Origin of the sequence: Aeromonas sp. 604282, assembly GCF_049170575.1 — a bacterium.
Classification (GTDB): domain Bacteria; phylum Pseudomonadota; class Gammaproteobacteria; order Enterobacterales; family Aeromonadaceae; genus Aeromonas; species Aeromonas veronii_A.
Genome location: NZ_JAAKMV010000016.1, coordinates 1 through 57,671, shown reverse-complemented (window position 1 = coordinate 57,671; position 57,671 = coordinate 1). Strand labels below are relative to the sequence as shown.

The 57,671-nt window shown below is 59.5% G+C and carries 47 protein-coding genes and 1 pseudogene (1 of these 48 running past the window's edge); 32 read left to right on the top strand and 16 right to left on the bottom strand.

What is annotated here, in order from left to right:
* From torA to G5367_RS17170, 13 genes are all read left to right on the top strand, one after another.
* Positions 1-701, top strand: partial view of a trimethylamine-N-oxide reductase TorA gene (gene torA, locus G5367_RS17230; protein WP_421244664.1) — the end only. Its footprint begins 1,792 nt before the window's first position; only the last 701 of its 2,493 coding nucleotides appear in the window; its start codon lies beyond the left edge, outside the window; it ends in the stop codon at positions 699-701.
* 99 nt (positions 702-800) lie between these two features.
* On the top strand, positions 801-1,469 hold the full coding sequence (torD, locus tag G5367_RS17225; RefSeq protein ID WP_337073545.1) for a molecular chaperone TorD: 669 nt from the start codon (positions 801-803) through the stop codon (positions 1,467-1,469).
* 7 nt (positions 1,470-1,476) lie between these two features.
* A complete protein-coding gene (locus G5367_RS17220) occupies positions 1,477-1,845 on the top strand; it encodes a hypothetical protein (protein WP_421244665.1) in 369 nt (122 codons plus the stop codon).
* A 170-nt stretch (positions 1,846-2,015) separates the two neighbouring features.
* Positions 2,016-3,155 carry a hypothetical protein gene (locus G5367_RS17215; RefSeq protein WP_421244666.1) on the top strand — a complete coding sequence of 380 codons (1,140 nt, stop codon included), beginning with the start codon at positions 2,016-2,018 and terminating at the stop codon, positions 3,153-3,155.
* Positions 3,145-3,768, top strand: a complete 624-nt coding sequence (locus G5367_RS17210) for a hypothetical protein (protein ID WP_421244667.1) — start codon at positions 3,145-3,147, stop codon at positions 3,766-3,768. The genes G5367_RS17215 and G5367_RS17210 overlap by 11 nt, the downstream gene beginning before the upstream one ends.
* A gap of 192 nt (positions 3,769-3,960) precedes the next feature.
* Positions 3,961-6,399 (top strand): EAL domain-containing protein, encoded by a 2,439-nt coding sequence (locus G5367_RS17205; RefSeq protein WP_421244690.1) that lies wholly within the window; start codon positions 3,961-3,963, stop codon positions 6,397-6,399.
* Between the two features lie 488 nt (positions 6,400-6,887).
* On the top strand, positions 6,888-8,834 hold the full coding sequence (gene acs, locus G5367_RS17200; protein ID WP_421244668.1) for an acetate--CoA ligase: 1,947 nt from the start codon (positions 6,888-6,890) through the stop codon (positions 8,832-8,834).
* 288 nt (positions 8,835-9,122) lie between these two features.
* Complete coding sequence (gene aroQ, locus G5367_RS17195) at positions 9,123-9,572, top strand: type II 3-dehydroquinate dehydratase (protein WP_139743401.1); 450 nt, start codon at positions 9,123-9,125, stop codon at positions 9,570-9,572.
* A gap of 36 nt (positions 9,573-9,608) precedes the next feature.
* Positions 9,609-10,064, top strand: a complete 456-nt coding sequence (gene accB, locus G5367_RS17190) for an acetyl-CoA carboxylase biotin carboxyl carrier protein (protein ID WP_216979391.1) — start codon at positions 9,609-9,611, stop codon at positions 10,062-10,064.
* Between the two features lie 15 nt (positions 10,065-10,079).
* Positions 10,080-11,420, top strand: coding sequence for an acetyl-CoA carboxylase biotin carboxylase subunit (accC, locus tag G5367_RS17185; RefSeq protein WP_216951972.1), 1,341 nt, complete (start codon positions 10,080-10,082; stop codon positions 11,418-11,420).
* A gap of 206 nt (positions 11,421-11,626) precedes the next feature.
* A complete protein-coding gene (locus G5367_RS17180) occupies positions 11,627-11,890 on the top strand; it encodes a YhdT family protein (RefSeq protein ID WP_047438157.1) in 264 nt (87 codons plus the stop codon).
* A complete protein-coding gene (panF, locus tag G5367_RS17175; RefSeq protein WP_421244669.1) occupies positions 11,880-13,337 on the top strand; it encodes a sodium/pantothenate symporter in 1,458 nt (485 codons plus the stop codon). Before G5367_RS17180 ends, panF begins: the two co-directional genes overlap by 11 nt.
* A gap of 89 nt (positions 13,338-13,426) precedes the next feature.
* Positions 13,427-14,854, top strand: a complete 1,428-nt coding sequence (locus G5367_RS17170; RefSeq protein ID WP_042080616.1) for a PTS transporter subunit EIIC — start codon at positions 13,427-13,429, stop codon at positions 14,852-14,854.
* Between the two features lies 1 nt (position 14,855).
* Here G5367_RS17170 and G5367_RS17165 read toward each other — a convergent pair whose 3' ends face one another.
* Positions 14,856-15,728 (bottom strand): LysR family transcriptional regulator, encoded by an 873-nt coding sequence (locus tag G5367_RS17165; RefSeq protein ID WP_216951974.1) that lies wholly within the window; start codon positions 15,726-15,728, stop codon positions 14,856-14,858.
* 100 nt (positions 15,729-15,828) lie between these two features.
* On the opposite strand from G5367_RS17165, the gene G5367_RS17160 reads away from it, so the two are divergent.
* From G5367_RS17160 to G5367_RS17150, 3 genes are all read left to right on the top strand, one after another.
* Complete coding sequence (locus tag G5367_RS17160; protein ID WP_421244671.1) at positions 15,829-16,845, top strand: zinc-binding alcohol dehydrogenase family protein; 1,017 nt, start codon at positions 15,829-15,831, stop codon at positions 16,843-16,845.
* A gap of 537 nt (positions 16,846-17,382) precedes the next feature.
* Entirely contained in the window at positions 17,383-18,261 is an 879-nt protein-coding gene (gene prmA / locus G5367_RS17155; protein WP_005349476.1) for a 50S ribosomal protein L11 methyltransferase, read from the top strand.
* Between the two features lie 166 nt (positions 18,262-18,427).
* Positions 18,428-18,982 (top strand): sugar O-acetyltransferase, encoded by a 555-nt coding sequence (locus G5367_RS17150; protein WP_421244672.1) that lies wholly within the window; start codon positions 18,428-18,430, stop codon positions 18,980-18,982.
* 382 nt (positions 18,983-19,364) lie between these two features.
* Here the strand turns inward: G5367_RS17150 and G5367_RS17145 are convergent, their stop codons facing one another.
* Positions 19,365-19,913: an NAD(P)H nitroreductase gene (locus tag G5367_RS17145; RefSeq protein ID WP_042080611.1), complete on the bottom strand. Its 549-nt coding sequence runs from the start codon at positions 19,911-19,913 to the stop codon at positions 19,365-19,367.
* A 114-nt stretch (positions 19,914-20,027) separates the two neighbouring features.
* Positions 20,028-22,055: an FAD-dependent oxidoreductase gene (locus tag G5367_RS17140; RefSeq protein ID WP_421244673.1), complete on the bottom strand. Its 2,028-nt coding sequence runs from the start codon at positions 22,053-22,055 to the stop codon at positions 20,028-20,030.
* 208 nt (positions 22,056-22,263) lie between these two features.
* Here G5367_RS17140 and sppA point away from each other — a divergent pair, with 208 nt between their 5' ends.
* The gene (sppA, locus tag G5367_RS17135; protein ID WP_069526535.1) at positions 22,264-24,108 is read left to right on the top strand and encodes a signal peptide peptidase SppA; all 1,845 of its coding nucleotides are present in this window, start codon (positions 22,264-22,266) and stop codon (positions 24,106-24,108) included.
* Between the two features lie 472 nt (positions 24,109-24,580).
* Complete coding sequence (locus G5367_RS17130; RefSeq protein ID WP_421231782.1) at positions 24,581-24,886, top strand: type 1 fimbrial protein; 306 nt, start codon at positions 24,581-24,583, stop codon at positions 24,884-24,886.
* 78 nt (positions 24,887-24,964) lie between these two features.
* Here G5367_RS17130 and G5367_RS17125 read toward each other — a convergent pair whose 3' ends face one another.
* The 8 genes from G5367_RS17125 to G5367_RS17090 all read right to left on the bottom strand — a co-directional run bounded on the left by G5367_RS17125 (position 24,965) and on the right by G5367_RS17090 (position 34,118).
* Positions 24,965-25,891: a L,D-transpeptidase family protein gene (locus G5367_RS17125; protein ID WP_216951980.1), complete on the bottom strand. Its 927-nt coding sequence runs from the start codon at positions 25,889-25,891 to the stop codon at positions 24,965-24,967.
* Positions 25,892-26,401: 510 nt separating this feature from the next.
* Positions 26,402-27,643: a tetratricopeptide repeat protein gene (locus G5367_RS17120; protein WP_421244675.1), complete on the bottom strand. Its 1,242-nt coding sequence runs from the start codon at positions 27,641-27,643 to the stop codon at positions 26,402-26,404.
* A gap of 11 nt (positions 27,644-27,654) precedes the next feature.
* A complete protein-coding gene (locus G5367_RS17115) occupies positions 27,655-28,290 on the bottom strand; it encodes an energy transducer TonB (RefSeq protein ID WP_005343441.1) in 636 nt (211 codons plus the stop codon).
* Positions 28,291-28,306: 16 nt separating this feature from the next.
* Positions 28,307-28,714, bottom strand: coding sequence for an ExbD/TolR family protein (locus G5367_RS17110; protein ID WP_005338933.1), 408 nt, complete (start codon positions 28,712-28,714; stop codon positions 28,307-28,309).
* A gap of 67 nt (positions 28,715-28,781) precedes the next feature.
* Positions 28,782-29,309, bottom strand: coding sequence for a MotA/TolQ/ExbB proton channel family protein (locus G5367_RS17105; protein ID WP_005338936.1), 528 nt, complete (start codon positions 29,307-29,309; stop codon positions 28,782-28,784).
* A 10-nt stretch (positions 29,310-29,319) separates the two neighbouring features.
* Entirely contained in the window at positions 29,320-30,693 is a 1,374-nt protein-coding gene (locus G5367_RS17100) for a MotA/TolQ/ExbB proton channel family protein (protein WP_107682561.1), read from the bottom strand.
* Complete coding sequence (locus G5367_RS17095) at positions 30,690-31,454, bottom strand: DUF3450 domain-containing protein (protein WP_421244676.1); 765 nt, start codon at positions 31,452-31,454, stop codon at positions 30,690-30,692. The genes G5367_RS17100 and G5367_RS17095 overlap by 4 nt, the downstream gene beginning before the upstream one ends.
* Before the next feature lie 108 nt (positions 31,455-31,562).
* A complete protein-coding gene (locus G5367_RS17090) occupies positions 31,563-34,118 on the bottom strand; it encodes a TonB-dependent receptor (RefSeq protein ID WP_216951982.1) in 2,556 nt (851 codons plus the stop codon).
* A gap of 740 nt (positions 34,119-34,858) precedes the next feature.
* Here G5367_RS17090 and G5367_RS17085 point away from each other — a divergent pair.
* The 5 genes from G5367_RS17085 (at position 34,859) to G5367_RS17065 (ending at position 41,243) form a co-directional block, all read left to right on the top strand.
* Positions 34,859-35,884, top strand: coding sequence for an ABC transporter permease subunit (locus G5367_RS17085; protein WP_031227629.1), 1,026 nt, complete (start codon positions 34,859-34,861; stop codon positions 35,882-35,884).
* 213 nt (positions 35,885-36,097) lie between these two features.
* Positions 36,098-37,141 (top strand): ABC transporter permease, encoded by a 1,044-nt coding sequence (locus tag G5367_RS17080; RefSeq protein WP_013724081.1) that lies wholly within the window; start codon positions 36,098-36,100, stop codon positions 37,139-37,141.
* Between the two features lie 151 nt (positions 37,142-37,292).
* Entirely contained in the window at positions 37,293-39,110 is a 1,818-nt protein-coding gene (locus G5367_RS17075) for an extracellular solute-binding protein (protein WP_421244677.1), read from the top strand.
* A gap of 31 nt (positions 39,111-39,141) precedes the next feature.
* Positions 39,142-40,200, top strand: coding sequence for an ABC transporter ATP-binding protein (locus G5367_RS17070; RefSeq protein WP_421294745.1), 1,059 nt, complete (start codon positions 39,142-39,144; stop codon positions 40,198-40,200).
* Positions 40,197-41,243, top strand: a complete 1,047-nt coding sequence (locus G5367_RS17065; RefSeq protein ID WP_421244679.1) for an ABC transporter ATP-binding protein — start codon at positions 40,197-40,199, stop codon at positions 41,241-41,243. The genes G5367_RS17070 and G5367_RS17065 overlap by 4 nt, the downstream gene beginning before the upstream one ends.
* A 101-nt stretch (positions 41,244-41,344) precedes the next feature.
* Here the strand turns inward: G5367_RS17065 and G5367_RS17060 are convergent, their stop codons facing one another.
* On the bottom strand, positions 41,345-41,956 hold the full coding sequence (locus tag G5367_RS17060) for a YitT family protein (RefSeq protein ID WP_005349421.1): 612 nt from the start codon (positions 41,954-41,956) through the stop codon (positions 41,345-41,347).
* A 309-nt stretch (positions 41,957-42,265) separates the two neighbouring features.
* Between G5367_RS17060 and G5367_RS17055 the strand changes: the two genes are divergently transcribed.
* From G5367_RS17055 to mtnN, 5 genes are all read left to right on the top strand, one after another.
* Positions 42,266-43,279: an NAD-dependent epimerase gene (locus G5367_RS17055; protein ID WP_421251619.1), complete on the top strand. Its 1,014-nt coding sequence runs from the start codon at positions 42,266-42,268 to the stop codon at positions 43,277-43,279.
* A gap of 111 nt (positions 43,280-43,390) precedes the next feature.
* Complete coding sequence (locus G5367_RS17050) at positions 43,391-43,996, top strand: DUF2076 domain-containing protein (protein ID WP_421294742.1); 606 nt, start codon at positions 43,391-43,393, stop codon at positions 43,994-43,996.
* A gap of 201 nt (positions 43,997-44,197) precedes the next feature.
* Complete coding sequence (locus G5367_RS17045) at positions 44,198-44,386, top strand: hypothetical protein (protein ID WP_421251621.1); 189 nt, start codon at positions 44,198-44,200, stop codon at positions 44,384-44,386.
* 155 nt (positions 44,387-44,541) lie between these two features.
* The gene (locus G5367_RS17040; RefSeq protein WP_421294740.1) at positions 44,542-45,399 is read left to right on the top strand and encodes a lytic transglycosylase domain-containing protein; all 858 of its coding nucleotides are present in this window, start codon (positions 44,542-44,544) and stop codon (positions 45,397-45,399) included.
* Positions 45,400-45,507: 108 nt separating this feature from the next.
* Complete coding sequence (gene mtnN / locus G5367_RS17035) at positions 45,508-46,344, top strand: 5'-methylthioadenosine/S-adenosylhomocysteine nucleosidase (RefSeq protein ID WP_216979413.1); 837 nt, start codon at positions 45,508-45,510, stop codon at positions 46,342-46,344.
* A gap of 90 nt (positions 46,345-46,434) precedes the next feature.
* On the opposite strand, the gene G5367_RS17030 is transcribed toward mtnN, so the two are convergent.
* Together G5367_RS17030 and G5367_RS17025 are read right to left on the bottom strand one after the other, a co-directional pair.
* On the bottom strand, positions 46,435-46,944 hold the full coding sequence (locus tag G5367_RS17030) for a YgjV family protein (RefSeq protein WP_421213144.1): 510 nt from the start codon (positions 46,942-46,944) through the stop codon (positions 46,435-46,437).
* A gap of 57 nt (positions 46,945-47,001) precedes the next feature.
* Positions 47,002-47,568: pseudogene (locus tag G5367_RS17025) on the bottom strand (Crp/Fnr family transcriptional regulator).
* Between the two features lie 243 nt (positions 47,569-47,811).
* On the opposite strand from G5367_RS17025, the gene ettA reads away from it, so the two are divergent.
* The 4 genes from ettA to glnE all read left to right on the top strand — a co-directional run bounded on the left by ettA (position 47,812) and on the right by glnE (position 54,575).
* Positions 47,812-49,479, top strand: coding sequence for an energy-dependent translational throttle protein EttA (ettA, locus tag G5367_RS17020; RefSeq protein ID WP_216979416.1), 1,668 nt, complete (start codon positions 47,812-47,814; stop codon positions 49,477-49,479).
* A gap of 126 nt (positions 49,480-49,605) precedes the next feature.
* A complete protein-coding gene (locus G5367_RS17015; RefSeq protein WP_216979417.1) occupies positions 49,606-49,935 on the top strand; it encodes a hypothetical protein in 330 nt (109 codons plus the stop codon).
* A 264-nt stretch (positions 49,936-50,199) separates the two neighbouring features.
* Positions 50,200-51,543 (top strand): NCS2 family permease, encoded by a 1,344-nt coding sequence (locus G5367_RS17010; protein WP_421294736.1) that lies wholly within the window; start codon positions 50,200-50,202, stop codon positions 51,541-51,543.
* Between the two features lie 158 nt (positions 51,544-51,701).
* Positions 51,702-54,575 carry a bifunctional [glutamate--ammonia ligase]-adenylyl-L-tyrosine phosphorylase/[glutamate--ammonia-ligase] adenylyltransferase gene (gene glnE, locus G5367_RS17005; RefSeq protein ID WP_421294734.1) on the top strand — a complete coding sequence of 958 codons (2,874 nt, stop codon included), beginning with the start codon at positions 51,702-51,704 and terminating at the stop codon, positions 54,573-54,575.
* Positions 54,576-54,647: 72 nt separating this feature from the next.
* On the opposite strand, the gene G5367_RS17000 is transcribed toward glnE, so the two are convergent.
* Together G5367_RS17000 and G5367_RS16995 are read right to left on the bottom strand one after the other, a co-directional pair.
* Entirely contained in the window at positions 54,648-56,810 is a 2,163-nt protein-coding gene (locus tag G5367_RS17000) for an AsmA family protein (protein WP_421251625.1), read from the bottom strand.
* 131 nt (positions 56,811-56,941) lie between these two features.
* Positions 56,942-57,448, bottom strand: a complete 507-nt coding sequence (locus G5367_RS16995; protein WP_421251626.1) for an NUDIX domain-containing protein — start codon at positions 57,446-57,448, stop codon at positions 56,942-56,944.
* Between the last annotated feature and the right edge of the window lie 223 nt (positions 57,449-57,671).

Here is a 57,671-nt window from a genome sequence, read left to right as displayed (position 1 = left end):
GCCAGTTCTGGCACGGGGAAGGCTTCGTCACCTTCCCGGCAGGCCAGCCCTGGGTGCGTCACGAGTCGTTCCGTCAGGAGCCGGATCTGGAACCCCTCGGTACCCCGTCTGGCCTTATCGAGATCTACTCCAAGACCATTGCCGACTACGGCTATGGGGATTGCCCGGGCCATCCGGTCTGGATCGAGCCCTACGAGCGCTCACACGGCGGGCCGGGCAGCAAGCAGTACCCGCTGCACCTGCAATCCTGCCACCCGGACAAGCGGCTGCACAGCCAGCTCTGCTCCTCCGACAACTATCGCGCCACCTACACAGTGCAGGGTCGCGAGCCTGTCTACATGAATCCGCAGGATGCCAAATCCCGCGGCCTCAAGGACGGCGATCTGGTGCGGGTGTTCAACGGCCGCGGTCAGGTATTGGCTGGGCTGGTGGTGAGCGATGACTACGCCCCCGGCGTAGTCCGGATACAGGAAGGAGCCTGGTATGGCCCGCAAGAGGGCGGCAAGGTAGGGACTCTCTGTACCTACGGCGATCCCAACGTGCTGACCGCCGACATCGGCTCCTCCAGCCTGGCGCAGGCCACCACGGCCCACACCGCGCTGGTGGAGATCGAGAAGTTCCGCGGACAGGCGCCCGCCGTCACTGCCTTCGGCGCGCCGGAATCGGCCAAGGGCATCGACCCCATGTTCCCGGCACTCTGACCCCGGGGGGACGAAAGCGCCCCCTTGAGTTTCCTTTATTTTTAAAGTCGTTAGAATCGGGAGCCATCAAGGCTCCCGATTGCCATCCACGGAGGAAAAATGCAGGAATTTATGGCTACCAGCGAACGCCGGGCCGAACTCTACTGGTGGTTCTCCACCCTGTTCGCCGCCGAACTCAGTGATGAGCAGATCGCCGAATATGACACCTATGACGTGCGAAGCTTCCTGAAAAGCCTCTCCACCCTGGATCCGATGCGCGAAGCCGTGGCCGAGCTCAACGATGCCATCGCCCGCCTGCTGGTGCGCCCGGATCGCCAACTCGAACTCGCTGCCGACTTCGCCGGCCTGTTTCTGGTGGATCCCAAACAGGGCGCCCTGCCCTACGAATCGCTCTATCGTGGCGATGCCAAGCTGCTGATGCAGGCCCCGATGGCCGGGATGCAGGCCCGCCTCGATCGCCTTGGTATCAATGTCAGCGACAAATACAAGGAGCCTGCGGATCATCTGGCCATCGAGCTGGATCTGATGGGCAATCTCATCATCCGCGCGGCGGAAGCCAAGAGCGCAGCCGAGCGGGAACGCTGGCTCGACGAGCAGGAAGCACTGCTGCACGGTCATCTGCTGGGCTGGTTTGACAAGTTCGAAAGCGCCTGTCGCGCCGCCGACCGGTTTGGTTTCTACGGCGCCAGTGCCCGTCTGCTGGGGGTCTTCCTCAAGATGGATGCCAACTACCTTTCTCTGGTCAAACCGGCACCGTCCGCCGACTGAGGCCGCGATGAAGACAGCCCTGCTTCTGATTGCATGCTGGCTGCTGGCCCTGATCCCGCTGGAGCAGGGCATTACTCCCCTGATCGCGCTGCTGTTCAACCCGGATCGCGAGCTCTACGGCACCGCCCAGCTTACCGGCTTTGCCGGCATCCTGCTCACCCTCTACCTTGCCAATCTCGGCGTCGAGGTGGTGTTGCGCCGCCGCTTCCAGATTGCCGGCATGCTGGCGCTGCTGGCCGCCTGGATCGACTTCATCAACAGCAGCGGCAGCGAGTCGCACTTCCTGCTGCTCTACCTACTCGCCCTCCCGTTCCACCTGCTCGGCTGGCTGGTATTTGTGCGCGGTATTCAGGCATTTGGCCGAGAGAAAGGCTAAAAAACAGCCAATAATATTGCAAATCATGACAGCCAGGTCAGGCTCTTCCCAGTCATTACAAGCACATCGGTACAGCCCCCCGTAACATTCGCTTACATTCAGCTCCCGTTCAGTTTCACAAAAGCCGATATAGTGCCGCTCCTTTCGCCACACTACACAGGAGCAATAGTATGCCTCCACAGGATGCGCGCATCACAGGCCTCGATCTGTTGCGCGGGCTGGTCATCTTCATGGCAGTGTTTGAGCACTACACCGGTTATCTCAACTACTGGTACATCGATTTCTTCAATCGGGAGCATGCCTTGTGGGACAGCTTCTATGTGTCACACAAGGCAATGGCGGGACACCTGCTACCCATGGATCAGCTGACAGCACACGCATCAGCCTGGTTAATCCCCTGGGTAAGCCAGATCTACCTGGCCTTGGCCGCATTCAACCTGAGCCGCCGCGATCAGGCCAGCTTCAAGCCGCAGCTGGGCAGCAAGCTGGCCCTGTTTGCCAGCATCATACTGATGCTCTATGTCGAAGGGTTGGTCATCGCCCCCAATTTCGGCGAGGCCATCTCGTTCTACCCGGTCATGCTCTGGATGTGCCTGCTGGCGCTCTTCTCCATGGTGTATGCCTGGTTCGGCATCCGCGGCATGCTCCTGCTGACCCTTCTAAGCCTGCTGCTGGATCAACTCGGCGTACAGGAGTTGCTCGGCCATATCGACAGTTGGATGAAGCTGCACGTTCACCCCGACTATGAGCTGGATGTCCGTCTCGACCTCTTCATGGCCAGTGGCTGCTTCGGCTTTCTCTATGGCTGGTGCTGGCATCAGCGCCCACAATGGCGAGATCGCCTCAACCGTCTGGTGCTGACGCTGTCACTGGTGGCGCTGGCCATCTATCTCATGTTCGGCGAGACAAGCACGGTCGAGCTCAACGACATCTACGCCAATGAACACGAACTGGCGCTGGACATGATCGGCCGAGCCGGGATCTGGGGTATGGAGTTTCTGGTGATCGGTACCGTGCTCTGGCTACACCAACACAATATCCGTCTCTGCTGGCGACCACTCAACTGGATCGGTATGTACTCGCTGACCGTATTCATCTTCCACAAGAGCATCTTCGTCCATCTGTGGGGCCCCTTGCTACTGTGGTGGACTGCCCGTCAGGGCACCATACTGCCCAACAGTTTTGGCCTTATCATGTTGATCTGCACTGCCAGCGTACTGCTTATTTATGCTTTCCAGCGCTCCGGCATCATCTGTCATCTGATGGGAATGCATCAGGATCGGGACTGGCAGAGACTGTATGGCAAATAAGAGCGGGTTACTGCTGCTCATTCCCCTGATGCTGCCTTTCTCGGCCAGGGCGCTGGTTGTGGGTAGCCAATGGCAACTCGACAGCAGCAACGCGGGAGCGGGGGCCGACTCCACGGTACAGCTCTGGCTCGGCTATGAACGGGAAACACAGATGGGCCTTGTCTTTATTGATGGCCAAAGCGCAGGCGTTGCGTTACCCCTTTATAAACAGAGCTTTATCGCCTTAGGGATCAGTCCGATGGTGGTGGCGGATCACTCCCGCTTTGGTGCGTTATGGCGCACGGGCTGGCAACTGGATGACGAACACCAGCTCAGCATTGGCCAGCTTTATGATGTAACCGGTCGCTATGGCCAGCTGTGGTATATGGAACATTCGCTTCCGCTGCCTGCCAACGTATCCTTCAATCTATGGCTGACAAGAGGCGACCAGGCATACATGTCCGCATATGAGAGCGAAGAGGGATGGCGCGAATGGGGAATGACGCTGGAACGTAGCTGGACATGGAATCAGTGGAAGCTTGGCTTGGAAGCGGGCGCGAAACAGTGGCTGATGAAAGAGCGTGACTGGCAACCCACCATCAGCCTGACCCTGCGCTATCAATTAAGCCTTTAATACATCTTGAGCGGAAATCGCGCCGCTGTGATTGCCTTTCACACCTAACCGCCTCCAAATGGATTTCATCACCAAGACTTACCATATATAACAATGAGATAAGGTTATTCCTCCCCCCCAAAAAAAGGTTCGTGCCATACTTAAAACCGTTAAATGACAAATAAATCAATGCTGGGAGCCATCATGGATGGAATGCTTTTCAAGGCCGATACCGAAACAATTCTGCCCACGCTGTCAGATCAGAGCATACTCGAACAACTACTGAATACAGCCCCCTTGGGTATAGGTGTCTTTGACTGCCATTTCCGTTATTGCAAAGTCAATCAGGTACTGGCTGATATCAATGGCAAGACCATAGAGGAACACAAGGGCAAACATCTGAGAGAGATTGTGCCCAAGCTGGCTCCAGTACTGGAGCCCATGTTCCGGCAAATCCTGCGCCACGGTAGGCCCTACGTGAATATCGCCATCACGGGGCAAACAGCGGCACATGGCAGCAGCGCAAGACGGTGGCAGGCAACCTATAGTCCGATGTGGAACGACAGTGGCAAGCCGAGCGGTATCCTCGCCATAGTGCGCGATATTACCGAACAGTACGAAACAGAGCAGCGGCTGCAACTGGCTATGAGAGCGGCACAAATTGGCGTGTGGGAGTGGTATGTTGCAGAGGATAGATTGCTGTTTAATGGCGAAATTGAACCACTGCTTGGCATACCAGCTCACCAGTTCAAGGGAGGGCTGCAGGCTTTCATTGACTGCTTTGAACCTGAATCAGGCCAGCAGCTCAGGACAGTTCTGCAAGGGAAAGAGCCCATCCATCTCACCCTGAGCTTCATCACTCCCTTAAATGAACGTCACTGGGTTGATATTCATGCCGATCATGTTGCAGCCACGGAATCCATCGGCCACAGAGTGATGGGCGTGATCCACAACGCGACGGCCCGGCGGCGTCAGGAGGAGCGACTCCATCAGGCCAACGTGGTTTTCGATACTACGGCCGAGGGAATTATTATTCTGGACAACAATCACCGTATCATTTCGGTCAACCCGGCTTTCACCATGCTGACGCAATATGATGCCGAGGAGGTAATAGGCCAAGATCCTGGAATCGTTATACATCCGAGACGCTATACCGACCTCGACTCACCATGGCATCAACTGCATCCGGACAATAATGCCTGGCATGGCGAAATGGCCTGTTTACGCAAAGATGGCAGCTACTTCTCTTCATGGCAGCAGATTAGTGCCGTCTACGACAACTTCAACAACACCACTCACTATGTAATTGCCCTCTCCGACATCAGCGCCATTCGCAAGGTGGAAGCCGAGCTGAATCATCTCGCTTATCACGATCCCCTGACCGAACTCGGCAATCGCCATCTGCTGCAGGAGCGACTGACTCTTGAACTGAAAACCGCACAACTCAACAACAAGCGGTTGGGACTACTCTTTATCGATCTGGATGGTTTCAAACTGATCAACGACAGTCTGGGGCACGGGGTGGGCGATGAACTGCTCAAGCGACTGGCAGAACGGATCCGAAATTGCCTGCAACCGAATGAGCTGGCTACCCGCTTGGGTGGGGACGAATTTCTGGTGCTCATCCCCTATCTGGAAGCACCTGACGAGCTGATAACACTCGCCAATACCTTGCTGACTGCGCTGCGTGAACCGGTCGAACTGTCCCATGAGCAGGTTGCTATCTCGGCGAGCATCGGCATCGCTATCTATCCGGACCACGCAACCACCCCTGAGACACTGATCAGTGCCGCCGACAACGCCATGTATGAAGCGAAGAGCCAGGGTCGTAACGGCTTCCAGTTCTACACCCCATATATGGCGGAACAGGCTCGAGAACGAATGCAAATTGAACAGGGATTACTCAAAGCTCTCGAGCTTGAACAACTTTGTATTCTCTATCAGCCCATGACTCATCTTGCCGGCGGTCATCTGAGTGGGCTGGAGGCACTCTTGCGCTGGAAGCACCCCAATGAGGGACTGATCAATCCAGCCCGTTTTATTCCGGTTGCAGAAGAGTGCGGCCTCATCGAAAAAATTGGCGAATGGGTAATGCGCAATGCCTGTGCACAGGGAAGAAACTGGCTGGCCGCCGGCCTGCCGGTGCCCCGCTTGTCAGTTAATGTATCGGTGCGAGAGATGCGCTCACCCGGCTATGTGGAACAGGTCGCAACTATTCTGGCCGAAACAGGGTTTCCGCCTGAGCGACTGGAGATTGAAGTAACGGAAAGCATCATACAACGGGTTGATCAGAGCCTGGATCTCTTTACCCGGCTGAAAAATCTGGGGGTTCAAATTGCCATCGACGACTTTGGCACCGGATTTTCGTCGCTGAGCCTGCTCAAGACTCTGCCGATTGATCGCATCAAGATCGACCGGGCATTCGTGCAGGCTTTACCGGAGGACAAGAATAGCAGGGAGCTCTGCCGCACCATCATCAGTCTGGCAGACAGTCTGGAGATGGAGGTTACGGCAGAGGGTATTGAAACTCGAGCACAATATACCTTCTTGCAGTCACTTAACTGTGGTGAGGGGCAGGGCTACCTGTTCAGTAAACCGCTGCATGTAGAACAGATGCACGAACGCTTGCATTGCCAAAGCGTTCAGCTGTAGCGATATCAGGGAAACGAACGGCCAACGACTGGACAATCAAACTATTTTCCAAACGTCAGGGTAGGAACACCACCGTTATCCCGGTCATTGGCCATGCGAGTGAGCGGTGAGTCACCCGAGTAACGGGAGCCTGGCTCACTGAGGGAAAACCTGGCTCCCGGCTTTTTGTCCTGCCATGCATGACCAAGCTGCTCAGCAACCCGATCCCGTACAGTCTGTGACGGCTCCTGGTGTGTAATAGCAAACTCTTTGGGAGGCTTGTCTGCAAGAACAGGCGCATCAAACTGCCACAGGGATGCACAGAGCAACAGAGAGAACATAACAACCTCTATCAATCAAAGACACCTTTTTACCCACTCACCGCGTGAGTGTCACCCATTACCCTGTAACCAAATGTTGCTGTCTATCCAAAAGTCTAATTGCCCCCCTCGACCAAAGGTATAAGTTGTTACTTAATTATTAAAAGTATGTATTCAAAGGAGTGACAGATGAGCGAGAGCAAGGTCTACCCGGTCAAACCCCACATCAGCAGCAATGCACTGCTAGACAAGGGCGACTACGCCGCCATGTATCAGGCCTCCGTCGAGGATCCCGAGACCTTCTGGGGAGAGCAGGGAAAAATCCTCGACTGGATGAAACCCTATAGCAAGGTCAAAAACACCTCCTACGATCCGGGCCATGTCTCCATCAAATGGTTTGAAGATGGCCAGCTCAACGTCTCCGCCAACTGCCTCGATCGCCATCTCGCCGAACGGGGTGACAAGGTCGCCATCATCTGGGAAGGGGACAACCCTGCCGAAGATCGCAAACTCACCTACCGCGAACTGCACAGCGAAGTGTGCAAGTTTGCCAACGTCTTGAAAGCACAAGGGGTTCACCGTGGCGACGTGGTCTGCCTCTATATGCCCATGGTGCCCGAAGCCGCCATCGCCATGCTGGCCTGTACCCGCATCGGAGCGGTACACAGCATCGTATTCGGCGGCTTCTCGCCGGAAGCGCTGGCTGGTCGCATCATCGACTCGGGCTCGCGCATCGTGATCACCGCCGACGAGGGGCTGCGTGGTGGGCGTCCGGTGCCGCTCAAGAAGAATGTGGATGAAGCGCTCACCAACCCGGAAACCCAGGTCAACAAGGTGATCGTGCTCAAGCGCACCGGCGGCAATGTCGCCTGGCACAACCACCGCGATATCTGGTGGCACGAAGCGACCGCCACCGTCAGCAGCGATTGCCCGCCCGAGGCGATGAACGCCGAAGATCCGCTCTTTATCCTCTATACCTCCGGCTCCACCGGCAAACCCAAGGGGGTCCTCCACACCACCGGCGGCTATCTGGTTTACGCCACCCTCACCTTCAAATATGTGTTCGACTACCACGAAGAGGATATCTACTGGTGTACCGCCGATGTGGGCTGGGTCACCGGCCACTCCTATCTGGTCTACGGGCCGCTTGCCAACGGCGCCACCACCATCATGTTCGAAGGGGTGCCCAACTACCCGGCCACCAACCGCATGAGCCAGGTGGTGGACAAGCATAAGGTCACCATCCTTTATACTGCACCAACCGCCATCCGTGCCCTGATGGCCAAGGGTAACGAAGCGGTCACCGGCACGTCACGCCAGAGCCTGCGCATCATGGGTTCGGTGGGTGAACCCATCAACCCGGAAGCCTGGGAGTGGTACTACCGCACCATTGGCGATGAGCGCTGCCCCATTGTCGATACCTGGTGGCAAACCGAGACCGGCGGCATCCTGATTAGCCCGCTGCCCGGCGTTACCGATCTGAAACCCGGCTCTGCCACCAAACCCTTCTTCGGGGTGCAGCCGGCGCTGGTCGACAACATGGGCGAACCGCTGGAGGGGGCCACCGAGGGCAATCTGGTGATCACCGACTCCTGGCCAGGCCAGATGCGCACCGTATTCGGCGATCACGAGCGCTTCGAGCAGACCTACTTCTCCACCTTCCCGGGCCGCTACTTCACCGGCGACGGTGCCCGTCGCGACGAGGACGGCTACTACTGGATCACCGGACGGGTGGATGATGTACTGAACGTCTCCGGCCACCGCATGGGTACCGCCGAAATTGAATCGGCGCTGGTGGCCCACCCCAAGATCGCCGAAGCCGCGGTGGTGGGGGTTCCTCACGAGATCAAGGGTCAGGGCATCTATGCCTATGTCACCCTGATCGCCGGGGAAGAGCCGAGCCGCGAGCTGCACAAAGAGGTGAAAGAGTGGGTGCGCAAGGAAATTGGCGCCATCGCCACGCCAGATGTCATTCACTGGGCAGAGGGGCTACCGAAGACCCGTTCCGGCAAGATCATGCGCCGCATCTTGCGCAAAATCGCCACCGGCGAGACCGACAGCCTAGGGGATATCTCCACCCTGGCGGATCCGGGCGTAGTGGACAAGTTGATCCGCGAGAAGTCGGAAGCAGCCTGATCCCGCTTCGTTTGTTGCTCAACAAAGCCGGCCCTGCGCCGGCTTTGTCGTTTCTCATCCATCAGCAAACAGCAAGGCGGTAGCTACGGAGCCTTGCCGACCCAAACGTGCAATAAATAGCCAGATGTAGAGATTAGACCAGTAAAATGCTGCTAATTTTCACGAAATCAATATAATTGCGAAATCTGTGTGCCAGGGCACACCGATTTGCGCAGAAAATGGCTAGATTTCTGGTAGTCCACAAGATAGCTGACAGATAGCAGCATGATCATCGAGGATGCACTCAATATGTCGCAACATCGCCGAATTCTCCTGCTCAACGGTCCAAACCTGAATCTGCTGGGCAAACGGGAACCGGGTATCTACGGCAGCAAGACGCTCGATGAGATCGTCGCCGATCTGAAGCTCAACGCCAGCGAACTCGGTGTCACTCTGGAACATCTGCAATCCAACGCCGAACATGAGTTGGTCAGCCGCATCCATCAGGCCATGGGTCAGGTGGATTTCATCATCATCAATCCGGCCGCCTTCACCCACACCAGCGTCGCCATCCGCGATGCGCTGCTGGGTGTCGCCATACCCTTTATCGAGGTTCACCTGTCAAACGTTCATGCCAGGGAGCCGTTTCGTCATCACTCCTATCTGTCTGATGTCGCCAAAGGGGTCATTTGTGGTCTGGGGGCCGATGGCTATCAATTCGCTTTAACCGCGGCCGTGCGCCATCTGCACGCGGCTTGATAATCACTGATCAGATAAAGAAGAAAGAGAATGCTAATGGATATCCGCAAAATCAAGAAGCTGATTGAACTGGTTGAAGAGTCCGGCATCGCCGAACTGGAGATCTCCGAAGGTGAAGAGTCCGTTCGCATCAGCCGCAACTTCGCAGGCCAGGTCACTGCCGCACCGCAGATGATCATGCAGCAAGCAGCCGCTCCGGTTGCCGCTCCAGCCGCCGCCCCGGTTTCCGCTGCGCCGGCCGCAGATGCCGCACCGAGCGGTCACCTGATGCGCTCTCCCATGGTTGGCTCCTTCTACCGCTCCTCCAGCCCGGAAGCCAAGCCGTTCGTGGAAGTGGGTCAGCAAGTCAATGTCGGCGATACCCTGTGCATCGTCGAAGCCATGAAAATGATGAACCAAATCGAGTCTGACAAGGCCGGTGTGATCAAAGCGATCCTGGTTGAAAATGGTCAGGCCGTCGAATTTGACGAGCCGCTGTTCATCATCGAATAAGGGAAATCGCCACCCATGTTGGACAAAGTAGTCATCGCCAACCGCGGTGAAATTGCCCTGCGGATCCTGCGCGCCTGCAAAGAGCTCGGGATCAAGACAGTGGCCGTTCACTCCACCGCCGACCGGGAGCTCAAACATGTGCTGCTGGCCGACGAATCCATCTGTATCGGCAAACCAGCCAGTACCGACTCCTACCTCAACGTTCCGGCTATCATCGCCGCCGCCGAGGTGACCGGTGCCGTGGCCATCCACCCGGGTTACGGCTTCCTCTCCGAGAACGCCGATTTTGCCGAAGTGGTCGAAAAATCCGGCTTCATCTTCATCGGCCCGCGCGCCGAGACCATCCGCCTGATGGGTGACAAAGTCTCCGCCATCGAAGCGATGAAGAAGGCAGGCGTACCGTGTGTACCGGGCTCTGACGGTCCGGTGGACAACGACACCAAGCGCAATGCCGCTATTGCCAAGCGCATCGGCTATCCGGTGATCATCAAGGCTGCCGGTGGCGGCGGTGGTCGTGGCATGCGCGTGGTACGCAGCGAGGCCGAGCTAGCCTCCGCCATTGCCCTAACCAAATCCGAAGCAGGCCAGTTCTTCAAGAACGACATGGTCTACATGGAGAAGTACCTGGAAAACCCGCGCCACATCGAAATTCAGGTGTTGGCAGACGGCCAGGGCAACGCCCTCTATCTGGGCGAGCGCGACTGCTCCATGCAGCGTCGCCACCAGAAGGTGGTGGAAGAGGCGCCGGCACCCGGCATCACCGCCGAAATGCGCAAGTTCATCGGCGAGCGCTGTGTGCGCGCCTGTATCGAGATCGGCTACCGCGGTGCGGGTACTTTCGAGTTCCTGTACGAGAACGGCGAGTTCTATTTCATCGAAATGAACACCCGTATCCAGGTTGAGCATCCGGTCACCGAGATGGTCACCGGTATCGATCTGATCAAGGAGCAGCTGCGCATCGCCGCCGGTCAGCCCCTGTCGATCACCCAGCAGGATATCCGCATCCGTGGCCATGCCATCGAGTGCCGGATTAACGCCGAAGATCCGGCCACCTTCATGCCCTCTCCGGGTCTGGTTCAGCGCTTCCACGCGCCGGGTGGTCTGGGCGTGCGTTGGGACTCCCACATTTATGCCGGTTACAAGGTACCGCCCCACTACGATTCAATGATCGGCAAGCTGATCTGCTACGGCGAGAATCGTGACATTGCCATCGCCCGCATGCGCCATGCGCTGGACGAGCTGGTGGTGGAAGGGATCAAGACCAACGTACCGTTGCAAAAAGAGATCATGAAAGACGAAAACTTCCAGCACGGTGGCACCAATATCCACTACCTGCACAAGAAGTTAGGTCTGTAAGGATCGCTGATAGAGACCCGATGACATTGCACGGTGGCAGTACCAACGCCCACTATCTGCACAAGAAGTTGGGTCTGTAGGATCACTGATAGAGACCGGACTTCCGGTGGAAGTCTGCTTCGCAAGGAGCCTCTGCTGAAAAAGGGCCATGGCGACATGGCCCTTTTTTGTTATTCTTGCGCCCCTCAAATTTGTCGGAGGCCAAGGTGAACCGTTTTGCTCTCGCCCGCCGGGAAGCAGCTTTCTGCCTGCTGCTGACCCTGTTCTACTTCTTTGCCTGGTATGGCACCGCCTATTTTATCCCGCCCCAGCTGGAGTTGTGGGGGCTGCCACTGTGGTTCCTGCTCAGCTGCATGGTGATGCCGCTGCTGTTCATTCTGCTCTGCGCCCTGATGGTGAACCGGCTGTTTGTGGAGATCCCCCTCGATACCCACTCCCCTTCCGGCAAGGAGTCATCCCATGAATCTTGAGTTGATGCTGCCGCTCGTCATCTATCTGGTGCTGGTGCTGGGGGTGGGTTTCTGGGCCAGCCGCCATCGCGCGCAAGGCAACTTCGTGCAGGAGTACTTCATCGGCAACCGCAGCATGGGCGGGCTGGTGCTGGCGATGACGCTAGTGGCCACCTACACCTCGGCCTCCTCCTTTATCGGTGGGCCGGGTGCCGCCTACAAGATCGGCCTTGGCTGGGTGTTGCTGGCGATGATCCAGCTGCCCACCGTCTGGCTCACTCTGGGGGTGCTTGGCAAGAAGTTCGCCATCATCGCCCGCCGGGTCAATGCGGTGACCATCAACGACATGCTGTGGGCCCGCTACCAGAGCAAGGCGGTGGTGATCCTCGGCTCCATTACTATCATCCTCGCCTTTATCGCGACCATGGTGGTGCAGTTTATCGGCGGTGCCCGCCTGCTGGAGACCGCCACCGGCCTCTCCTACCAGCAGGGGTTGATGCTGTTTGCCAGCTGCGTGCTGCTCTACACCATCATCGGCGGCTTCCGCGCCGTGGTGATGACCGATGCCCTGCAGGGGATCATCATGCTGATCGGCACCGGCGCCTTGCTGGCAGGAATTCTGATTGCAGGGGATGGATTGCCCAATCTTATCCATCAGCTAAAAGAGATCGATCCCAAGCTGGTAAGCCCGCAAGGGGCCGGCGACATGTTGACCCAGCCCTTTATGCTGAGCTTCTGGCTCCTGGTCTGTGTCGGGGTGGTGGGGCTACCCCACTCGGCGCTGCGCTGCTTTGGCTATCGCGACAGCAAGGCACTCCATCGCGGCATTTTGATCGGTACTGTGGTCAGCGCCCTGCTGATGTTTGGCATGCATCTGGCGGGCGCCCTCGGCCGCGCCATCCTGCCGGGCATGGACAGCCCGGACAAGATCATGCCCTCCCTGATGATGGAAGTGCTGCCCCCCTGGCTGGCCGGGGTCTTTCTGGCGGCGCCGATGGCGGCCATCATGTCCACCATCGACTCCCAGCTGATCCAGGCTTCCGCCACTCTGGTGAAGGATCTCTACCTCAACTATCTCAATCCAAAGCAGGAGAAGCTGGAGGTGCGCATCCCTCGCCTCTCTCTGCTCTGCACCCTGATCTTGGGCACCCTGGTGCTGCTGGCGGCGCTGCAACCGCCCGAGATGATCATCTGGCTCAATCTGCTCGCCTTTGGCGGTCTGCAGGCGGTGTTCCTCTGGCCGCTGGTGCTCGGTCTCTACTGGTCGCGGGCCAACGGCCCGGGCGCGCTGGCCAGTATGGTCAGCGGCATCGTCAGCTATGGGGTACTGAGTCAGTGGGGGATCAAGCTGGCTGGCCTGCACGCCATCGTGCCAAGCCTCACGCTGGCGCTGGTGGTCTTTATCACGGTCAGCCTGCTGACGGCACCGCCCTCGCGGGAAGTGCGCGAGCTTTTCGGGCAGAAATAATAAAAATATAAATTAGGGGTTCCAAAACTATCCCCAAATAGGTGTTTTCCGGTTAAACTGTGCGCCAAGTCACAGAACGTAGCCGCTGTATGCCCGTTAAAGCCACTCGACAAGTCGTTACTCAAGCCCTGCAGCGGCTCGGTTATGCCCTGCTGCTGCCCGTCTCCATCCTGCCGATGGCGGCGTTGATCTACCGGCTTGGGCAACCCGACGTGCTCGATTTGGCGGTGCTCTCCCTCACCGGTCAGGCGATCTTCAGCCAGATGCCGCTCATCTATGCGGTGGCGATCGCCTTTGGCCTGAGTCGGCAGGAGCTGGGCGGACAGACGCTGGCGGGTGCGGTCAACTTCCTGCTGCTCAGCACCGCCTTCAATACGCTGGCCCCCAACCTGCACGCCGACATGATCTGCGGTCTGCTGGCGGGGCTCACCACTGCCATCATCTATCCCTGGGTTCACCAGCAAACGCTGCCCCGCTGGCTGCAGATCGCCAGGGGGGAGTTTCCCAGCCTGCTGGTGTCGGCCTTGGCCTGCCTGCTGATCGCCATCCCCCTCTCGCTGCTGTGGCCACCGCTGGAGCGCGGGCTGACCCTGCTCACCTCGGAGCTGCTCACCACGCCGTTTGGCGCCTTCTGCTACGGCACCCTCAACCGCTTGTTAATCCCGCTCGGGCTCCATCAGGTATTGGGCAGCGTCATCGGCCTTGGCGAGAGCAACCTGCAGGCGCTGGCCACCGCCCAGCCCCTTCATGAAGGATATGTAGCCGGTCTTTACCCCATCATCATGTTCGGCCTGCCGGGCGCCTGTTTTGCCATCTGGCTGCACCGCCAGCGGATGCAGCGGCTGCCACAGGGCGGGCTGCTGCTCACCCTTGCGCTCACCTCGGCACTGGTGGGTATCACAGAGCCTATCGAATTTCTGTTCGCCTTTACCGCCCCCTGGCTGTTTCTCGCCCACGCCCTGCTGACCGGACTGTCGCTGGCGGTCTGTAGCGGGCTGGGGATCAAGGTGGGCAGTTACTTCTCCGCCGGTCTGCTGGATCTGGTGCTGAGCTATCAGGCAGGGGAGCACAGCTTCTGGCTCATCCCGGTCGGTATCCTGTTTTTCGTCGCCTACACCCTGCTGTTCTATCAGCTGCTGGAGCGTGCCCCCCTCAGCATGCCGAGCAAGCCCATCGCGGTGGAGCATCCGCGCCTTGCCAGCGTTGCCCCCTCAGACCCGCAGATGCTGGCGATCCAGTACCTCAAGGTGCTGGGCGGGATGGACAATCTGGTGGCGATGAGTGTCTGTATCACCCGCCTCAGCCTGCGGGTGCGCGATATTTCACTGGTGGATGAATCCCGCCTGCTGGGTCTGGGCTGCCTCTCCTGGATCCAGCTCAACGACCACCAGCTGGTGCTGGTGCTGGGCCCCAGCGCCAGCCTGATTGAAGGGCAGATCCGCATGCTGGCGGAGCGCCAGTCGGTCCCCCTCGGCCTCAAACCCAATCAGGAGTCGGCCAGCCAGAGCAGCTGGTAACTCAGGCGAACGGCAACCGCTCGGCCACGAAATCCATCAGGGTGCGCAGGGCGGGAGCCAGATGCTCCCGACTCGGATAGATAAGGTAAAACGGGTTGGCCGGAATGGGCTGATCCGGCAACACCTTCTGCAGCCGCCCCGCCGCCAAATCCCCTTCACAGACATGGTGGGGCAACAGGGCAATCCCCCCGTCATGAAGCGCCATCTCCCGCAGCGCCAGCAAGCTGTTGCTGACACAGGCCCCCTGCGGCCGCCAGCCCCCCTCCAGCAATGGCCACACCGGCATGGCCGAGTGCACCAGACAGGCATAGCGGCCCAGCTCGCTCAACTGTTGCGGCATGCCGTGGGCCGCCAGATAGGCTGGGGCCGCAACCAGATGGCGCGGCACCTGACCGATACGCCGGCAGATCAGGCTGGAGTCTTTCAGCGGCGCCGCCCGCAGCGCCAGATCGTAACCCTCGCCCACCAGATCAAGCTGCTCATCGCTCAGGGTCAGCTCCAGTACCACCTCGGGGTAAAGCGCACGAAACTCGGCCAGGATCCGGCCAAGCAGCAGGGTGCCGGTCGCCTCGGGGGCAGTGATCCGCACCCGCCCCGCCGGGGCCGAGCGCAGCCGTGCCATCGCCAGATTGGCACTGCGGGCCAGTGCCAGCAGCCCCTGACAGTGCTCCACATAGAGCTCCCCCTGCGGGGTCAGGCTCAACCTGCGAGTGGTACGCTGCAACAGCCGCACCCCGAGCTGGGATTCGAGCCGCGAGATCTTCTGGCTCACCGACGACTTGGGCATACCGAGCAGCTCGGCGGCTCGGGTAAAGCTTCCCTGCTCCACCACGGTGGCAAACAGCCCCATCAACTCCAGATCGACATTGTTCATATATTCAAACAGTCTTTACCGATTACCCATCTTAATCTTGATAATCAACCAGACTAGAGTGAGTGGCAATCCCGAACACAGCGATTTGAAAGGAAATACCATGAAAGCCATTGCCCTGACTCACTATCTGCCAAGCGACCACCCCGACTGCTTTATCGCAGCCAACCTGCCCGATCCGGTTCCGGGTCCGCGGGATCTGCTGGTCCGGGTTACTGCCACCTCCGTCAATCCGGTGGATACCAAGGTGCGCTCCCACAAGGCCAAAATTGAAAGCTCGCCCCGGGTGCTGGGCTGGGATGCGGTGGGGGAAGTGATCGCCACCGGCAGCGAAGTCACCCTGTTCAAGGCGGGCGACCGAGTCTGGTATGCCGGCGACATCAGCCGCCCGGGCAGCAACAGCGCCCTGCAACTGGTGGATGAGCGCATCGCCGCGATCGCCCCCACCAGCTTGAGCGATGTGGAGGCCGCCGCCTTGCCGCTCACCGCCATCACCGCCTGGGAGACCCTGTTCGAGCGCTTTGCCCTCACCCGCGAGAGCCGTGGCAAACTGCTGATCATCGGCGGCGCCGGTGGCGTAGGCTCCATCGCCATCCAGCTGGCCCGCCAGCTCACCGGCATGGAGGTGATTGCTACTGCCTCCCGCCCCGAGAGCCGTGAGTGGTGCCTCGAGATGGGCGCCCATCAGGTCGTAAACCACCACAAGTTGCAGGAGGAGCTGACCGCCCTTGGCATCACTCAGGTCGATGCCATCTTCTGCACCAACGCCACCGCCGAGCACTGGGCTACCATGGCAGGGCTGATCCGCCCATTTGGCCATATCTGCACCATCGCTGAATCGAGCGAGCCGTGGGATCTCTCCCTGCTCAAGAGCAAGAGCGTCACCTTCAGCCAGGAGTTCATGTTCACCCGCTCCCTGTTCCAGACTCCGGACATGATCGAACAGCACCGCTTGCTCGGCCGGGTGGCGGCACTGGTCGATGAAGGGGTATTGCAGACCACCCTGACCAGAACCATCCCGTCACTGACCCCGGTCACGCTGGCTCAGGCCCATGCCGAGGTGGAAGCAGGCCGCATGGTAGGCAAGCTGGTGATCGACATGAGCGGCTTTGCCAACTAAGCCCTCCAACGCACCATGATGGGATAAGTTCACCAAGGAGATGCCCCAAACGGGCACAATCAGCGGCACTCATGACAGCCTGTGGCAGACCAACGTCCGACAATCAGCCAAAAAAGAGGCCATTTCGCGAGAAATGGCCTGAATACCTGAACATTGGGGTAACAATCACACACATATCCTTATGCAGGACATATTAGTCTTTGCATCTGGCGTGCCAACAGCAGCATGAATGCGCCAAAACGGCGTCAGCCCGTCCTTGAGCAAGGTGCCGACCTTGCTCTTTTTTTATCTGGCAGACTGTTTACTAGGCAAACAAGTGCAGATAAAAAAATGCCACCCGAGGGTGGCAGTGAAAGATGACGGAACTTGAGCAAAGCGTTCAGCGAAAACCGGTCGTCTTCGCCTGCATAGAGCAATACAGGAACCGTGCCAATCCGGCAAAAGCCCCCGTATCCCTCCACGTCATGGGCAAACCACGACAGCACTGCCCCATGATGGTAGAATCTCGCGGTTTCACATTTATGAAGAGTCGACGCCATGCCCTGGATACAAATTCGAATCAACGCCACTGCCAAGACCGCAGACAAGGTGAGCAACATGCTGCTGGGGCGTGGAGCCCAGGCGGTGACCTTTATGGATGCCAAGGATGTGCCCGTCTATGAACCCATGCCCGGTGAAACCCCGCTCTGGGGCGAGACCGAAGTGATGGGGCTGTTCGATGCCGAAACCGATCCGGCCCCCACTATCGCCTTCTTCCAGCAGATCTTCGGCGAAAATGTCGGCTACAAGGTCGAGCAGCTGGAAGACAAGGACTGGGTGCGCGAGTGGATGGATCACTTCCACCCCATGCAGTTTGGCGAGCGCCTCTGGATCTGCCCGAGCTGGCGCGATGTGCCGAACCCCGATGCAGTCAACGTCATGCTGGACCCAGGTCTGGCCTTCGGTACCGGTACCCACCCCACCACGGCGCTCTGCCTGCAGTGGCTGGACGGGCTGGATCTGGCCGGTAAAACCGTGGTCGACTTTGGCTGTGGCTCCGGCATTCTCGGCATCGCCGCCCTGAAACTGGGTGCTGCCCGCGTCATCGGCATCGACATCGACCCGCAGGCCATTCAGGCCAGCCGCGACAACGCCGCGCGCAACGGCGTCGCCGACCAGATTGAGCTCTACCTGCCGGCCGACCAGCCGCAAGATGTCGAAGCGGACGTGGTGGTCGCCAATATCCTGGCCGGCCCGCTGCGCGAACTGGCTCCGCTGATCGCCGGCCACGGCAAGCCGGGCAGCCTGATGGCCCTCTCCGGCGTGCTGGAGAGCCAGGCCCCGGAACTGGAAACTATCTACGGCCAGTGGTTCGAGATGGACCCGACCGCAGTCAAGGAGGAGTGGTGCCGCCTCTCCGGCCGCAAGCACGGCTAAACATAGCTCCCACACTCTCAAGGCGGCAAGTCAGCATCTTTATTAAACAAGAGCACCCACGGGTGCTCTTGTTGTTTCTCCCCCCTTTCCTACTCTGGGGGACGGTTCACGCTTCTCTGGCCAATAAGGGATTAACATCGTTCTTCCACATCATTGAGGCCCTGCCATGAGCGAATACCAGAAGATGATTAGCAGCCAACCGTACAACTGCATGGCACCCGAGCTGGCCCTGTTGCGCCGGGAAGCGGCACGGCGCTATCGCCGTTTCAATCAGGCGGAAGATGAGGCAGAGCAGCGGGCACTACTGGCGGAGCTGATTGGCAAATTGGCTGAGAATGCCTTTATCTGCCCGCCCCTCTACTGTACCTATGGCCGCCACATCCACCTGGGCAAGGACTCCTACATCAATATGGGAGCGACCCTGCTGGACAATGCCCCCATTCGCATCGGCGCCCATGTGATGATTGGGCCAAACGTGCAGATCTATACCGCAGCCCATGCGCTGGAGGCCGACGAACGGATTCAGGGCACAGAGACGGCGCTGCCGGTCACCATTGAAGACAAGGTCTGGATTGGGGGCGGCGTCATCTTGCTGCCCGGCGTCACCATAGGGCGGGAGGCGATCGTCGGCGCGGGTGCCGTAGTCACCAAAGATGTACCGGCCGGTGCTCGGGTAGTCGGCAACCCGGCCCGGATCCTGCCAGCCACAAACAGGGCATAAGGCAGCCAACCGGGTTGTATGCCGATACCGCCATCAACTCACAACAGCCCCGACACCCCATAAAAAAATAAAGCCCAATGTCACGAAGACGTTGGGCTGTTAAAAGGTGCTACGGAATTGCGACTCTCATCGCAGAAAAATTAGAAGGAGTGCCCTTCTAAACTGGCAGGGAGATATTAGCGAATGCGCAAACGTTTTACATAGTGAAATACCACAGGATTGCGAGGTACATCGCACTATTTAAATAATTACCTGCTATGGCGCGCGAAGCCTCTTTGAGCCATTTATTTTCCCCAATTTCTCTGGTTACTATTCACGGTTAAACAGAAAAGCCCCGATTTCTCGAGGCTTTGCTTCTCTCAACCGCAACGTGGCCGAAAAGTCAGAAACGGCGGACAAACTCATCGAGCGGCAGCTCGCGCAGTTTACGCGCTTCCAGCATGGGGGTGCCGAGGTAGAGGAAACCCACCAGCTGATCCTCTGCCGCCAGTCCCAATCCTTTGTTGATCTGCTCATCGAAGATAAACCAGCCGGAGCGCCAGATGCCGTTGAAGCCCTGCGCCTGCGCCGCCATCTGCATCGCCATCAGGGCACAACCTGCAGAGAGCTCCTGCTCCAGTTTCGGCACCTTGGGGTGATCCTGATAACGGGTTGCCACGGCGACGATCAAGGGCGCCCGCAGCGGCGCTTCGCTGCACTTCTTGATGCTCTCTTCATCTTCGCCACGGGCACGGGCCGCCTCGGCCAGCAGCTTGCCCAGCCGCTCACGCCCCTCCCCTTCAAACAGAATGAACTGCCAGGGGGTCAGGGTGCCGTGATCCGGCGCACGCAGGCCCGCCTTGAGGATATTGTCGAGCACCTCACCGCTCGGGGCGGGATCGGCGAGACGGCCACAGGAGTGGCGATTGAGCAACAGGGTGAGGGCATCCATGGGCAATTCCTTCTCTGGGGCAATGATGGCGCTACCTTAGCACAGCACCGAATGAAGAAAACCCCTGAGGCTCAGGGGTTTATCGCACTATAAAGGACAAGAGGACGCTGCTTGCTAGATGATCGCTGCCAGCTCGGCCCCTTGCCGGATGGCGCGCTTGGCATCCAGCTCGGCAGCCACGTCGGCTCCGCCGATGATATGCACCGGCTTGCCTGCCGCCTGCAACCCGGCCTGCAGTTCTTTAAGGGGCTCCTGCCCGGCGCAGACGATAACCTGATCCACCGGCAGACACTGCTTGGTCTCGCCCACCTGAATGTGCAAGCCCTCGTCATCGATCCCCAGATATTGCACCCCGGAGAGCATCTGCACCTTGCGGTTCTTGAGCACGGTACGGTGGATCCAGCCGGTGGTCTTGCCAAGTCCGTCACCCACCTTGCTCTCCTTGCGCTGCAGCAGCCAAATCTGGCGCTCGGGGGCGTCGATTTCAGGAACCGTAAGGCCACCGCGCTCGCCAAGCTGTTTGTCGATGCCCCACTCCTTGAGCCAGTGATCACGGTGCCCATCGGCATCCATCTCCACCTTCTTCTCGACCAGATACTCAGCCACATCGAATCCGATGCCGCCGGCACCGATCACCGCCACCTTCTGGCCGACCGGTTTGTGATCCCGCAATACATCGAGATAACTCATCACCTTGGGATGTTCGATGCCCGGAATATTGGGGGTGCGCGGACGAATACCGGTAGCGAGGATCACCTCGTCAAAACCGCCGCCGAGCAGGCTCTCGGCACTCTGGCGCTGGCCCAGATAGAGCTCTACGCCGCACTTCTCCAGCCGTTTGGCGAAATAGCGCAGAGTCTCGTGAAACTCCTCCTTGCCCGGGATCTGCTTTGCGAAGTTGAACTGGCCGCCGATTTCGCTGGCCTGATCGAACAGGCTCACCTGATGACCGCGCTCGGCAGCGTAACAGGCAAACGCCAGCCCGGCCGGGCCCGCCCCCACCACCGCCAGCTTCTTGGGCTGGGGCACGCGGCCAAAGGTCAGCTCGGTCTCGAAACAGGCGCGGGGATTGACCAGACAGGAGGCGCGCTTCTGCTTGAACACATGGTCGAGGCAGGCCTGGTTGCAGGCGATGCAGGTGTTGATCTCGTCCGCCCGGTTCTCGGCCGCCTTGATGACAAACTCCGGGTCCGCCAGGAAAGGGCGTGCCATGGAGACCATATCCGCCTCACCCCCCGCCAGAATCCGCTCGGCCACCTCCGGGGTGTTAATCCGGTTGGTAGTGATAAGCGGCACCTTGAGGTGTTTTTTCAGCTCGGCGGTCACCCAGCTGAAGGCGCCGCGTGGCACGCTGGTGGCGATGGTGGGAATACGCGCTTCGTGCCAACCGATACCGGTGTTGATCAGGGTCACCCCCACCGCTTCCAGCGCTTTGCCAAGGGCAATCACCTCTTCCAGGGTCGAGCCCTGCTCCACCAGATCCAGCATGGAGAGGCGGAAGATAATGATGAAGTCGGTGCCGACCCGCTCGCGGATGGCGCGGACAATCTCCACCGCAAAGCGCATCCGGTTTTCGCTGCTGCCGCCCCAGCCATCGGTGCGTTTGTTGGTTCGCTCGCAGATGAACTGGTTGATGAGATAGCCTTCCGAGCCCATCACCTCGACGCCGTCATAACCGGCCGCCTTGGCCAGCGCTGCTGTAGCCGCGAAGTCGCGAATAGTGCCGCGGATCTGCCGCTCGCTCATGGCGCGTGGCTTGAACGGGGAGATGGGGGCCTTGAGGGCACTCGGCGCCAGACTGAACGGATGATAGGCGTAACGACCGGCATGGAGGATCTGCAGCGCAATCTTGCCCCCCTCCTGATGCACGGCGCTGGTCACCTTCTTGTGCTTGCTCACCTGCCAGGGGAAGCTCAGCTGGGAGCCATGAGGTACCAGCCGACCGCGCAGATTGGGGGCAATGCCGCCGGTGACGATAAGGCCAACGCCACCACGGGCGCGCTCGGCGTAAAAGGCGGCCAGCTTGTCAAAACCGCCCTTCTCCTCTTCGAGGCCGGTATGCATGGAGCCCATCAACACACGGTTGCGCAGCTGGGTAAAACCAAGGTCGAGCGGGGTCAGCAGGGTCGGATAGCGGCTCACGATGCCTCCAGTTAATTTTTTGTTATCAAACTGAAGCTAGAGTAAAGAATCGAAAATTCTTTTTCAAACAAATGTTTGGACAAATTTTCAGCGAACAGCCGTGCCCTGAACGAAGATAGACGGGATCCGCCAGTAGGAAATGGCAATTTCGCCCGCAACTGGTTAATAATGGCTCTTCTCTACCCATTAACAGGGCGATAACGCGACTATGTCTATTTTCAAAGGTCTGGGTTGGTTGTTCCGCAGCCTGTGGCGCCTGCTCAATTTCACCCGGCTGATGCTGGTCAATCTGCTGTTTCTCATCGTAGTGCTGGTCATCGTCTTCAGCGTCAGCCAGAAAGAGGCCCCCAAGGCGCCCATCGAAGGGGCGCTGACCCTCAATCTCAACGGCGTGCTGGTGGAGCAACGCTCCCAGACCGATCCCACCGTCCAGTTGCTGCGCCAGATGGACAGCAGCGACGAGCAGCCGAGCGAGATCGTCCTCTCCGACCTGCTGTGGGCCATCAAGAGTGCCAAGGATGACGAGCGCATCAAGGCGCTGGTGATCAAGCCGCAAGGGCTGCAGGGAGCCAACTTCACCAAACTGCAGGAGGTGGCGAGTGCCATCGACTCCTTCCGGGAGAGCGGCAAGCCGGTGATCGCCATGGCCGACTTCTACACTCAGGGGCAATACCTGCTGGCGGCCCACGCCGATCATGTGCTGCTCAACCAGAGCGGCGCCGTGGTGATCGAGGGGCTTGGGGTCTACCAGACCTACTTCAAGTCGGCGCTGGAGAAGCTCAACATCACCCCGCATGTATTCAAGGTCGGCACCTACAAATCCTTCGTCGAACCCTATACCCGCGACGAGATGTCCCCCGAGAGCAAAGAGGCGAACCAGCGCTGGCTGGATCAGCTGTGGCAATCCTATGTGGCTGACGTGGCCGAGCAGCGGGAGATCGAACCCGATGCGGTCGCGCCGGGCAAGGATCGCTTCCTCGAGCTGCTGCGCAAAGCCGGTGGCAATGCCGCCAACTACGCCCTCGACAACGGTCTGGTGGATCAGCTGGCCACCCGCGACGAGATGACCCAGGCGGTCATTAAAGAGGTGGGTGAAGCGGACGACCACGGCTGGAAAGGGGTCGGCCTGAAAGAGTATCTGGCTGCCATTCCGGAACAATATCCCCAGAGCGGCAAGGATGAGGTGGGTCTGGTGGTCGCCAGCGGCGCCATCATGGATGGCGTCCAGCCTGCCGGCACCATCGGCGGTGATAGCCTATCCGACCTGCTGGCCGATGCTCGCCGCGATGACAAGGTCAAAGCCGTAGTCCTGCGGGTCGACAGCCCGGGCGGCAGCGCCTTCGCCGCCGAGCAAATCCGCGCCGAGCTGCTGGCCCTGAAACAGGCTGGCAAGCCGGTAGTGGTCTCCATGGGCAGCTATGCCGCCTCCGGTGGCTACTGGATCTCCGCCGATGCGGACAAGATCTTCGCGTCCCCGACAACCCTCACCGGCTCCATCGGGGTATTCGGCATGTTCGCCACCATCGACAAGGCGTTGGCCCAGTTCGGGGTGCATACCGACGGGGTTGGCACCACAGATTACGTTGGCGTCGGCCCGACCCGCGCCCTGCCGGATCACGTCGGTCAGGCCATCCAGCTGAGCGTGGAAGATACCTACCAGCGCTTCATCGGTCTGGTGAGCAAGGGCCGTGGTCTGAGCCCGGAAGAGGCCGAAAAAGCGGCCGAAGGTCGTGTCTGGACTGGCGAAGATGCCAAGGCCCTGGGTCTGGTGGACGAGTTCGGCAATCTGGATGACGCCATCAAGGCAGCCGCCGAGCTGGCCAACCTCAAAGAGTGGCAGGTGACCCCCATAGAGCAGGAGGAGTCCACCAAGGACAAGTTCCTGCGTCAGCTGTTTGACAGCAGTGCCCAAGTGCTAGCCCCCCAGTTGCAAAGCTGGCTGCCAGCCGGCTTTGGCAAGGCCTTGGTGGAAGTGAACCGCAGTCTCGACCCGCTCACCCGCTTCAACGACCCACAAGGCACCTACGCCTTCTGCCCGGTCTGTGTGCAGTGATTCTGCCTGGGTAAAACGCTGACTCGAGCCCAGAAAAACGGCGACCATAATGGTCGCCGTTCAGCGTGATGAGAGCCCCTGGGCCCAAGCCAAGGGGTTGACCTCATATCGACATGGTCAATGCACGGACTGCGCCTTGCGCAAAGCCTCCAGCCGCTTGACGTCGAGATGACCCCCTTGACTCTTTCAGCCCCCAAGAGCACCGCCTGCTCAACATCGATAACTACTTCTCTTTTTACTTCAGCCGCGACAAGGTTCACTCCTGCTGTTAGCCCGAGAATGGTCGAACAGCCATTGACTCATCGGCATTAACCCCATGGGCGGCCCTCTTTTTTCTCCTGCTTTCTGAATTTGCCCCTCCCGAGCAGGGATCAAATAACGCTCATCCCCCACCTGACACTGTCGATACTGATAATGCGAGGCAATGAACAAGCGGGTTCCTGCCCGCGAGCAAGACAATCAGGAGGTCTGCATGAAAACAAGCGCAGTAGTGTTCACTCTCGCCACGCTGGGCATATCGATGGCACAGACGACCCAGGCAAGTAATACAGGACGCATCGAATTCAGCGGCGCCATCGTGGAGGATGCCTGCCGTGTCAACCAACTAGAGAAGCAGATGCAGGTCACCTGCCTCTCAGGCTCCGCACAAACAACCGAAACAGTTAATTTGCAAAAACTGGCAAGAGAGGCATCCTTGAATCTCTCCCACAGCCAAGTCTCCTACCAGTGGGTCGATGATCGCCACACTATGGCAATCGTCACCGTCAGTCACAAATAACGCCCACTGCCGCTGGCAGAAACAACAACGGCGACCATAGGGTCGCCGTTGTCATTACCGGGTCTCGAGTTCAAGTCATCAGGCTTGAGGATTGAGACGGGTCGGCATACCGGTACGCTGTTCCAGCACCTGCTTGACCACGTTGGAGTCAGACTCGGCGTGAGCGATGAAGCGGGTGATAGCCGGTGTCATCGGGAGCGGCACGGAGGCGGTGGAGTTGAACTCCTCCTCGGTGCGCGACAGCGGCTCGTGTACTTCCATGTAGCGACCGCCATCCGGCTCGACCGTGGTCTTGACCGGCTGGTTGACGAACTGGACGCGGGTACCGACCGGCACGTTGTCGAACAGATACTTGATGTCGTCGGCACGCAGACGTACGCAGCCGCTGCTCACCCGCAGACCGATACCGAAAGTGGCATTAGTGCCGTGGATGGCATAGAGGTTGCCGATGTAGAGGGCGTGCAGGCCCATGGGGTTGTCCGGGCCGGCTGGCCAGACCGCAGGCAGTGTGATTCCCTTCGCGGCGTAGCGACGACGAATGTTTTCGGTCGGGGTCCAGGTCGGGTTGGCGCGCTTGCGCTCTACCTTGGTGATCCAGTTCTCCGGGGTGTTCACCCCCAGCTGACCGATGCCGATGGGCAATACCTGTACCACGTTCTTCCCTTTCGGATAGTAGTAGAGGCGCATCTCGGCAACGTTGATGACGATCCCTTCGCGGGGCGCGTTGGGCAGGATCAACTGGTGAGGGATGATCAGGGTGCTGCCCGCTTTGGGCAGATAGGGATCAACGCCCGGGTTGGCTTCCATGATATTGGTCAAACCCAACTGAAACTCGGAGGCAATCTGCTCCAGCGGACGATTGTCCGCAGGCACCACATATTCCAGATTCTCACCGATCAGACGGCTGTTGGCCGCAGGCAGACGGTACTCGACGGCGGCAGCCTGCTGGCTGATCAGCGCAAGTGTGCATAAAAGGGCCGAAGCGGCAGTGCGAAGGGGGTTCATAAAATTCCTGTGTGGTTTCCTGTACCAAATGGGCCGGAGGCCATCTTATCTTCGGTCTGCCGGTGGCGGGTCAACCTGCACCACGGCGCCAAATAACCGAGCGCGCATTCTTTCCCGAGTCGGCCAAAATTTCAACTTCCATATGTTGCTTTTCTTGTTAAAAGTGGCCGTTTTCGGTGTGATGCTTATCAACAGAGCAAAAGCCCCCTTGGCAAGTCGCCATTGAAAGAGAGATGTACAGCATAGCCCCCTCTCTGCGGACCAACCCCGCCCCCGTAGACCACAGCTCTGTGCCACCTGGTGTCACGGTTGCAGCCCTAGCTGAAACGTTTGTCACCTCGGAGGAGATAGGCCAATGTTGACTGTGGCACTTTCATTGGAGCGAAAAGGGGGAAAATAGCGCTTCGACTACAGCAGGGACTGGCTGCCGCCATAAAAAAACCGCTCCGAAGAGCGGTTAATGGAGCCACCAGGCAACCATAAAAGGGACTTCAAGCGTTGTCATTGGAATTACTGGACGGCCGCCTCCCCCGCACCACTCTGCTCCTTGAGGAAGCTGATCCAGGGGGATGCCCGACCGCTGACGTTGCCATTCTGAGCCGCCTGGGTGAAGGCGTTGAGGGCCTCCTTCGGCTTTTGTTGCTCAAAATAGGCGACCCCGGTCAGGAACTTGAGATCCGCCCGCTGTTCACCATTGGCATTGGCTGCCGGTTTGGCGGCCAGCGCCACCAGATCCTGATAGCGTTTGCTCTGGATCATCATGCGCGCCATTTTCAGCTGCAAATCGGCGCTCGGGGCCAGCTGATAGGATTTGGCCAGGGTGTCGATGGCCGGATCCAGCTCCTTGGCCTGATGCCAATAGTTGGCCAGGGTCTTGTAGTTGCTGGCGCTCTGCTCAATCACCCCATCCTTCATCCCCTTCTCCATCACCCGTGCGGCGCGATGGGGAATGCCGGTGAAGGCGAGGTAGTTGGCGAGGCGCTGCAGCTCGGCGGCCTCGGTCAACATGCCGAGGTTGTAGGCCGACTCCAGCGCCGCCAGCGCCTTGGCATCGTTACCTGCCTGCATATGCATGGCCGACAGCTGGGTCCAGTACTTCTTCTTCTCCGGGAACATGTTGACCAGAGAGGTCAGCACCTCGGTCGCCGGTTTGTACTGTTTCAGCTCGTAGTGAGCGCCCATCTTCAGCAGATACCAGGACTCCGGCGCTTTACCTGCCGACAGCTTGATCGCCTGATCCACCGCCGGGATCGCGTCACGGTACTGCTTGAGCTGCACGTGGGCGTTGGCTAGCGTGATATAGGCATGGGAGTTGGGCTTGTCATCTTTGCCCTGGTTGGCAAACCACTCCTTCATGGTCTTGATCGACCCCTGATAATTACCCTCAGCCATATAGAGCTGGGCCAGGTTGTAGCGCACCTGCTGGGCCACCGGTGGCGGCAGGCCGCCTGTCGCGATGGCATCGGCAAAGTACTTGGTCGCCTGACCGTATTTCTCCTGCTGGGCGGCCACGAAACCGAGAGTCTGCAATATGACCCCCTTGTCGTAGACCCGATCACCCACGCTGGAGAGTGCCTCCTGCAATCTGGCATTCGCCAGACCGTATTGCTTGTCAGTGATCAGCTCCTGCGCCTTGTTGACCGCCCGATAGGCCCGATCCGACAGGGCCGGCTGCTCGGCGGCCCAACTGGCGGTGCTGAGCAGCACCGCCATGGCGACCGGGGCGAGGATCATCTTGTGTAACTTGTTCATCGCCACCTTCCTTAGTTGACCGCAAACTCGATCTCTTGCTGCATACGGCTCGCCTGCGGCTTGCCATCCACCATGGCCGGTTTGAACGTCCACTTGGCGATGGTTTTGCGCGCCTCTTTGCCGAGGTCATAGCTGCGCGGCTCTTCCTTGACGATCCGCACGTTGCTGACGGTACCGCGCTCGGTGACGGTGAACTCCACCAGCACCTTGCCGGAGGCCAGCCCCGCCAGTGCCGCCTTGCGGGGCATCATGGGCTCGAAGGTTGCCAGCGGAATGGCGCCGTTGTTGCCACCGACGCCGCCACCACCGCCGCCGGTGCTGTAAGCACCCAGCGCGTTGCCACCACCGATGTTGACCGGGATGTCGAGCTTGGGCATGTCCATCGGCGCGCTCTCCATCTTCGGCCGATCCGTGCTGGCCACTTCCATCTCGGGAGGCGGCGGCGGACGCTTGGGCGGCGGCGGTTTGGGCAGCTCCCGCTGTTTCTCTTGCAGGGTCTCCTGGGGCTTGAGGCGGATGAAATCGGTCATGGTGACGTCATCCTTCTCCACCAGCTCCCGGTGATCCGGTGTGATCAGCTTGTTCATTCCCAGAAACAGAAAGAACACCACCACACAGGAGACCGCCAACGATATCAGGTATCTCATAGGTCTCTCTCCGGCATCAGCTGCTCTTGTCTGCCGCGATGGAGATGTTCTGGACACCGGCCATGCGGATCTGATCCATGACCTGCACCACCAGACCGGAACGGGATTCGTTATCGGCCTGGATCACCACGGCGCTCTCCGGGTTTTCGGCCCGCAGCCGCTCGATGTTGGCGCGCACCGCCCCCACCTCGACCACCCGCTTGTCGACCCAAACCTGACCGTTTTCGCGCACCGCGACCATGATATTGCCCTTCTTCACCGTCTCGGCCGTGCTGGCACTGGGACGGTTGATCTCGACACCGGACTCCTTGACGAAGGAGGTGGTGACGATGAAGAAGATCAGCATGATGAACACTATGTCCAGCATGGGGGTCAAATCGATAGCCGCCTCGTCAGCACCGCTGTCGCTGTAACGTTTTCTCATAGCAGAAACTCCTTGCTTGTTCTGTGCCCCCGGCAGGCCATGCCTCGCCGGGGGTATGCATCCTGCATCAACCGTGTTTCAGGTTGTCTTCCAGCTTTTGCACCGCCAGTTTGGCCTTGTGATCGAGCTGGTTGACAAAAAACAGGCCGGAAAGGGCGGCGATCATGCCCGCCATGGTCGGTACCGTTGCCTTGGAGATCCCCGATGCCATCGCCCGCGGCGACCCGGTGCCGGTGATGGCCAAAGTGTCAAACACCTGCACCATCCCCACCACGGTCCCCAGCAGCCCCATCAACGGGCAGAGAGCGATCAGCACCTTGATGACCGGCATCCCCTTGTCCACCGCCATGGCAACCCGTGAGACCAGCTCGCGCCGGATCTGCTTGGCAGACCAGGAGAGATGATCAGTGCGGGCCAGCCAGGTGGCCTTGGTCTGCTTCACCTGCTTGGGGTAAACCGCCATGAAGTAGAACCAGCGCTCCAGCAACAGGGCCCACATCATCAGGGTCAGGAAGAACAGGGCGACCAGTACATCGCCCCCCAATCCCAAAAACCGGCGGACCGACTCGACTTCTTCAATCAACCAGAACCACATGGGTGACTCCTTACGCTGCGGCTTTGGAGGCGTGCAGACGTTCCTGATAACGGGCGACGAAACCGGCGCTCTGCTCTTCCAGCACCTGGATCAGACGACGGCTCTGGGTCTGCACAATGGTGTAGAGGAACAGCATGGGCACCGCGACGACCAGACCCTGCATGGTGGTCACCAGCGCCTCCGAGATACCGCCCGCCATCAGCTTGGGATCGCCAGTGCCGAACAATGTGATGGCCTGGAAGGTGGCGATCATCCCCACTACGGTGCCGAGCAGGCCCAGCAGCGGCGCGACGGAAGCGATCAGCTTGATGATGCTGATGCCCTTCTCGAACTTGGGCACGTTGCGCAGGATGATCTCGTCGAGCTTGGACTCCAGATCCTCGATGTTGTCACCGCGATGACTCTGGTAGGCCCCCAGCATGTCACCAATGGGGTTGCCCTTGATGATCTGATCGGATTTCAGCTGCTTGCGCATGGACGAGCCGATCAACGACAGGCGGATACCGCAGAAGATGGCCAGCAGGGTACCGAGTACACCGAGCACCATGATGACGTAACCCACTTCACCACCCTGATCGATTCGCTCCTTGAGAGTCGGTGACTGCACCAGCAGAGAGAGGATCACGCCGCGAGACGGGTCGATAAAGATGGGTTTGACCCCGTCCCCGCCCTGTTCAAACTCGGCGATAGGTTCCAGCACCCCCTTGTCAGGTTGACGGGAGAGCTGCTCGAACTTGCCGGTCTCCGGCACGAAGGTGAGGTACTTGCCTTCGGAGACGGTATTGAACTCGCCGATCTGGGTGACGGTCTTCTCGGCCTGGTTGCCTTCGCCATAGACCACAGTCGCCGGGATCTGGCTCACCTTGCCACCGTCCACCATGCGGCTGAGGGTGGTGGTCCAGAACGCTTCCAGATCGTCGCTGGAGGGGAGCTCTTTACTCTCGGCCAGACGGGTCAGCAGCGCGGTCTGTTCCGGATGCTCGACCCGACGGGCGGAGGCGTTGAAGATCCCCTTGAACTCACCGGCGAACTGACGCAGTACGCCGAACATCTCACCCATGTTGCCGGAACGCTGGCGCAGGGTTTCAGTCAGCTCGGTCAGCTGCTTGTCATTGGCATCGAAGGTCGCCTTGAGCTGCTCGCCCTTGGCGGTTTCGGCAGCCAGCTCGGCCTTGGCCTTGGCCAGCAGCGCCCCCTGCTCGTTCTTGTCAGCCAGGAAGCGGGCTTCCCGCTCCTTGTTGAGTTGGGATTCGCTCAGGCTGGAGGCCTTGACCTGATTCAGCAGCGCATTGAGATCCACCGGTTTTTCGGCGGCGGTCACCGGCAGGGTGACCAGGGTTGCTCCCGCAATCAGGGAGGCAATCGCAAGTTTGATTCCTTTCATGATGCTTTCTCCGCAGTTTGAACCGGCAGCTTGATCAGCGCGGGAGGCGCCTGCTTCTTGGCGATGCGAAGGCCCTGTTCAACCGCACTGCGATACTCCTGGGGCAACTCTTCCCACTGGCGAGTCTTCTTGTTCCACATCCCGGTTTCATTGCCATCCGGGGATTGATAAAGCAGCGCGATGCGGCCAACGCGCAGGAACTCGTAGGTCTTCTCGCTGCCATCCTTGTCCAGGCTCGCCTTGTAGGCCTCAATGGTGCGGCTGAAGCCCTCCTCGATCTGGTAGGCCTCCAGGATCTTGCGGTATTTCTCGGAGATAGTGACATCGGCCCGGTTCATCAGGTCGGTCAGAGCCGCCACGCGGTCCTCGCGCTCGACCTTCTGGAACGGCAGATCCAGCGCCACAAACTGCTCGAGGGAGTCGATCATCTTGAGCATCAGGGGGACAACTTCGGTGCTGGTCTGATCAATCTGGGCGATCTGCTTTTGCATCGACGCCAGCTCGGCACTCTGGGACTCGACCATCTTGCTCACCTGCTCGTTGTAGGTGCGCAGACTGTCGACCTGACGCAGGGCTGCCTTGTACTGGGCCAGTGCGGATTCGGCAGATTCGGCATAGCTGTCGATCTTCTGCTGGGAAACTTTGGATGCGTTGTCGGTGGCGGCTTGAGCGTCCACGGCCTGACTGGCAGTGGCGGCACTCAGATTGAAGCTGGTCAACAAGGCGGCCGAAACCAGGCTGCCAAGGAGCGCTTTCTTCATTGTAATGGTCCTTGTCTTCATAGGATTACCCTATCTCCGTAACTTCCTTGGACGTTGGGCACAGCCGGCCCGACCGGGCCGGCTGAGGTTGTATATCAACGGGGTTGATTAGAACTTCTGGGTGTAGTCGATGTAGTAGACCCGTCCGTCAATGCTGTAGAGGTATTCATCGTAGGTGTAACCATCATTTGACAGGGAAGGTCCACGGTTGAACATGTTCTTCACGCCGGTCTGGATCTTGGCATTCCAGCTGGTATCGACCGCAACGTTCAGGTTCCAGATGGTGTTGGAAGCAATATGGCCCTCTTCCTTGTCATCCACATAGTCCTGGCTCTGGGAGTCGATATAGTTGGTGCTCAGGTAGGTATCCAGATTCCACAGCTGTGGGAAGTTGGCACCGATCCCGGAGTTGAAACGGAAATCGGGTTTGCCATTCCAGCCCTTCTTGTCAACCATTGGGCCACCAGCAAACAGACCTTCCTCATATTTCAGGATGTAGCTGCTGCCAAAGTCGTAACGCAGGGTGAAGGAGTTGAAGTCGTACTTGTAGTCCGCCTTGAAGTCGATACCACTGGTCTTGAGTTGCCCCAAGTTGACCATGCCGGCATAGACCTTCTCGACATCGCCGTTGGCGTCACGAATGACGTTCGGGTTGCTGCCGGTATTGAGCTCCTGATAGAACTGGGTCTGGGTGGTAGCCAACTGGATCACGTCATCAATCTTGATGTAGTAGTAATCGAGCGACAGGTTCAGATTGTCCAGCGGATTGTAGGCCGCCCCGATAGTGAAGGTATTGGCGGTCTCTTCCTTCAGGTTCTTGTTGGATTGGCGCGTTGTCTCGTACTGCTCTTCGGAACAGTTGGCAATACCATTGGCCTGGCAGTAGACATAGTCCTTGGCAAAGTCCGCTGACTGGGCATCCGCCGCATAGAGATCATTCAGACCCGGCGCGCGGAAAGACTGGGACCAGGAGGTACGGAACATCAGCTGGTCGAGTGGCTGATAACGCAGACTCGCTTTGGGCGAGAAGGCGCTGCCAAAGTCGCTGTACTTGTCGTAACGACCCGCCAGGTTCAGCTCGATCTGCTCGGTGATGGGGATCAGGCTCTCGATGTAGGTGGCAAACACATCGCGCACACCGCTACCGGAGTTGCCGGATGAACCCAGTACGTTACCCGCTTCGGACTGGCTGTCGTAGGTGTCGGAGTAAACCCAATCGTTATACTCGGCACCCAGATACCAGCTGACCGGGCCAGCAGGCAGTTCGCCCATCTCCCAACCCAGACCGCCATACCACTGGAAGAAATCCATCTTGGAGTTGCGGCTGGTGGTATAAGAGAGATCCTTGGTGGCATCAGCAGAGAAGCTGCCGTTGACGAAGTTTCCACTGTTTACCTGAGTCTGAACCGCCGGCTCCAATACATAGCCATTACCAATACTCTGGTTATCTGTCTTGGAGTACATGTAACCGGCGTTCCACTCCAGATCGCCAACCGCCTCGGTCGGAACCACCCCTTCAAAACCCAGGTTCAGAGTACCGGTCAAGTCGGTCACTTCGTTGTCACGGGGACCGACGTTGTTGAAGCGGTAGTAAACCGTCGCAGCCTTGGCGGTGCTGAAGTTGTTGGCAGACAGGACTGCAGCGCTTTCAGGGGTGGAGCCATCCACGGTGAAGGCACCTGCAGCAGGGGCGAAACGACCAAAACTGGTGACCCGGGAACCAATCATCTGTGGCACGAAATCCACATTGTCGTTGATATGGTAGCGGCCGTTGACATAGACGGTGTCGCGAGTACGCGAGGCGGTCTTGGCTGCGACCTGGGCAAAGTCGAAGCGGCAAGCCGTACCCTTGGTGACAAAACCGGCGCCGGTGCTTTCACAGTCGACCCCATTCAGAGTACGGGTTACGGTCTTGCCAGTTGCCGCGTCTACTCCCTTGATATTGCGACCATAGAGGCTAGGTGACTCAGCCCCCTGCTTGGCCAGATAATCACGATCCTTGTAATAGATTTCGTCTTTGACATCATGCTCGTAGACCATCATCAGGGAACCTTTCTCACCCGAAATACCGCTGACGATGGAACCACTCTGTTCGTCACCACCTTCCTCGGTCGGTGAACCGACGCGCCCCTGGAATGACAAACCTTCAAAACCCTCTTTGAGGATCACGTTGATAACGCCACCGATGGCATCAGAACCATACAGGGCAGAGCCACCGTCCAGGTTCACTTCCACCCTCTCAACGGCAGCCATGGGGATGGTGTTGAGGTTGATGGCGGTGCCCCCCATGGAGGGAGAACCGGCGATACGCTTGCCATTGAGCAGCACCAGTGTGCGATCTTCACCAAGGCCACGCAGCCCTACGGTGGCTTGTGACTGGGCTGAGCTACCGGAGGATGGAGAGAAACCACCAAAGGAGTTGTAGGAGGCCTGTTTCAGATAATCAGCCACAGTCTGCTGGCCAGACTGTTCAATTTGGGCCTTGCTGACAGAGACAACCGGAGTCGCCCCCTCAACATCAACACGAGAGATACGGGAGCCAGTGACTTTGATTTTCTGCAGTTTTTCGACGTTCTGCCCTTCTTCGGCAGATACGGATGGGGCCGCCGCAAGGCTCGCCAAGGCGAACGCAATCGCAGCAGAGATTCTGCTCTTCCTAAGCATCGCTTATATCCTTCCTGGTTGTTTATTGTTTGCTTCCTGATACCGCCCTCTTTGGAGCGATGCGTAAGGCTTATCAATCTTTGACTGGCGACGTCAATGGAGTGGGGGGATCGGGAGGGTGAGATGTGGAATAAGCGGAGTGTATTAATTTTGACCGGCATAATTAGTGAATAATTCTGCCAAAAACATCCCGTGCAATGTGAAATCGTTGTTAAAACATGTAAAAGACGCTGAATTAAAAGTTGATGAACTTATTTGTTTACGTGCTGTCTCTTTATATCTTATTTCGATTTATTGGCAAAAATAAGAATAAAACTCTATTTTAATTATTATTGTGACTGACCACTCCGATGGGGGAGATAGATAAATTTGTCGAGATGATATCGTTTTCCCTTCTTTGACAGCAGAAATAAAAGCACTTAAAATTCAATCACATAAACAAATACAAGATTCAAACAAACAGCTGTTTATATTTTTTAAAATAATGTTGAGCAGTAGCGTTTTGTTTTGATTTTCACTTTTCAGATAAAAAACGTCATTTTTCGGTGCTTTTGGTCTCAGCGGGTCATTTGTCCCAGTTTTCCATTTCCTTGTACTTGATTTTTGTTGCAGAGCTTTTACAGTGGCCAAGCGGATTGTCTGCTGTTTGGCAACCAATCCAGCGCGTAATGCCAGGAAGGACAGGCCCGTCACCGGATTTGACTGGCCGCAAAAAAGAACAACAAGGACGAGGTTCCACCATGCTGTCGTATTTCCTACGCCGGATGCTTTTGATCATTCCGACGTTTCTCGGTATCACCCTGCTCGTCTTCACCATCACCCGTTTCGTGCCGGGCGGACCGGTCGAACGCATGCTGCTGCAAGCCCAGGTTTCCCAGAATGAATCCGGCCGCTCCAGTGGCAGCAAGGGGGCACAGGCCCTCTCCGATGAACAGATCGAGGAGCTCAAGGCCTTCTATGGCCTCGACAAGCCCATGCTGGTCGCCTACTGGGAGTGGCTGCAGAAGCTGGCGGTGCTGGATCTGGGCGAATCGACCCGCTACTACGAGCCGGTGTGGGATCTCATCAAGGAGCGGCTCCCCGTTACCGCCTTCTTCGGGCTGGCAACCTTTCTGCTGAGCTATGCGGTCTCCATTCCGCTGGGTGTGGCGAAGGCGCTCAGGCACAACAGCCGCTTCGACTCGTTAAGCTCCATGCTCATCTACATGGCCTATGCCCTGCCCGCCTACGTGGTAGGGATCTTCCTCATCACCGTCTTCGCCTTCCATCTGGAGTGGCTGCCGATGGGCGGTTTTCCGGGAGACGACTTTGAATACATGGAGAGCAGCTGGGATCAGATCCGCACTGTCTTTGCCCACGCCCTGCTGCCGCTTATCGCCTACGCCATCGGCGATTTCGCCATCCTCACCATGACCATGAAAAACAGCCTGATGGAGAACCTGTCGGCCGATTATGTGCGTACCGCCGTGGCCAAGGGGTTGCCGTTTCGCAAGGCGGTCACCGACCACGCCATGCGCAACAGCCTGATCCCCATCGCCAGCCACCTGGGGTCTGTGCTCACCGTTTTCTTTGGCGGCTCCTTCCTCATCGAGACCATCTTCAACATCGACGGCATCGGCCTGCTCGGTTACGAGGCTATCGTCGAGCGGGATTACCCCACCGTCATGGGCATTCTGGCCATCACCTCCATGCTGATGCTGATAGGCAATATCGTCTCCGATATCTGCGTGGCCCTGGTTGATCCGCGCGTACGGTTTGGAGACTGACCATGAACCAGACCTCTATTGCCATGCCGATGCTGATATCACGCCATATCGTCTCCGATATCTGCGTTGCCCTCGTTGATCCGCGCGTGCGGTTTGGAGAGTGACCATGAACCAGACCTCTATTGCCATGCCGATGCTGATATCACGCCATATCGTCTCCGATATCTGCGTTGCACCCTCTGTTGACCCCCGCGTGCGGTTTGGAGACTGACCATGAAGCTCAATCCGGTTACCTTGAAAAAACTCAAGCGCTTCAAGTCGATCAAGCGCGGTTACTACTCCTTCATCATCTTCACCACCCTGGTGCTGCTCTCCCTGCTGGCGGAGCTGCTGGTCAACAGCCGGGCACTGATGGTGAGCTATCAGGGCCAGCTGCATTTCCCCACCTATGGCGATGTGATCCCCGGTCAGCAGTTCGGGCTCGATTACGAGTACGAAACCAACTACCGCCAGCTCAAGGCCAAATTTGCCGCAGAGGGCCAGGGCGACTGGGTACTGCTGCCGCCAGTGCCCTGGAACCCCTACGAGCAGGATTTCAAGGAGGATGCCTACCCGCCCTACGCCCCCAGCGCGGCCGAGCGCCACTTCCTCGGCACCGACACCAGCGGCCGCGACGTGCTGGCGCGGCTGGTTTACGGCTTTCGCATCGCCATCGGCTTTGCCTTTATCGCGCTGGCGGCCAGTTACGCCATCGGGGTCACCATCGGCTGTCTGATGGGCTTTCTCGGCGGTCGCTTCGACCTCATCCTGCAACGCTTTATCGAGATCTGGTCCCAGGTGCCATTTCTCTACGTCATCATGATCCTGGTGTCGCTGGCCAAGCCCAACTTCGGCCTGTTTGTCGCCATCAACGTGCTGTTCGGCTGGATGGGGATCACCTGGTATATGCGCACCCTCACCTACAAGGAGCGGGCGCGGGACTATGTGATGGCGGCGCGGGCACAAGGGGCGACCACCGGGCGGATCATCTTCAACCACATCCTGCCCAATACCCTGATGATGATCGTCACTCTGGCGCCGTTCGCCGTGGTGGGCAATATCTCCACCCTGACGGCACTCGACTATCTGGGCTTCGGGCTGGCTCCGCCGACCCCGAGCTGGGGGGAGCTGCTCTCCCAGGGCATCAACAATCTGGATGCCATCTGGATAGTCAGCTCGGTAGTGGCGGCGGTGAGTCTGGTGCTGATCATGGTCTCCTTTATCGGCGAGGCGATCCGCGAGGCGTTCGACCCGCGCAAATTTACCCGTTACCAATAAGCCAGCCAGCGCCAACACACATCGGCAGGTGCCGGATAACGAACAGTGATTAATGAAGGACGGGCCGCTGCCATCGGCGGTCCCGGGAGCAAGGGATAATCCCGTTATCAATCAAGACCCCCAGTGCAGGGGCCAGACCTGGAAGTCAAACATGAAAAATAAAATCAAATGGATAGGTGCTCTCTTTGTGCTGGTAAACGGATCCTGGGTCTGGGCGGCCAGCCTGCCCGCGGATCTCAAATGGGAGACCAACGACACGGATCCTGTGTTCGCCTCCCCCAAGGCACTGCCGGGCGGCAGCCTCAATATGTTTGTCGACAGCTTTCCGCTGACGTTTCGTACCGTGGGGCCTGACTCCAACGGATCGTTCCGCTCCTTTATTCTCGATAACCAGTTGCGACTCATCAGCTTCCACCCCAATACCGGCAACCCCATCCCCTCGCTCGCGACCCACTGGGCCATAGCGCCAGACAGCCAGACCGTCTACTTCAAGCTGGATCCCCGTGCCAAATGGTCGGATGGCAAGCCGGTCAATGCTGACGACTACACCTTCGGCTACGAGATGATGCGCTCCAAACACATCAAGGGGCCCTGGTTCAACAACTACTACACCACTGAAGTGGTCGCGGTAGAGAAGATCGATGATCACACCATTATGGTCAAAGCGGGCAGCCGCAAGGCCAAGCTGGATCTGCTCAACACCACCGAGCTGTGGCCCCAGCCCAAGCACTACTACAAGCTGACCCCCAACTGGGTGAAGCAGTACAACTGGGCCGTGGTGCCCACCACAGGTCCCTACGTGATCAGCGACGTCAAGAAGGGCAAGTCGGTCACCTTCAGCAAGCAGAAGGATTGGTGGGCAAAGGATGATCGCTATAACCAGCACAGATTCAACATCGACACCATCAAGGTGCAGGTGATCCGCGACCACAACATCGCCTTCCGCCACTTCCTGAAAGGGGAGATCGATACCTTCGAGATGATCCTGCCCAACTGGTGGCATGAAAAAGCGGTCACCCCGGAGTACAAGAAGGGGTACGTGCAGAAGGTGATGGCCATGACCGACACCAAACAGGGCGGTCAGGGAGTTCACCTCAATGTGGCCAACCCCAAACTGGCAGACGTAAACGTGCGCCTCGGCATCCAGCACGCCTTCAACATCGACAAGATGATAGAGACCGTGCTGCGCGGCGACTATGACAGAGCCACCACCTTCGGCTCGGGTTTTGGCGAGTTCACCGACATGACGCTGCCGGAGCGGGCTTATGACATCGGCAAGGCGCGGGAGTACTTTGCCAAGGGCGGCTACAACAAGCCGGGGCCGGACGGCATCCTGCAAAATGAGAAGGGGGAGCGGCTGACGCTGGCACTCACCTACACCAGTCAGGAGCACTCCAAGCGCCTGACCGTGTTGAAAGAGGAGGCCAAGAAAGCGGGTCTCGATCTGGAGCTTAACCTAGTGGATGGCGCCACCGGCTTCAAGGTGATGCTGGAGAAGAAACACGAGGCGGCCTGGCTTGGCTGGGGCGGCGGCGGTCTCTATCCACAATATTGGGAGTCGTTCCACTCCGCCAATGCCAACAAACCGCAGACCAACAACCTGTTCAACGTAGCGGACAAGGAGCTGGACGCACTGATCGACGCCTACAACGTCGAATTCGACATGGCCAAACGGGCCGAGATCTCCCGCCAGATCCAGCAGCGCATCTATGATCTCGCCATCTTCGTGCCCGGGGTGCAGCTCAACTATGTGCGGGCCAGCAGCTGGCGTTATGTGATGCTGCCGGACGTACCTGCCACCAAGAACACGCCGGATCTGCTCTACTGGCCGATGGATGGTTATCCTCACAGTAGTGGTGGTCTGCTCTGGCTCGATCCCAAGGTGAAGGAAGAGACCCGCAACGCCAAGGAGGCAGGGGAGGCGCTGGCGCCCATCAACCTGCTCGACAAGACCTATGCACGTCATTGATATTCAGGCCATTGCGAAGGGAGCAGCCGTTATGCCCAACACTCAGGCCCCCATTCTTGACGTACCGGATAACGGGGGGGGGTTCGCCGTTGATAACGGCCAGCACCCAGCCCCAATCCTCGAAGTACGCGATCTCGAGGTGGAGTTCGCCGTCGACGACGGCAAGATCAAGGTGCTCGACGGGGTCAGCTTCAAGGTGGCACCGGGTCAGACGCTGGGGATCGTCGGCGAGTCTGGCTGTGGCAAAAGTGTCACTTCGCTCGCCATCATGGGGCTCTTGCCCAAGCCCCATGGTCAGGTGGTAGCAGGCTCCATCCGCTTTCAGGGGGAGGAGCTGCTGTCGCTTGCGCCAGATCAGATGTACAAGGTGCGCGGCAACCGCATCTCTATGATCTTTCAGGAGCCGATGACGGCCCTCAACCCGGTGCAGACGGTCGGTGAGCAGCTGATGGAGGTGTTTCGCCTTCATCGCCCCGACTACGACAAGGCCCAGCGCAAAGCCGCGGCCATCGCCATGCTGCAGAAGGTGGGGATCCCGGAACCGGCCCAGCGCTTTGCGGTCTATCCCCACAACCTCTCCGGCGGTATGCGCCAGCGGGTGATGATCGCCATGGCGCTCTCCTGCGAGCCGGACCTGCTTATCTGCGACGAGCCGACCACGGCGCTGGATGTCACCATTCAGGCCCAGATCCTCGAACTGATGAAAGAGCTGCAGGCCCAGACCGGGATGGCCATCATCTTTATCACCCACGATCTGGGGGTGGTTGCAGAGCTGTGCGACGAAGTGGTGGTGATGTACGCCGGGCGGGCGGTGGAGCAGGCCGATGTGTTCGAACTGTTTGACCATCCCCGTCACCCCTATACCCACGGCCTGATGAGCTCGATCCCGCGCCTCGAGGATGAGCCCAAGAGCCTGCTCAAGACCATCAAGGGACAGGTGCCAGCCCTGCACGAGATGCCCGCTGGCTGCCGCTTCTCCAACCGCTGCCCCCATGCGACCGATCTCTGCATCAGCGCCATTCCGGCGGTGGAGCAACTCAATCCGCGCCACCATGTCGCCTGTCACTACTGGAAGGAGTTGACCCCATGAGCACTCTGTTATCGGTCAGGGATCTGAAACAGCACTTCCGGCTGGGAGGCGGGTTCCTGCGCAAGCAATATACGGTTCACGCGGTGGATGGCATCAGCTTCGACCTGAAACAGGGGGAGACGCTGGGGCTGGTGGGTGAGTCGGGCTGCGGCAAGTCCACCCTCGGGCGCAGCCTGCTCAAGCTGTTCGAGCCGACCGCGGGCACCATCACTTTCGAGGGGCGCGATATCACCGCCCTCAGCCCGAAGGAGATGCGCTCCCTGCGTCAGGAGATGCAGATGGTGTTTCAGGATCCTGCAGAATCCCTCAACAGCCGCCACACCGTGGGCCAGATCCTGGAGGAGCCCTTTATCATCCACGGTAAAGGCAACACTGAGCAGCGCCGCGGCTGGGTGCAGGAGTTGCTGGCGAAAGTGGGCCTGCCGGGCAGCGCGGTGGATCGCTACCCCCACGAGTTTTCCGGCGGTCAGCGCCAGCGGATCGGCATCGCCCGCGCCATCGCCCTCAAGCCCAAGCTGCTGGTATGCGACGAGGCGGTCTCGGCCCTCGATGTCTCGGTGCAGTCGCAGATCGTCAACCTGCTGCTCAGCCTGCAGCGGGAGATGAACCTCTCCATCATCTTCATCGCCCACGATCTGTCGGTGGTCAAACACATCTCTGATCGGATTGCAGTGATGTATCTGGGACGGATCGTCGAACTGGCGGATGCCCAGTCGCTCTATCTGGCGCCGCGCCACCCTTACACCCAGGCGCTGATCTCCGCCATTCCGGTACCGGACCCGCGCAGGCGCAGCCAGCGCATTCTGCTGACCGGCGATGTGCCCTCCCCCATCTCGCCGCCAAGCGGCTGCCACTTCCACCAGCGCTGCCCCCATGCGACCGAGCTGTGCAAAAGCAAGGCGCCAAGGCTTGAGGCGTGTGATGAGGCCCATCATCAGGTGGCCTGCCACACCCCGCTCGCCGTCGGTGGTCACGCTATCAGCGGCAGCGCCATCAGTGGCAACGCTACGAGCGGCGACAGCAGGCTGGAACAGGCGAGCTAGGCGCAGCGAACAAACCCCTGGGTAGAAACAGACGAGGCGGCCATCAGGCCGCCTCGTGCTATCGGGTCACTCTTGTCTTATCGGGTCACGGCTGCCGCTTGTCAGGCAATCTGGTAACGGCCGGGCTTGTGGTTGAGTGTCAACACCAGATTACAGATAACCGCCGCCACGATGGAGAGAGCCAGGATCCAGGGCTGCACCACGAAAAACGAGGCGACAACAATGGCGCAATCAAGCCCCATCTGCAGCTTGCCCGCCCGGATGCCAAAACGATCCTGAATAAAGAGCGCCAGAATGTTGAAGCCCCCCAGACTCGACTTGTGACGGAACATGATGAGCAGCCCCATGCCAATCAGGGTGCCGCCGATCAGCGCCGCATAGAGAGGCTCTATCTTGCCGATCTGCAACACCCCGTTGAGGTGATCGGTCATGTAGGAGACCGCCGCCACCGAGACAAAGGTGTTGAAGGTAAAACGTGGCCCCATCCGCAGCCATGCCAGCGCATAGAAGGGCAGGTTGATGCCGAAAAACAGCAGGCCGAAGCTGATGCCGGTCACCTTTTGCAGCAGCAGCGCCAGCCCGGCAGTCCCGCCGGTGAGCAGGCCAACCTGATGAAACAGAAAGATGCCGAGGGAAACAAAGCCGGCCGCCGTCAGCAGGGCCAGCACATCCTCATAAATAGGATGAGCAGTGCGAATCGAGGTGTTGTCCATAACCTGTATCCAAGCGAAGTAAAGAGAGAGTGTCTGTCGCCTGCCGTTGCGGGCGGGCTGCGAGCCCTGTCCACAGGGCTTCGTTATGGGGTCCAGTCTATTTTTTGTGAAAAGGATCACAACAGTCAGGCTGAACGCCCCATTCTGGTGCCTGTCATCTGGCATTGACACCTGCTGCACCAAGATGCAGCATGCCGCGCCGACAGAGGCGGTTTGCCATGGCGCAAACGCGCCGGCTCTGCTACAAAGCGCGCAACCCCCTTTTCTCATCACTGTCAGGAGCCCCATGATCTGCACAGGACCCCAACCATGACCTATCTGGTCACCGGTGTTGCCGGCTTTATCGGTTTTCATGTGGCCAGCCGGCTCTGCGCGGCGGGTCATCAGGTGGTGGGCATCGACAACCTTAACGACTACTACGAGGTGAGTCTGAAAGAGGCGCGGCTGGCACAATTGGCCAGTTATCCCCATTTCCACTTCGAACGGGTCGATCTGGCGGATCGCGAAGCGATGGCTACTCTCTTTGCCCGTCATGGTTTCGAGCGCGTGATCCATCTGGGGGCTCAGGCGGGGGTACGCTACTCGCTGGAGAATCCGTTTGCCTACGCCGACAGCAACCTCACCGGCATGCTGACGGTGCTGGAGGGGTGTCGCCAGCACGGGATCCAGCACCTCATCTACGCCTCTTCCAGCTCGGTCTACGGCATGGACGAACAACTGCCGTTTAGTGCCGATCAACAGGTGGACCACCCGGTCTCCCTCTATGCCGCCACCAAGAAGAGCAGCGAGCTGATGGCCCACGCCTACTCGGCGCTCTACGGTCTGCCCACTACAGGGCTGCGCTTTTTCACCGTCTACGGCCCCTGGGGCCGGCCCGACATGGCTATCACCAAGTTCACCCGCGCCATCCTGGCAGGCGAGCCCATCGACGTCTACAACCAGGGCGATCTCAGCCGCGACTTCACCTACATAGACGACATCGTCGAGGGGATCCTCGCCGTCGCCGAGCTACCGCCTCGCCCCAACCCTCACTGGCATGCCGGCGAGCAGAGCCCTGCCGAGAGCGCCGCCCCCTACCGCATCCTCAACATCGGTCATGGTCAGCCGGTGCGGCTGCTCGACTTTATCGAGGCGCTGGAACAGGCGCTGGACAAGCCCGCCATCAAGCGGATGCTGCCGATGCAAGCGGGCGACATGCACGCCACCTGGGCCGACAACGAGCCCCTCCACACCCTCACCGGCCTGCGCCCAGCCACCTCCATCAAGGAAGGGGTTACCGCGTTCGTGCGCTGGTATCTCGATTACTACCGGGCTTCCTCCTGACTACATCGAGGCAACCCCTCGGTCATTGATGAGTTAATCAGATACCACTGATGTCCAGCGGGTTTTAGGATGGCTGAACGCACTGTCTGCGCACCATAGCGAGGATTTGAGATGCAACAACAGGAACAGGGTCTGATCGATGGACTGTTCGACCGCCTCAAGCAAGCGCAAGCCAGGGATAGCGAGCGAGACCAACAAGCGGATCAGCTGATCCGGCAACATCTGGCCCAGCAGCCGGATGCCCCCTACTACATGACCCAGGCGCTACTGATACAGCAGGCAGCCCTTACTCGCCTCAACGAGCGGATCAAGGAGCTGGAGTCCAGCCAGAGCGCCCCGAGCGGCGGCAGTTTCCTCTCCGGCCTGTTTGGTAGCGAAAACAACCCGCCCCCACGCGTCACTCCGCCACCGGTAACCGCTCCTGCCCAACCTGCGTCCCGTGCCAGCTCCTTTTTGGGTGGCGCCCTGCAAACCGCCGCAGGTGTGGCCGGTGGTGTGATGCTGGCCGACATGATCGGTGGACTGTTTCACTACAACCGGCCCGAGGAGATCATCGACATCGTAGCGCCAGCGCCCATCGCCAATCCGGTCGATGCCGAACCGGTCAGCTGGAATGGCTGGGATTCACCTCCCGATATTGGCAGCCGTTTTCTCGACGACGATAGCCAGAGTGGCGGCTGGGCCGACAGTGACGATAGCAACGGCGGTCTCTTCTAACCGTTACACAACCACAGGCCCCGCATATGGCGGGGCCCAACTCGATACGAAACCCATGACGATGGAAAGTGTGATGACACCACGGACCGGCAGCGGCATGACGCGATATAATCATCTCGCTTCGTGCCACCCGGGAGACACTCCCGACCCCAGGCGCTCTGTCCGTGGCCACGCCCCCCCATGACGACAAGGAGCTACCTCATGATCCGAACCCTTCTCCTGCTTGGCGCAGCCATCGCAGCCTATGCCCTGACCCAGAACCACACCCAGCTTCCCCTTATCAGCATGCTGATCCTGCTTTCGCTCTGGGTCGCCTGCGAAATTGGCAGCTTCTATCGCGCGCTTCCTCCCGCCATGCTGGATGAGCATGAGTATCACCACGACTTCTAACCCGATGAAAAATGGTGTGAAACTGTCGACAGACCGTTAGTTCCATACCGTTTTGCTCTCTGAAATAAACCGGCTATAACAACAGGATCCACTGGGTTCGTGGCGATAGCTACCATGTTCCTCTATATCTTCTGTACTCAAGCAGGAGATCACCCATGGGGAACATCAGTGAAAACGGTCTGTTTTTGCTGCTTTTTTTGTCGTTGTTACTGGCAGGTACGCCGCAGGCGATGGCACAAGGCAGGGATTTCAGACAGGCCCCCAAGGCACTGACGGCGATCAAGCAGGGTCAACTGGCCCAGCAACACGGCAATCTGCAACAGGCCATCGCCCTCTACTGTGTCGCGGCCAGCACCGGCAACCCCGAAGGTTACTTCCGGATCGGTCGTCTGCTTGCCATCGGCCCCGCCTCGGTGCGCAGCGCCAAGCTGGCCAACAGCTACCTCGCCATGGCGATGCGCCTTGGTAACCGACAGGCTGCCCGTTACTACAACGCCCGTATCGGCAATGCCCCCATGGGGGATCAGTGCGGTATCGGGATCCGTGGCGGACAGGGTGGCTATCTGGCACAGCTCCCCTCCACCCCCTTCAATGTCGACACCTGGATTGCCCACCAGCCACCCGCAAAGCAAAAACTGGTCATCATGTTGCGCCACGCAGCCAAACACCATAAGGTGGATGCCCGGCTGGTACTGGCCATCGCCATTGCCGAATCCAACCTCGAAAGCCGCGCAGTTTCACCCAAGAATGCCCAGGGGCTGATGCAGCTTATTCCCGAGACCCAGCAGCGATTCGGGGTAACTCGTCCGTTTGATCCGGCACAGAACATCAAGGGTGGCGTCAGTTATCTCAAGTGGCTGGATCGCCGCTTCGATGGCGACTGGGTGCGGATCTCGGCGGCCTACAATGCCGGGGAAAAAGCGGTGGAACGCTATGGCGGGATCCCCCCCTATGACGAGACCCGGGAGTATGTCAAACGGGTGCTCTACTTCGCTGGCTACAAACAGCCCTGAACCTGTTCGACTAGCTGCACGCTATTGACAAAAAACGTACCACCATTTGCGCAATCGTTTTCCTTTCGGTAGGATCCGGCGCTTTCTTGCCAGACCAACAGGTATCCCATGAATTTCATCAAACGTTGCTCGCGCCTGCTCACGCTGTTTGCACTCTTTTCCTCCTCCATCATGGCGGCCACTCCGGCGCCAGCACCCATCCTGATCCAGGGAGCGATGGACGTCGAAGTCGAGACGCTGGTGGCCGCCCTCAAGGACAAGCAGGAGCTGACCGTCGGCGCCTGGACCTACTGGCAGGGTACCCTCTCGGGTTATCCGGTAGTTGTCTCTCGCACCGAGGTGGGACTGGCCAATGCCGCTGCTGCCACCACTCTCGCCATGGAGCGCTTTCATCCGCGCCTCGTCATCAATCAGGGCACGGCAGGCGGCCATGATCCGGCGCTACACCGGGGTGATATCGTTATCGGTACCAAAAGCTTCAACATGGGGGCCTATCGCAGTGATCTGACGTCGGCCGAGCAGGGTGTCGACCCAAGCAAATGGCACAACTTCGAGGTCACCATGCGCCTGCGTGACAAAGGCAAGCTGGTAGAGCACTCCTCCTTTGGCGGCGATCCCGAGCTGGTTGGCCGCGCCCTTGGCATGGCCGACCGTTATCGCCACGGCCGCGTAGTTGCCGGCATCATAGGCACTGCCGATGAGTGGAACCGCCAGGTGGCCCGCATCAACTGGCTGCATCAGACCTACAACACTGCAGCAGAAGAGATGGAGACCTCCTCCGCAGCGCTGGTCGCCGAGGCCTACAAGGTGCCCTTTGTCGGCATCCGGGTGCTCTCCAATACCGATCTGCATGGCGAGGAGTTCGATCCGCAGACCGCCATCCACTGCCAGCAGTTCGTCATTGATTACGCAAAAGCACTCATCAACAGCTTCAACAAAGCCTGATGAGCCAGAGAGGCCGCCACTATGGCGGCCTCTCTGCTTTGTAAGCTCTATCAGACAGGACTTACCCCGCGCTCTCTTCCACAGCCGATATCAACCCCCCGGACATGCCCTGCGCCCATAGTGGCGGTAGTAGCCCACCAGATTGCTGACCAGAAACAGCCCCTCCATCAGCGCGGCGACCGGAGAGCCCACCAGCAGGTTGTTGACCAGCCAGCAGAGGGTGCCGAGCAGCATCCAGCGCCGCAGTTGGCGATCATCCGGGCAAAATGCGGCCCGGGTTTGCAGCAGGCTGGCCAGCAGCCCGATCAGTGAGAGTACGCCCTGATAGGTCGCCAGCGCAGCCGCAAAGGCCAACCCCATGAAAAACCACATCAAGATGCGGCGAACCAGCCAGATACTCACCAGAAAGCGCACGCTGGCCAGCAGCAACAGGCTGGCGGCCGACCACTGCCCGAGCAGGGCAAAGTGACCGGCATTGAGGGTGCAGGAGAGGGCCAGACAGGCCAGGATCCTGCGACGATCCCGCAACTGAAACGACAACAGATCGAGCAACAAGGCCAGGCTCACCACCAGTTGCGACCACAGAAACAGCGACATCATCCACCCCTCGTCCGTCATTTGGATGGCGCAGCATGAGGGGATGGCCGGAGAGCGGCATTAACCCGTGTTAATGCGCCTGCGGATCCGTGACAAGGTGACCGGGCTGATGCCGATGTAGTTGGCGAGCTGTACTTGGGTCAGTCGTGCAGGCCAGTGGGGGAAGGTGTGGCAGAGCTCCCGATAACGCTCTTCGGGGGAGTGGAGCAGCAAAAACGCCTCCTTGCGCTCCTTGTAACCGAGCTGCTGGCGCAGCAGGGCCATGCAGACCGGCTGCCAGATGGGCTCATCCAGCAGGGCGATCGGCACCTGCAGCTCCGTCAGCGCCTCCAGCTGATAGCGGGCGAGCAACCCCGTAAGTCAGCTGTCATAGAGCAGGCAGAGCTCCCCTTCGAAGTAGAACTCCTTGCAGCGCTCCTGCCCGTCCTGATTGTAGTGGCAGGCACGGGCGATGCCCGTTTCGATATAGAAGGCCCCCTCCTGTTCGGCCCCTTGCGCCAACAGTGCCTGACCGGCGCGCAGCGTCTGCCGTGGCAAACGCTGACAGAGGGCTTCGCTCAGGGCGGCATCCAATCCCATGGAGCAGAGAAAGGTGGCCAGTGAGGGAACTTGAGGAGATGGGATCATGACGGCTCCTGGACAAAACAGCAGCCCACATCATGCCCAAATTGCACGGCTGATGCAGCAAGGCGTGACCCTGTTGGCAAAGGGAGGACATAGCCGGGTGCCGCCTTTGCCCCCCCTCGTCCGTTGGTTTACAATCGACGGGTTTTTTGGAACCCGGTTGACGGCGTGTCGACCTGGCCCCACCACGACATCAGTCTGTTAATGCCAAGACATTAACCTGCTGAAAAGGAAGAGAATTAGCCAATGGCTCAATTTATTTACACCATGAACCGGGTCGGCAAGGTAGTGCCGCCCAAGCGTCATATTCTCAAGAACATCTCCTTGAGCTTCTTCCCGGGCGCCAAGATCGGCGTGCTGGGTCTGAACGGCGCCGGTAAATCGACCCTGCTGCGCATCATGGCGGGCATCGACACCGAGATCGAAGGGGAAGCCCGCCCGCAACCCGGCATCAAGATTGGCTACCTGCCGCAGGAGCCGAAGCTGGATCCGGAGCAGACAGTACGCGAAGCGGTCGAAGAGGCCGTTGGCGAAGTGAAGCGCGCCATGGCCCGGCTGGACGAGGTCTATGCGGCCTACGCCGACCCGGATGCCGACTTTGACAAGCTGGCCCGCGAACAGGGCGAGCTGGAAGCCATCATCCAGGCTCAGGGCGGCCACAACATGGAAAACCAGCTGGAGCGGGCGGCCGATGCCCTGCGCCTGCCGGCATGGGATGCCAAGATCAAGCACCTCTCCGGTGGTGAGCGCCGCCGTGTGGCACTGTGCCGTCTGCTGCTGGAAAAGCCGGACATGCTGCTGCTGGACGAACCGACCAACCACCTGGATGCGGAATCCGTGGCCTGGCTGGAGCGCTTCCTGCACGACTACGAAGGCACTGTAGTGGCCATCACCCACGACCGTTACTTCCTCGACAACGTGGCGGGCTGGATCCTGGAACTGGACCGCGGCGAAGGTATCCCGTGGGAAGGCAACTACTCCTCCTGGCTGGAGCAGAAGGACGCCCGTCTGGCGCAGGAAGCAAGTTCCGAAGCTGCCCGTCGCAAGTCCATCGAGAAAGAGCTGGAGTGGGTTCGTCAAAACCCGAAAGGGCGTCAGGCCAAGTCAAAGGCCCGTATGGCTCGCTTCGAAGAGCTCAACACCAACGACTACCAGAAGCGCAACGAGACCAACGAGCTGTTCATTCCGCCCGGACCGCGCCTCGGCGACAAGGTGGTGGAAGTGGCCAACCTGCGCAAATCTTACGGTGATCGGGTGCTGATCGACGATCTCTCCTTCTCCATTCCGAAGGGTGCCATCGTCGGCATCATCGGCCCGAACGGTGCCGGTAAGTCGACCCTGTTCCGCATGATGTCGGGTCAGGAGCAGCCGGATTCCGGCACCATCACCCTGGGTGACACCGTGGTGCTGGCCTCTGTGGATCAGTTCCGCGACAGCATGGATGACAAGAAGACGGTATTCGAAGAGGTCGCTGACGGTCAGGATATCCTGCGCATCGGCAACTACGAGTTCCCGAGCCGGGCTTATATCGGCCGCTTCAACTTCAAGGGTTCCGACCAGCAGAAGCGGGTTGGCGAACTCTCCGGTGGTGAGCGCGGTCGTCTGCATCTGGCCAAGCTGCTGCAGACCGGCGGCAACGTGCTGCTGCTGGATGAACCGACCAACGATCTGGATATCGAAACACTGCGCGCCCTCGAGAACGCCCTGCTGGAGTTCCCGGGTTGCGCCATGGTCATCTCCCACGACCGCTGGTTCCTCGACCGCATCGCCACCCACATCCTGGACTATCAGGACGAGGGCAAGATCGAATTCTTCGAAGGCAACTTCACCGAATACGAAGAGTGGAAGAAGAAGACCTACGGCGCCGAGGCCATCCAGCCGCACCGCGCCAAGTACAAGCGCATCGCCAAGTAAGCTGTCAGTCGGTACAAGCCGTACCATCGCAGCTGCGACCAACGTCACAAGGGGAGCTCCGGCTCCCCTTTCTGTTGTCTTTTGGCTTACAATCCTAGACGGATGCCTTTGCATGGATGTAGCACGATGACGACCCCCATAGAGAAAAAACTCACCATCCAGATCCGGGTTGAACCGGGTTGCCTCGGGCCGGATGGCAAGGAGCACATAGAGACCTTCTGTGCCGCTGCCGCCAAGATTTTTGCCGCCGTGGATCCCGAGCTGGTGAGCTGGGTGCTGATCCCCCGCTACGACAAGCAACTGCCGGAGCAGGAGTTCTTTATCGAGGGGCGCAAGCTGACCGAAGAGCAGGCCATCCTCTTTCTGCGCCGCTTCGGCCGCGAACTGGGTGAGGTACAAGACCGACTCGACTCGGTGCTGGCCCAGCTGGTCGAGCGCTACTTCAAAACCCTGTAAGCCCCCAATTTTCGATAAAAGGTTCTCTGCTGAGAACCTTTTTTCATGCTCAAAAAGCAAACGTTTGAATTTTTGCTCTATTCATTGATCTGCTTCGCAGATCCGGGGTTTGTAAACGGCGCCGCCTGTGTAAAAATGTGCGCGCTGTCACGGTATCAGGACGAGTCTGGTTACTTAACCGCCAGAAACAGGGCAATTTACCCCGCATGGATGGGATAGCCCGTTCCCCTGCTGCTTATTTCACGTCACCTATTGGAATCCAACATGAATCAACAACACCAAGCTGCCAATCAGGCCGCCGGGCAAGGATTGCTTGAGCGCCTGTTTGCCCTGCAAGGCCATGGCACTACCGCCCGTACCGAAGTGATTGCCGGTATCACCACCTTCCTGACCATGGTCTATATCGTGTTCGTCAACCCGCAGATCCTCTCTGCGGCGGGCATGGACACCCAGGCCGTGTTCGTCACCACCTGCCTCATCGCCGGTATCGGCAGCATCCTGATGGGCCTGTTGGCCAACCTGCCGATCGCGCTGGCCCCCGCCATGGGCCTCAACGCCTTCTTCGCCTTCGTGGTGGTCGCGGGTATGGGCTACTCCTGGCAAGTGGGCATGGGCACCATCTTCTGGGGTGCCATGGGTCTGTTGATCCTCACCCTGCTGCGGGTGCGTTATTGGCTGATCGGCAACATCCCGCTCACCCTGCGGGTCGGCATCACCGCCGGTATCGGTCTGCTGATCGCCCTGCTCGGCCTGCACAACGCAGGGATCGTCGTGGCCAGCCCTGCGACTATGGTGACCGTGGGCAACCTCACCTCCCTGCCCTGCCTGCTGGGTCTGCTCGGTTTCTTCCTGATCTGCATCTTCTCCGCTCGCGGCGTCCACTCCGCCGTGCTGATCGCCATTGTGGTCACCACGGGTCTGGGCTGGCTGTTTGGCGATGTCACCTTCAAGGGCTTTGTCTCCATGCCCCCCAGCATCGAACCGGTGTTCGGCAAGCTGGATCTGATGGGCTCGCTCGATATCAGCCTCGCCGGGATCATCTTCTCCTTTATGCTGGTCAACCTGTTCGACTCCTCCGGCACCCTGATCGGCGTCACCAACCGCGCCAAGCTGGCCGATGACAAGGGCCACTTCCCGCGCATGAAACAGGCGCTGATGGTTGATAGCGTGAGCTCCGTCGGCGGCGCCTTCATGGGCACCTCCTCGGTTACCGCCTTTATCGAGAGCAGCTCCGGCGTCGCCGTCGGCGGCCGTACCGGTCTAACCGCCATCGTGGTCGGCCTGCTGTTCCTGCTGGCGATCTTCTTCTCCCCGGTCGCCGCCATGGTGCCGGCCTATGCCGCCGCTGGCGCCCTTATCTATGTGGGCGTGCTGATGTGCTCCGAGCTGACCCGAGTGAAGTGGGAAGATCTGACCGAAGCGGTACCGGCCTTTATGACCGCCGTCATGATGCCGTTCAGCTTCTCCATCACCGAGGGGATCGCAGTTGGCTTTATCTCCTACTGCGTGATGAAGGCGGGCACCGGCCGCTGGCGCGAAATCAACCCCTGCGTGCAGGTGGTTGCCCTGCTGTTCGTCCTCAAGTTCTTCTGGGTCGATAGCCACTGATAATGACCAGCGCAATCCGATGGGCTCCCGACAGGGAGCCCATTTTTATTTGCCGGATCATGCTTCTCGCCCCTGCGCTGTGACGCGGGGGCCCGACAGTGCTAGATTGGCAGCCAGCTTTTTATCCGGCAGTTTCGTTAATCACAAGGACGGCAACCGTGGCCCAGCACTCTCCCTCTTTCTCCGCCTTCTCCCCCCTGCTGCAGGAGCTGGCCCAGCGCCATTGGCAACGGCTGATTGAACTGGCCCCCGACTACGGCACGCAGCCCGAGCCGGTGCACCAGACCCTGCTGACCCTGCTCGGTCTCTCCGATTTTGTCGCCGATTCCCTCTTCAAACAGCCTGAGTTGCTGACCGAGCTGCTCGCCTCCGGGGAGCTGGAGCGCTCCGAACGCTGGCCCACCTACCAGCATGATCTGGCCGCCATGCTCGCCGAGGTGGACGACGAAGAGGCGCTCAAGCGCATCCTGCGCCAGTTCCGTCGCAGCCGCATGCTGGTGATCGCCTGGCGCGAGCTGCTGGGTCACGCGGCGGTGGAAGAGAGCTTTATCCACCTCACCAGACTGGCGGATGCGCTTATCTGCGCCGCCCGCGACTGGCTCTACGCCAAGCAGTGCGGCGAGCTGGGCACCCCGATGGACGGCAACGGCAACCCGCAGCCGCTGCTCATTCTCGGCATGGGCAAGCTGGGGGGCGGCGAGCTCAACTTCTCCTCGGACATCGACCTTATCTTCACCTTCCCCGAGAACGGCTACACGGTCGGCGGGCGACGCGAGCTCGCCAACCAGCAATTCTTCATCAAGCTGGGCCAGCGCATCATCAACGCCCTGCACCAGAGCACGGTCGACGGTCAGGTGTTTCGGGTCGATATGCGCTTACGCCCCTTTGGTGACGCGGGGCCGCTGGCCATCTCGTTTGCCGCCATGGAGGATTACTACCAGCACCACGGCCGCAACTGGGAGCGCTACGCCATGGTCAAGGCGCGGGTGCTGGGGCCCCAGTGCGAACATGCGGTGGAGCTGGCCGAGATGCTGCGCCCCTTCGTGTTTCGCCGCTATATCGACTTCGGCGTCATCGACGGCCTGCGCCAGATGAAGGCGATGATCGCCGCCGAGGTGCGCCGCAAGGGGCTGGAGGGCAACATCAAGCTGGGGGCTGGCGGCATTCGCGAGGTGGAGTTCATCGCCCAGGCGCTGCAACTTATTCGCGGCGGGCGTGAGCCGGCGCTGCGGGTGCGCCATCTGCCAGAGGCGCTGGCCGCCATCGCCCAGTGCGGCGCCCTCGAATCCACCCATTGCAACCGCCTGCTGACGGCCTACCGCTTCCTGCGCCGGGTCGAGAACATCTTGCAGGAGATCGGCGATCAGCAGACCCAGACCCTGCCCACCGAGGAGCGGGATCGCCAGCGGCTCGTCGCCGCCCTCGGCTTTGCTGACTGGGGCGCCTTCATGGCTCATCTGGACGAGGAGATGGCGGCCGTCCATCAGGAGTTTGCCGCCGTGGTGGGGGAAGAGAAAGAGGCCCCCGCCCATCTGGAGCAACTCTGGCTCGATCTGTGGCGCACCGAGCTCGACGCCGCCGAGTTGGAGCAGCTGCTGACCGCGCAGGGGGTGGCCGAGCCCGTTCCGCTCTGCGGTGCCCTGCTGCGCTTCAAGGAGGAGTACAAGCGACGTCAGGTAGGGCCGCAGGGGCGCATCGCGCTGGACTGGCTGATGCCGGAGCTGCTGCGACTGGTGGTCGCCAGCGAGCAACCTGCCCGCCTGTTCGAACGGGTGTGCGAGCTGCTGACCCGCATCTTCACCCGCAGCGCCTATCTGCAGCTGCTGGCGGAGAACCCGGGCGCCCTGCGCCAGCTGGTGCGGCTGTGCGACGCCAGCCATCTGGTGAGCGAGCAGCTGGCCCGCTACCCCATCCTGCTGGACGAGCTGCTCGATCCCCAGCACCTCTATCACCCCACCCCGCTCGATCAGTACAAACCCCAGCTGCGCCAGTTCCTGCTGCGCATCCCCGAAGAGGATGTGGAGCAGCAGATGGAGGCACTGCGCCAGTTCAAGCAGGTGCAGCTGCTGCGCATCGTGGCGGCCGACATCGCCGGCGCCCTGCCGCTGATGAAGGTGAGCGACCACCTCACCTGGCTGGCGGAGGCGATCACCGAGGAGGTGGTCAATCAGGCATGGGCCCAGATGAGCGAGCGCTACGGGGTACCGCCCGAGGTGGCGGTGAGCGGTCAGCGCGGCTTTGCGGTAGTGGCCTACGGCAAGCTCGGCGGCATCGAGCTCGGTTACGGCTCGGATCTCGATCTGGTGTTCCTGCACGGCGGCGACCCCAACAGCTACACCGACGGGCGCAAACCCATCGACAGCCGCCAGTTCTACCTGCGCCTGGCACAGCGGATCCTGCACCTGTTCAGCACCCGCACCCCCTCCGGCATTCTCTACGAGATCGACATGCGGCTGCGCCCCTCCGGCGACTCCGGCCTGCTGGTCTCGTCCCTCTCGGCCTATGAGCAGTATCAGCAAAACGAGGCCTGGACCTGGGAGCATCAGGCACTGGTGCGGGCCCGCCCCATCTATGGCGATGACGCCATCGTTGCCGAGTTTGCCCGCATCCGCCGCGCCGTGCTGGCCAAGGAGCGCGAACTGCCGACCCTGGCCCGCGAGGTGCGCGAGATGCGCCACAAGATGCGGGATCACCTGCTCAAGGCGGGCGCCGGCGAGTTCGACCTCAAGCAGTCCCCCGGCGGCATGGTGGACATCGAGTTCATCGCCCAGTACCTGGTGCTGGCCCACGCCTGCGGTGAACCCGAGGCGCTCACCCGCTGGTCCGATAACGTGCGCATCTTCGATGAGTGCGTGCTGGCGGGGGTACTCACGCTGGAGCATGCGGAGGGGCTCAAGCACGCCTATCTGGAGATCCGCAACCTCGGCCATCGCCTCAACCTCTCGGAGATCTCCCGCAAGGTGAGCGACGACCAGTTACTGACCGAACGAGGCCATGTGCTGGCAGTCTGGCAACTGCTGCTGGGGGAGTAATTCCCGCTAGCGGCAATGAAAAAGGGCCCGCACGAGGCGGGCTCTACATGGAGATAAAACGAAAGGCTGGGGCTATTTGAACAAGCCCTTGAGCAGCTGGTCGGCCACCCCTTTGACGGCCTCGTTGTCGGCCTTGTCCCCCAGCAGCTTCTTGAGGCCGCGTTCGGCCTCCTTGCGCGCCTTCTCCTCCAGCAGCTTGTTGTTGCTGAGCAGCGCCTTTACGTCGAGCTGGTAGCTGGGCGCCTGCCAGTGGCCGCCGATCCGCACCGGAATGGTGATCTCCTTCAGCTCGTCCACATCCTTGCCCCCCTGCCCCTTGCTGCTCTCGACAATGGAGGTGAGGAACAGGAAGTCGAGACTCTCCGGCACCAGCGCCATCTGCCCCTCCCCCTTGACCCGCAAGGCCGGGGCAAAGAGCTGGATGTCGTTGCTGCGGGCGATGCCGTTGGCAATCTGGAAGCTGGCGGTCAGGGCGCTGAAGTCGGTCTTGCGCGCCTCCTTCACCTGCTCGGCCCCCTTGCCGGTGAGGGTAGCCCGCGCCTCGCGAATCATCTCCGGCAGGTTGATGCCATGCAGGGCACCGTCGCTCAGTTTCAAGGTAACCTTGCCCTGCATCCCGTTGCGCAGTGCCAACTCAGAGAGACCACGCCCCTGCACCTGCACATCGAGATCGCCCTTGCCCTCCAGCAGATCACTCTGAGCCAGAGTCTGCAACAAGGGGCGAATGTTCACTCCGGCCACCTGCTTGTGTACCTTGTAGGTGGCGGGCTGCTGGCGCGCGTCGAGTACCCCGTTCGCATTTACCTGACCGCCTGCCACGGTCGCGCTGAACTGTTTGAGCGTCAGCAGTCCCTTGGCCAGAGCCACCTGCAGATCGACGGCGCCAAGATCCAGCCCTTTCAGACGCAGGCTGCCGAGTTGCAGCCGACCATCCAGATCCACCCCTTTGAGCGCACCCAGATCCGGTTCGACCGTGGAAAGAGCTTCGCTCTTGCCGCTTACCGCTTTACTACCACCAGCTGCGGCATTTGAGGCACCAGCCGCCGGTTTGCCCTCTTTCGCTTGTGTTGGAGTGGCCGGTGTCGAATTGGCGAGCCATTTGTCGAGATCCAGCTTCTCCCCCTTGAGATCGAAGCTGATTGCGGGAACAGCGCCAAGCTGCACGCTTCCATCACCACTCAGCAGCGCCTCATCGGCACTCATCACCAGCTTGCTCAGGGTAATCAACTGCTTGTCGAGCTCGGCACGGGCAAACCCGGCCAGTTTCAGCTTCATCTGCGGGCGCGGCAGCGCATCACCATCCAGCGCTGCCGTCAGCAGCACATCGGAGAGCTCGGCCAGCTTCATCTCTTTATCGAGCCGTCCCTTGAGCGTTCCTTCCAGCGAGCCAGCCAGTAAAGCTTGCTGCCCCTCTACCTTGGCTCCTTTCAGCGCCAACGTGAGGTTGCTCCACTCACCAAGAGCCAGTCGGTCTCCCTTGATGGAGAAACTGTCGAGTCGCAGGGACGGGTAACTCAGACTGCCACTGAGGCTCAAGTCTTTCAGTTCGCTGGCCATCACCTCCTGCGCCAGCTTGACCTGGGTCTGCCCTTTAACATCGAAATCGAGCTTGTCGGCACTCCCCTTGGCGGCCAGCGTCACAGGTACCCACTGACCGGTGGCCAGCTGCCCCATATCGAGATCGAGGCGATCCAGTCGCAGCGAGGTGCCGGTGCGATCATCCTGCACCAGCGCACTGGCCTGGGAGAGCGCCACACCCTGCAAACTGATCTGCCAGGGCTTGTTATCAGCGGTTGGCGCAGGAGCTGCGGGAGCGACCGGTTCGCTTGTATCAGCAGTGGCATCCTTGAACAGTCCGCTCAGATTGGAGCTGCCATCCGCCTTGGTCTGGATAAAGAGATGGGCGCCACTCAGGGTCACCTTGCCGATCTCCAGTCGATGGGAGAGCAGCGACAGCAGGGCTACCGAGGCCTCGCCCTGCTCGAAACGGACCAGATCCGGCTCGGCAAAACCGGCCGGATTGCGCAGAGCGACCTTTTCCAGCGAAAGGCCGAGACTCGGCCAGAAACGCCAGTCAATCTCCCCCGCCATCACCAGTTCGCGGCCCGTGCTCTTGCGCACCTGTTCAGCCAGTTGGGGCTTGAATTGATTGGGGTCGATGAGGCTTATCAGCGTCACTATGGCCAGCAAGGCCGCCACGGCGATGCCGAGCAAGATGAGAACTATCTTCTTCACGATATGCTCCTTGAATCCGGATCCACTGCAGACTATACCACTCACCGTCTGACGAATGGCGTCTGCGGGACAAAAGTGGACAAGGATGAGACAGGGATGGTCGCTGCCAATCCCCATATCATCAGCAGGGATCAGGCTTGCAAAGGGGATTGCTGCAACCGCGCCATCGCGGAGCGCGTCGACTCGAAAGCAAAACGGGGCAAGGGGATATCGCTGATCTTCAGCCACTGACAGGCGGCCACATCGTCAGCCGGCTGGATGACAGGTTTTTCGCTCAGCACGATGGCAAAGAAGGTGTCACAGGTGTGATAGGTGATGCCATCGTAGGGATAGATATTGGGGAATGAGCCAAGATAGGTGCAAGGATGAGCGCTAACATCGAGCCCCAGCTCCTCCTGCAACTCGCGCACCAGCGCCACCTCCAGCGACTCGCCGGGATCGACAAATCCTCCAGGCAGATCCAGCAACCCTTTGCCCGGATTGCCGGCCCTCACCGCAACCAGTACCTCATCCTGCCAGCAAAGCGCCACCATCACCGCCGTCGCCACATTCTGGAAAAAATGAAAACCGCAGCCACAGAGAAACTCTTTGGGGCTGACGCTCTGCAGGGTTTGACCGCCGCATTTTGGACAAAACATGGGCTATCTCCGACGAAATAAAGCGCCATTTTACGCTTTCTGGGCCATTTTTTATGAGTGAAACAGACGGGGATGATTGGAAATTCAAGAGGAGGGGAATAAAACGGGGCAATTATCAGGCTATTTGCTGAATTGCTGGCAATAAGAAACCCCGCTCGATGAGCGGGGTTTCTTGTATTGGGTGCCTGGCAGTGTCCTACTCTCGCATGGCGAATGCCACACT

Bases quoted from the DNA above. Each gene is read 5' to 3' on its own strand.
- G5367_RS16995 (WP_421251626.1), bottom strand. From the start codon at position 57,448: ATGTTTTGTCCAAAATGCGGCGGTCAAACCCTGCAGAGCGTCAGCCCC.
- G5367_RS17015 (WP_216979417.1), top strand. From the start codon at position 49,606: ATGACGACCCCCATAGAGAAAAAACTCACCATCCAGATCCGGGTTGAA.
- panF (WP_421244669.1), top strand. From the start codon at position 11,880: ATGAATCTTGAGTTGATGCTGCCGCTCGTCATCTATCTGGTGCTGGTG.
- G5367_RS17160 (WP_421244671.1), top strand. From the start codon at position 15,829: ATGAAAGCCATTGCCCTGACTCACTATCTGCCAAGCGACCACCCCGAC.
- G5367_RS17040 (WP_421294740.1), top strand. From the start codon at position 44,542: ATGGGGAACATCAGTGAAAACGGTCTGTTTTTGCTGCTTTTTTTGTCG.
- G5367_RS17085 (WP_031227629.1), top strand. From the start codon at position 34,859: ATGCTGTCGTATTTCCTACGCCGGATGCTTTTGATCATTCCGACGTTT.
- acs (WP_421244668.1), top strand. From the start codon at position 6,888: ATGAGCGAGAGCAAGGTCTACCCGGTCAAACCCCACATCAGCAGCAAT.
- ettA (WP_216979416.1), top strand. From the start codon at position 47,812: ATGGCTCAATTTATTTACACCATGAACCGGGTCGGCAAGGTAGTGCCG.
- G5367_RS17045 (WP_421251621.1), top strand. From the start codon at position 44,198: ATGATCCGAACCCTTCTCCTGCTTGGCGCAGCCATCGCAGCCTATGCC.
- G5367_RS17080 (WP_013724081.1), top strand. From the start codon at position 36,098: ATGAAGCTCAATCCGGTTACCTTGAAAAAACTCAAGCGCTTCAAGTCG.
- G5367_RS17095 (WP_421244676.1), bottom strand. From the start codon at position 31,454: ATGAAGAAAGCGCTCCTTGGCAGCCTGGTTTCGGCCGCCTTGTTGACC.
- G5367_RS17010 (WP_421294736.1), top strand. From the start codon at position 50,200: ATGAATCAACAACACCAAGCTGCCAATCAGGCCGCCGGGCAAGGATTG.
- G5367_RS17090 (WP_216951982.1), bottom strand. From the start codon at position 34,118: ATGCTTAGGAAGAGCAGAATCTCTGCTGCGATTGCGTTCGCCTTGGCG.
- aroQ (WP_139743401.1), top strand. From the start codon at position 9,123: ATGTCGCAACATCGCCGAATTCTCCTGCTCAACGGTCCAAACCTGAAT.
- G5367_RS17150 (WP_421244672.1), top strand. From the start codon at position 18,428: ATGAGCGAATACCAGAAGATGATTAGCAGCCAACCGTACAACTGCATG.
- G5367_RS17145 (WP_042080611.1), bottom strand. From the start codon at position 19,913: ATGGATGCCCTCACCCTGTTGCTCAATCGCCACTCCTGTGGCCGTCTC.
- G5367_RS17050 (WP_421294742.1), top strand. From the start codon at position 43,391: ATGCAACAACAGGAACAGGGTCTGATCGATGGACTGTTCGACCGCCTC.
- G5367_RS17030 (WP_421213144.1), bottom strand. From the start codon at position 46,944: ATGATGTCGCTGTTTCTGTGGTCGCAACTGGTGGTGAGCCTGGCCTTG.
- G5367_RS17210 (WP_421244667.1), top strand. From the start codon at position 3,145: ATGGCAAATAAGAGCGGGTTACTGCTGCTCATTCCCCTGATGCTGCCT.
- G5367_RS17060 (WP_005349421.1), bottom strand. From the start codon at position 41,956: ATGGACAACACCTCGATTCGCACTGCTCATCCTATTTATGAGGATGTG.
- G5367_RS17220 (WP_421244665.1), top strand. From the start codon at position 1,477: ATGAAGACAGCCCTGCTTCTGATTGCATGCTGGCTGCTGGCCCTGATC.
- torD (WP_337073545.1), top strand. From the start codon at position 801: ATGCAGGAATTTATGGCTACCAGCGAACGCCGGGCCGAACTCTACTGG.
- sppA (WP_069526535.1), top strand. From the start codon at position 22,264: ATGTCTATTTTCAAAGGTCTGGGTTGGTTGTTCCGCAGCCTGTGGCGC.
- G5367_RS17215 (WP_421244666.1), top strand. From the start codon at position 2,016: ATGCCTCCACAGGATGCGCGCATCACAGGCCTCGATCTGTTGCGCGGG.
- G5367_RS17205 (WP_421244690.1), top strand. From the start codon at position 3,961: ATGCTTTTCAAGGCCGATACCGAAACAATTCTGCCCACGCTGTCAGAT.
- G5367_RS17065 (WP_421244679.1), top strand. From the start codon at position 40,197: ATGAGCACTCTGTTATCGGTCAGGGATCTGAAACAGCACTTCCGGCTG.
- G5367_RS17100 (WP_107682561.1), bottom strand. From the start codon at position 30,693: ATGAAAGGAATCAAACTTGCGATTGCCTCCCTGATTGCGGGAGCAACC.
- G5367_RS17075 (WP_421244677.1), top strand. From the start codon at position 37,293: ATGAAAAATAAAATCAAATGGATAGGTGCTCTCTTTGTGCTGGTAAAC.
- G5367_RS17105 (WP_005338936.1), bottom strand. From the start codon at position 29,309: ATGTGGTTCTGGTTGATTGAAGAAGTCGAGTCGGTCCGCCGGTTTTTG.
- G5367_RS17115 (WP_005343441.1), bottom strand. From the start codon at position 28,290: ATGAGATACCTGATATCGTTGGCGGTCTCCTGTGTGGTGGTGTTCTTT.
- G5367_RS17170 (WP_042080616.1), top strand. From the start codon at position 13,427: ATGCCCGTTAAAGCCACTCGACAAGTCGTTACTCAAGCCCTGCAGCGG.
- G5367_RS17110 (WP_005338933.1), bottom strand. From the start codon at position 28,714: ATGAGAAAACGTTACAGCGACAGCGGTGCTGACGAGGCGGCTATCGAT.
- G5367_RS17120 (WP_421244675.1), bottom strand. From the start codon at position 27,643: ATGAACAAGTTACACAAGATGATCCTCGCCCCGGTCGCCATGGCGGTG.
- accC (WP_216951972.1), top strand. From the start codon at position 10,080: ATGTTGGACAAAGTAGTCATCGCCAACCGCGGTGAAATTGCCCTGCGG.
- mtnN (WP_216979413.1), top strand. From the start codon at position 45,508: ATGAATTTCATCAAACGTTGCTCGCGCCTGCTCACGCTGTTTGCACTC.
- G5367_RS17165 (WP_216951974.1), bottom strand. From the start codon at position 15,728: ATGAACAATGTCGATCTGGAGTTGATGGGGCTGTTTGCCACCGTGGTG.
- G5367_RS17125 (WP_216951980.1), bottom strand. From the start codon at position 25,891: ATGAACCCCCTTCGCACTGCCGCTTCGGCCCTTTTATGCACACTTGCG.
- accB (WP_216979391.1), top strand. From the start codon at position 9,609: ATGGATATCCGCAAAATCAAGAAGCTGATTGAACTGGTTGAAGAGTCC.
- G5367_RS17070 (WP_421294745.1), top strand. From the start codon at position 39,142: ATGCCCAACACTCAGGCCCCCATTCTTGACGTACCGGATAACGGGGGG.
- G5367_RS17130 (WP_421231782.1), top strand. From the start codon at position 24,581: ATGAAAACAAGCGCAGTAGTGTTCACTCTCGCCACGCTGGGCATATCG.
- G5367_RS17055 (WP_421251619.1), top strand. From the start codon at position 42,266: ATGACCTATCTGGTCACCGGTGTTGCCGGCTTTATCGGTTTTCATGTG.
- prmA (WP_005349476.1), top strand. From the start codon at position 17,383: ATGCCCTGGATACAAATTCGAATCAACGCCACTGCCAAGACCGCAGAC.